The 57671-nt window shown below is 57.5% G+C and carries 53 protein-coding genes and 1 tRNA gene (1 of these 54 running past the window's edge); 2 read left to right on the forward strand and 52 right to left on the reverse strand.

Features of this window, described 5'->3' with window-relative positions; all coding sequences use genetic code 11:
* Positions 1–81: 81 nt before the first annotated feature.
* The 14 genes from ACO5R6_RS03585 to ACO5R6_RS03650 form a co-directional block, all read right to left on the reverse strand.
* A complete protein-coding gene (locus tag ACO5R6_RS03585) occupies positions 82–750 on the reverse strand; it encodes a V-type ATP synthase subunit D (RefSeq protein ID WP_485625821.1) in 669 nt (222 codons plus the stop codon).
* Positions 751–767: 17 nt separating this feature from the next.
* On the reverse strand, positions 768–2138 hold the full coding sequence (locus ACO5R6_RS03590) for a V-type ATP synthase subunit B (RefSeq protein ID WP_485625822.1): 1371 nt from the start codon (positions 2136–2138) through the stop codon (positions 768–770).
* 3 nt (positions 2139–2141) lie between these two features.
* The gene (locus ACO5R6_RS03595) at positions 2142–3911 is read right to left on the reverse strand and encodes a V-type ATP synthase subunit A (protein ID WP_485625823.1); all 1770 of its coding nucleotides are present in this window, start codon (positions 3909–3911) and stop codon (positions 2142–2144) included.
* 21 nt (positions 3912–3932) lie between these two features.
* Positions 3933–4253, reverse strand: coding sequence for a V-type ATP synthase subunit F (locus ACO5R6_RS03600; protein WP_485625824.1), 321 nt, complete (start codon positions 4251–4253; stop codon positions 3933–3935).
* A complete protein-coding gene (locus tag ACO5R6_RS03605) occupies positions 4246–5214 on the reverse strand; it encodes a V-type ATPase subunit (protein ID WP_485625825.1) in 969 nt (322 codons plus the stop codon). Before ACO5R6_RS03605 ends, ACO5R6_RS03600 begins: the two co-directional genes overlap by 8 nt.
* Before the next feature lie 6 nt (positions 5215–5220).
* Positions 5221–5814, reverse strand: coding sequence for a hypothetical protein (locus ACO5R6_RS03610; RefSeq protein WP_485625826.1), 594 nt, complete (start codon positions 5812–5814; stop codon positions 5221–5223).
* 40 nt (positions 5815–5854) lie between these two features.
* Positions 5855–6322: a V-type ATP synthase subunit K gene (locus ACO5R6_RS03615; protein WP_485625827.1), complete on the reverse strand. Its 468-nt coding sequence runs from the start codon at positions 6320–6322 to the stop codon at positions 5855–5857.
* Between the two features lies 1 nt (position 6323).
* Positions 6324–8345, reverse strand: a complete 2022-nt coding sequence (locus ACO5R6_RS03620) for a V-type ATP synthase subunit I (protein ID WP_485625828.1) — start codon at positions 8343–8345, stop codon at positions 6324–6326.
* A 12-nt stretch (positions 8346–8357) separates the two neighbouring features.
* On the reverse strand, positions 8358–8654 hold the full coding sequence (locus ACO5R6_RS03625) for a hypothetical protein (protein ID WP_485625829.1): 297 nt from the start codon (positions 8652–8654) through the stop codon (positions 8358–8360).
* Between the two features lie 89 nt (positions 8655–8743).
* Positions 8744–10093 carry a sensor histidine kinase gene (locus tag ACO5R6_RS03630; RefSeq protein ID WP_485625830.1) on the reverse strand — a complete coding sequence of 450 codons (1350 nt, stop codon included), beginning with the start codon at positions 10091–10093 and terminating at the stop codon, positions 8744–8746.
* Positions 10090–10746, reverse strand: coding sequence for a response regulator transcription factor (locus ACO5R6_RS03635; protein WP_485625831.1), 657 nt, complete (start codon positions 10744–10746; stop codon positions 10090–10092). Before ACO5R6_RS03635 ends, ACO5R6_RS03630 begins: the two co-directional genes overlap by 4 nt.
* Positions 10747–10913: 167 nt before the next feature.
* Entirely contained in the window at positions 10914–12290 is a 1377-nt protein-coding gene (locus tag ACO5R6_RS03640; protein ID WP_485625832.1) for an ABC transporter permease, read from the reverse strand.
* Positions 12291–12300: 10 nt separating this feature from the next.
* The gene (locus tag ACO5R6_RS03645) at positions 12301–12942 is read right to left on the reverse strand and encodes an ABC transporter ATP-binding protein (protein WP_485625833.1); all 642 of its coding nucleotides are present in this window, start codon (positions 12940–12942) and stop codon (positions 12301–12303) included.
* A gap of 9 nt (positions 12943–12951) precedes the next feature.
* Positions 12952–14256, reverse strand: a complete 1305-nt coding sequence (locus ACO5R6_RS03650) for an ABC transporter permease (RefSeq protein ID WP_485625834.1) — start codon at positions 14254–14256, stop codon at positions 12952–12954.
* Between the two features lie 265 nt (positions 14257–14521).
* Here ACO5R6_RS03650 and ACO5R6_RS03655 point away from each other — a divergent pair, with 265 nt between their 5' ends.
* A complete protein-coding gene (locus ACO5R6_RS03655; protein WP_485625835.1) occupies positions 14522–14941 on the forward strand; it encodes a DUF3592 domain-containing protein in 420 nt (139 codons plus the stop codon).
* 13 nt (positions 14942–14954) lie between these two features.
* Here ACO5R6_RS03655 and ftsH read toward each other — a convergent pair whose 3' ends face one another.
* From ftsH to ACO5R6_RS03835, 36 genes are all read right to left on the reverse strand, one after another.
* A complete protein-coding gene (gene ftsH, locus ACO5R6_RS03660) occupies positions 14955–16823 on the reverse strand; it encodes an ATP-dependent zinc metalloprotease FtsH (protein ID WP_485625836.1) in 1869 nt (622 codons plus the stop codon).
* 88 nt (positions 16824–16911) lie between these two features.
* Positions 16912–17439 (reverse strand): hypoxanthine phosphoribosyltransferase, encoded by a 528-nt coding sequence (gene hpt / locus ACO5R6_RS03665; RefSeq protein WP_485625837.1) that lies wholly within the window; start codon positions 17437–17439, stop codon positions 16912–16914.
* The gene (gene tilS / locus ACO5R6_RS03670) at positions 17396–18904 is read right to left on the reverse strand and encodes a tRNA lysidine(34) synthetase TilS (protein ID WP_485625838.1); all 1509 of its coding nucleotides are present in this window, start codon (positions 18902–18904) and stop codon (positions 17396–17398) included. Before tilS ends, hpt begins: the two co-directional genes overlap by 44 nt.
* A gap of 89 nt (positions 18905–18993) precedes the next feature.
* Entirely contained in the window at positions 18994–19320 is a 327-nt protein-coding gene (locus ACO5R6_RS03675; RefSeq protein WP_485625839.1) for an FtsB family cell division protein, read from the reverse strand.
* Positions 19321–19415: 95 nt separating this feature from the next.
* Positions 19416–19655 (reverse strand): RNA-binding S4 domain-containing protein, encoded by a 240-nt coding sequence (locus ACO5R6_RS03680; protein WP_485625876.1) that lies wholly within the window; start codon positions 19653–19655, stop codon positions 19416–19418.
* A gap of 147 nt (positions 19656–19802) precedes the next feature.
* On the reverse strand, positions 19803–20078 hold the full coding sequence (locus ACO5R6_RS03685; RefSeq protein WP_485625840.1) for an HU family DNA-binding protein: 276 nt from the start codon (positions 20076–20078) through the stop codon (positions 19803–19805).
* Between the two features lie 109 nt (positions 20079–20187).
* Positions 20188–21537: a CCA tRNA nucleotidyltransferase gene (locus tag ACO5R6_RS03690; protein ID WP_485625841.1), complete on the reverse strand. Its 1350-nt coding sequence runs from the start codon at positions 21535–21537 to the stop codon at positions 20188–20190.
* Positions 21538–21554: 17 nt separating this feature from the next.
* Entirely contained in the window at positions 21555–22994 is a 1440-nt protein-coding gene (gene proS / locus ACO5R6_RS03695; RefSeq protein WP_485625842.1) for a proline--tRNA ligase, read from the reverse strand.
* A gap of 112 nt (positions 22995–23106) precedes the next feature.
* On the reverse strand, positions 23107–23817 hold the full coding sequence (locus tag ACO5R6_RS03700; protein WP_485625843.1) for a histidine phosphatase family protein: 711 nt from the start codon (positions 23815–23817) through the stop codon (positions 23107–23109).
* Positions 23814–24569: an RluA family pseudouridine synthase gene (locus ACO5R6_RS03705; RefSeq protein WP_485625844.1), complete on the reverse strand. Its 756-nt coding sequence runs from the start codon at positions 24567–24569 to the stop codon at positions 23814–23816. The genes ACO5R6_RS03700 and ACO5R6_RS03705 overlap by 4 nt, the downstream gene beginning before the upstream one ends.
* Complete coding sequence (locus ACO5R6_RS03710) at positions 24547–25263, reverse strand: metallophosphoesterase family protein (RefSeq protein WP_485625845.1); 717 nt, start codon at positions 25261–25263, stop codon at positions 24547–24549. Before ACO5R6_RS03710 ends, ACO5R6_RS03705 begins: the two co-directional genes overlap by 23 nt.
* Positions 25264–25290: 27 nt before the next feature.
* Entirely contained in the window at positions 25291–25980 is a 690-nt protein-coding gene (locus ACO5R6_RS03715) for a response regulator transcription factor (RefSeq protein ID WP_485625846.1), read from the reverse strand.
* Positions 25977–27437: a sensor histidine kinase gene (locus ACO5R6_RS03720; RefSeq protein WP_485625847.1), complete on the reverse strand. Its 1461-nt coding sequence runs from the start codon at positions 27435–27437 to the stop codon at positions 25977–25979. The genes ACO5R6_RS03715 and ACO5R6_RS03720 overlap by 4 nt, the downstream gene beginning before the upstream one ends.
* A gap of 140 nt (positions 27438–27577) precedes the next feature.
* The gene (gene metK, locus ACO5R6_RS03725; RefSeq protein ID WP_485625848.1) at positions 27578–28759 is read right to left on the reverse strand and encodes a methionine adenosyltransferase; all 1182 of its coding nucleotides are present in this window, start codon (positions 28757–28759) and stop codon (positions 27578–27580) included.
* A 162-nt stretch (positions 28760–28921) separates the two neighbouring features.
* Positions 28922–30214 (reverse strand): UDP-N-acetylglucosamine 1-carboxyvinyltransferase, encoded by a 1293-nt coding sequence (locus ACO5R6_RS03730; protein WP_485625849.1) that lies wholly within the window; start codon positions 30212–30214, stop codon positions 28922–28924.
* A gap of 124 nt (positions 30215–30338) precedes the next feature.
* Positions 30339–31388 (reverse strand): peptidyl-prolyl cis-trans isomerase, encoded by a 1050-nt coding sequence (locus ACO5R6_RS03735; RefSeq protein ID WP_485625850.1) that lies wholly within the window; start codon positions 31386–31388, stop codon positions 30339–30341.
* A 114-nt stretch (positions 31389–31502) separates the two neighbouring features.
* Entirely contained in the window at positions 31503–35048 is a 3546-nt protein-coding gene (gene mfd / locus ACO5R6_RS03740) for a transcription-repair coupling factor (RefSeq protein WP_485625851.1), read from the reverse strand.
* A gap of 32 nt (positions 35049–35080) precedes the next feature.
* Positions 35081–35677, reverse strand: a complete 597-nt coding sequence (gene pth / locus ACO5R6_RS03745; RefSeq protein WP_485625852.1) for an aminoacyl-tRNA hydrolase — start codon at positions 35675–35677, stop codon at positions 35081–35083.
* 214 nt (positions 35678–35891) lie between these two features.
* Complete coding sequence (locus ACO5R6_RS03750; protein ID WP_485625853.1) at positions 35892–36515, reverse strand: LptM family lipoprotein; 624 nt, start codon at positions 36513–36515, stop codon at positions 35892–35894.
* A 92-nt stretch (positions 36516–36607) separates the two neighbouring features.
* Positions 36608–38521, reverse strand: a complete 1914-nt coding sequence (locus ACO5R6_RS03755) for an ABC transporter ATP-binding protein (protein ID WP_485625854.1) — start codon at positions 38519–38521, stop codon at positions 36608–36610.
* The gene (locus ACO5R6_RS03760) at positions 38518–40275 is read right to left on the reverse strand and encodes an ABC transporter ATP-binding protein (RefSeq protein ID WP_485625855.1); all 1758 of its coding nucleotides are present in this window, start codon (positions 40273–40275) and stop codon (positions 38518–38520) included. The genes ACO5R6_RS03755 and ACO5R6_RS03760 overlap by 4 nt, the downstream gene beginning before the upstream one ends.
* Positions 40272–40724, reverse strand: a complete 453-nt coding sequence (locus ACO5R6_RS03765) for a MarR family winged helix-turn-helix transcriptional regulator (protein ID WP_485625856.1) — start codon at positions 40722–40724, stop codon at positions 40272–40274. Before ACO5R6_RS03765 ends, ACO5R6_RS03760 begins: the two co-directional genes overlap by 4 nt.
* A 359-nt stretch (positions 40725–41083) precedes the next feature.
* Positions 41084–41503, reverse strand: a complete 420-nt coding sequence (gene atpC, locus ACO5R6_RS03770; RefSeq protein WP_485625857.1) for an ATP synthase F1 subunit epsilon — start codon at positions 41501–41503, stop codon at positions 41084–41086.
* Positions 41504–41583: 80 nt separating this feature from the next.
* Positions 41584–42972 (reverse strand): F0F1 ATP synthase subunit beta, encoded by a 1389-nt coding sequence (atpD, locus tag ACO5R6_RS03775; protein ID WP_485625858.1) that lies wholly within the window; start codon positions 42970–42972, stop codon positions 41584–41586.
* The gene (gene atpG, locus ACO5R6_RS03780) at positions 42959–43924 is read right to left on the reverse strand and encodes an ATP synthase F1 subunit gamma (RefSeq protein WP_485625859.1); all 966 of its coding nucleotides are present in this window, start codon (positions 43922–43924) and stop codon (positions 42959–42961) included. Before atpG ends, atpD begins: the two co-directional genes overlap by 14 nt.
* 42 nt (positions 43925–43966) lie before the next feature.
* Positions 43967–45763 carry a F0F1 ATP synthase subunit alpha gene (gene atpA, locus ACO5R6_RS03785; RefSeq protein ID WP_485625860.1) on the reverse strand — a complete coding sequence of 599 codons (1797 nt, stop codon included), beginning with the start codon at positions 45761–45763 and terminating at the stop codon, positions 43967–43969.
* Entirely contained in the window at positions 45764–46231 is a 468-nt protein-coding gene (locus ACO5R6_RS03790) for an ATP synthase F0 subunit B (protein ID WP_485625861.1), read from the reverse strand.
* Positions 46232–46297: 66 nt separating this feature from the next.
* On the reverse strand, positions 46298–46519 hold the full coding sequence (gene atpE, locus ACO5R6_RS03795) for an ATP synthase F0 subunit C (protein WP_485625862.1): 222 nt from the start codon (positions 46517–46519) through the stop codon (positions 46298–46300).
* A gap of 128 nt (positions 46520–46647) precedes the next feature.
* Complete coding sequence (locus tag ACO5R6_RS03800; RefSeq protein ID WP_485625863.1) at positions 46648–47328, reverse strand: F0F1 ATP synthase subunit A; 681 nt, start codon at positions 47326–47328, stop codon at positions 46648–46650.
* Between the two features lie 276 nt (positions 47329–47604).
* Positions 47605–48324, reverse strand: coding sequence for an HAD family hydrolase (locus ACO5R6_RS03805; RefSeq protein ID WP_485625864.1), 720 nt, complete (start codon positions 48322–48324; stop codon positions 47605–47607).
* A gap of 11 nt (positions 48325–48335) precedes the next feature.
* Positions 48336–49307, reverse strand: coding sequence for a GTP-binding protein (locus tag ACO5R6_RS03810; protein ID WP_485625865.1), 972 nt, complete (start codon positions 49305–49307; stop codon positions 48336–48338).
* A 35-nt stretch (positions 49308–49342) separates the two neighbouring features.
* Positions 49343–50605 carry a hypothetical protein gene (locus ACO5R6_RS03815; protein ID WP_485625866.1) on the reverse strand — a complete coding sequence of 421 codons (1263 nt, stop codon included), beginning with the start codon at positions 50603–50605 and terminating at the stop codon, positions 49343–49345.
* Between the two features lie 73 nt (positions 50606–50678).
* Positions 50679–51677: a spore photoproduct lyase family protein gene (locus ACO5R6_RS03820; RefSeq protein WP_485625867.1), complete on the reverse strand. Its 999-nt coding sequence runs from the start codon at positions 51675–51677 to the stop codon at positions 50679–50681.
* Positions 51670–52569 (reverse strand): phosphorylase family protein, encoded by a 900-nt coding sequence (locus ACO5R6_RS03825; RefSeq protein ID WP_485625868.1) that lies wholly within the window; start codon positions 52567–52569, stop codon positions 51670–51672. Before ACO5R6_RS03825 ends, ACO5R6_RS03820 begins: the two co-directional genes overlap by 8 nt.
* Before the next feature lie 124 nt (positions 52570–52693).
* Positions 52694–52767 (reverse strand) — tRNA-Pro (locus tag ACO5R6_RS03830).
* Positions 52768–52873: 106 nt separating this feature from the next.
* Complete coding sequence (locus tag ACO5R6_RS03835; RefSeq protein WP_485625869.1) at positions 52874–55171, reverse strand: transglycosylase domain-containing protein; 2298 nt, start codon at positions 55169–55171, stop codon at positions 52874–52876.
* A gap of 154 nt (positions 55172–55325) precedes the next feature.
* On the opposite strand from ACO5R6_RS03835, the gene ACO5R6_RS03840 reads away from it, so the two are divergent.
* Positions 55326–56375: an aldose epimerase family protein gene (locus ACO5R6_RS03840; RefSeq protein ID WP_485625870.1), complete on the forward strand. Its 1050-nt coding sequence runs from the start codon at positions 55326–55328 to the stop codon at positions 56373–56375.
* A 164-nt stretch (positions 56376–56539) separates the two neighbouring features.
* Here ACO5R6_RS03840 and ACO5R6_RS03845 read toward each other — a convergent pair whose 3' ends face one another.
* Both ACO5R6_RS03845 and ACO5R6_RS03850 read right to left on the reverse strand, forming a co-directional pair.
* Positions 56540–57391 carry a sortase domain-containing protein gene (locus ACO5R6_RS03845; protein WP_485625871.1) on the reverse strand — a complete coding sequence of 284 codons (852 nt, stop codon included), beginning with the start codon at positions 57389–57391 and terminating at the stop codon, positions 56540–56542.
* A gap of 93 nt (positions 57392–57484) precedes the next feature.
* Positions 57485–57671: the final stretch of a hypothetical protein gene (locus tag ACO5R6_RS03850; protein WP_485625872.1), read on the reverse strand. Its footprint extends 263 nt past the window's final position; 187 of the gene's 450 nt are visible here — the last part of the coding sequence; its start codon lies beyond the right edge, outside the window; its stop codon occupies positions 57485–57487.

Consider the following 57671-nt stretch of genomic DNA (forward strand, 5'->3'; position numbering starts at 1 on the left):
CAATGACCATCCGATCAATGGGAGTCCTCTCCTCTGCTGTGACTTTCTCACAGCGATCTGTATTCTATCGCCTCAGGGCGATCAGGAAGCTCTCTCCTTCCTCTTTGCCTCCCTGGCCTGTTTTAAGACCATGTCCTTAACCTTCATCAGCCGAACCTGCGTAGACCGCTCATTCTCATCCAGTTTCATGGAAATCATCCGAATATTTTCCCGGGCCTCCGGGATGATGACATGCTCCAGCGCATTGACCCTCCGCCTGGTCCGCTCGATCTCTGCCGCCATCAGCTGGCAGGCCTTCTCCCTCTCCGCCAGGCGAAGCATGTCCTCCGTCAGGTCCGCCAGTTCTCTGACTGCCGAATCCAATTCCCCGGAGGTAAAGGCGAAGCCATAAGAGTAGATGTCATTGGGATCACTGGTGCGCATGTCGATTTCATACTGCGGAATATCGACAGACATGATATTGCGCCTGGAACTTTTTAAGAAGATCTCCTGCTTGGGCGCCATCAGGGCCTCCTTCAGAAGCTCCTCCGACATCCCCGCTCTGGCCAGAACCAATCCGGCGTTGGCCCTCTTGATTCCCGCCTCGACTTTCAGGCGCAGGTCCATATTCTGGCGAACCTGGTCCAGGAACTCCCGCATCAGCTCATCCCGCTTGTCCTTGAGCAGGCGGTGTCCCTTGACCGCAGTCATCAGTTTCTGTTTCTGCCGGGTCAGTTCCATTCGCGTGGGATTTACATTCGTTCCCGCCATGTAGCTGTCCTCCCCTTTTATTTCTCATAATAGCGGTCCAGCATCTCATCGCTGATTCGCTTGAGCTCCGACCTCGGAAGCAGACGCAAGAGATCCCAGCCCAGATCCAGCGTCTCCTCGATGGACCGGTCGGTCTGATAGCCCTGGGAGATATATTGACTCTCAAATTCATCCGCAAATCTGGCATAGAGGAGATCCATCTCTGTCAGAGCGGCCTCTCCCAGGATGACCATGAGTTCCTTGGCGTCCTTGCCTCTGGCATAGGCCGCGAAGAGCTGGTTCATCGTCGCCGCATGGTCCTCTCTGGTCTTGCCGACTCCGATTCCCTTGTCCTTCAGGCGGGACAGGGAGGGCATGACATCTACGGGCGGGGTGATCCCCTTGCGATAGAGGTCGCGGCTCAGGATGATCTGCCCCTCTGTGATATACCCGGTCAGGTCGGGAATGGGATGGGTCTTGTCATCTTCCGGCATGGACAGGATGGGGATCATGGTGATGGAGCCCTTGTGCCCGCGCAGACGGCCTGCCCTCTCATACATGGTCGCCAGGTCCGTGTACATGTATCCGGGATATCCTCTTCGCCCGGGGACCTCCTTGCGGGCCGCGGAGATCTCGCGGAGGGCGTCCGCGTAGTTGGTGATGTCCGTCATGATGACAAGGACGTGCATGTCCTTCTCAAATGCCAGGTACTCCGCGGCGGTCAGGGCCATGCGGGGGGTGGAAATCCGCTCGACCGCGGGATCATTGGCCAGGTTGATGAAAAGCACCGTCCGGTCGATCGCCCCCGTCTGCCGGAAGGACTCCTGGAAGAAGTTGGCCTCCTCGAAGGTGATGCCCATGGCGGCGAAGACGACGGCGAAGGGCTCGTCGGTTCCCCGAACCTTGGCCTGGCGGGCGATCTGAGCCGCCAGCCTGGCATGGGGCAGGCCGGAGGCCGAGAAGATCGGCAGCTTCTGCCCGCGGACCAGGGTGTTCAGGCCATCAATGGATGAGACCCCGGTCTGAATGAACTCGGAGGGGTACTGGCGGGCTGCCGGATTCATGGGCAGGCCGTTGATATCCATCCGCTTCTCGGGAAGGATCTGGGGGCCGTCGTCGATGGTCTGCCCCATGCCGTCGAAGACCCGGCCCAGCATGTCCTCAGACACGCCCAATTCCAGGGATTTGCCCAAGAAGCGGACCTTCGAGTCAGACAGATTGATTCCGTCGGAAGACTCGAAGAGCTGAACCAGCGCATTGCTTCCGTCAATCTCCAGGACCTTGCAGCGGCGGACGCTTCCGTCTGCCAGCTCGATCTCCCCCATCTCATTGTAGGTGACATCCGAGACGCCCTGTACCAACATCAGAGGTCCGGCGACTTCCTGTATCGTGCGATATTCCTTCGCCATAATTTAGCCCTCCTTATTCTGGGTCAGAGCAGCGGCCTCGGTTGTAAGCGCAAGCTGCACAGACTGATACTCAGCCTCGATCCTATCCTCCGCGGTGTACTTGAAACGGCCGATGCGCTCGCGGACCTGCATATTGACGATGTCCTCAATGTTGGCCCCTGCCTTCAGGGCCTTGCTTCCCTCCTCGTAGAAGGCGTATACCAGCTTCATCATGTCATACTGCTTGGGAAGAGAGGTATAGGTGTCAATCTCATCGAAGGAGTTCTGGTGGAGGAAATCCTCCCTGATACTCCTGGCCGCCTCCATCTTCAGCCGGTCCTGGGGAGAGAGGGCGTCCATTCCGACCATCTTTACAATCTCATTGAGTGAGGCCTCCTCGGTCAGAAGAGACATGAGATGCTGGCGGACCTGCATCCAGTCCGCCTTGACGTTCTCATTGAACCAGGGTTCCATGTCATCCAGATAGTTTGAATAGGAATTCAGCCAGTTAATGGCCGGAAAATGTCTCTGGTAGGCCAGGTTGGCGTCCAGTCCCCAGAATACCTTGACAATGCGCAGGGTGGCCTGGGAGACGGGCTCAGAGATATCGCCTCCCGGGGGAGATACGGCGCCGATAGCGGACAGCTGTCCCTCCCGGCCCTCCCGGCCCAGGGAGATCACCCGTCCGGCCCGCTCGTAGAACTGGGCCAGGCGGGAGCCCAGATAGGCGGGATAGCCCTCCTCACCGGGCATTTCCTCCAGGCGGCCGGACATCTCGCGCAGGGCCTCCGCCCAGCGGGACGTGGAATCCGCCATCAGGGCAACCGAATATCCCATGTCGCGGAAGTACTCCGCTATTGTGATTCCGGTGTAGATCGAGGCCTCGCGGGCCGCGACGGGCATATCGGAAGTGTTGGCGATCAGGACCGTTCTCTTCATAAGAGACTCTCCGGTCTTGGGATCAACCAGTTCCGGGAACTCGTTTAGGACATCGGTCATCTCATTGCCGCGCTCGCCGCAGCCGATATAGACGACGATATCCGCCTCCGACCACTTGGCCAGCTGGTGCTGGGTGACGGTCTTTCCGGAGCCGAAGGGACCGGGGATTGCCGCCACGCCGCCCTTTGCGATGGGAAAGAAGGCGTCGATGACACGCTGTCCCGTCACGAGCGGCATGTTGGGAGCCAGCTTCCTGGCATAGGGGCGCTGACGACGGACCGGCCACTTCTGAACCATGGTCACGTCCACATCTCCCCGGTCTGTCTCGATGACCGCCACTACATCCCTGATCGTGTGCGGCCCGCCCTCGATGCGCTTGATTCGGCCGGCCACCCGGTATGGAACCATGATCTTCTGGGTGACAACAGCGGTCTCCTCCACCGTGCCGAGAATATCGCCGGCCTCGACCTCATCTCCCACGGAGACGCCGGGACAGAAGTCCCAGACCTTCTCCTCATCCAGAGCGGCTACCTGCACGCCCCGGTGGAGGAAATCAGAACCGGACATCTCCCGGATCTTATTGAGGGGACGCTGGATCCCATCGTAGATGGACCCGATGAGTCCCGGGCCGAGTTCCACGGACATGGGCATACCGGTGGACTCCACGGGCTCGCCGGGGCCCAGACCCTGAGTCTCCTCATACACCTGAATGGAGGCTTCATCCCCATGCATCTCGATGATCTCCCCGATCAGCTGCTCCTTGCTGACACGAACCACGTCAGACATATTGGCATCGCGCATCCCGGTCGCAATAACCAGGGGGCCCGCCACCTTCTTGATCACTCCAGTGCTCATCGCACGCCTCGCTTTCCTATCTTAATTCTGAGAGAAGAGGATGTCGCTTCCGACCGCCTGCTCAACAGAACACTTAACCGCCGCAACACCGATCCCGGTGTCCCTGCCTCCTCCGGGGATCGGGATGATCGCCGGGCAGATCTGCTCGCGGTATTCTTCCATCAGGTCCTTGAGATTGACGCAGACTGCCTCCGTGACATAAATAATGCCATAGCCGCTCTGCGCCAGCCTGCGCAGGGTCTCCGCGGGATCCCGGCCCGGCTCCGTCGGAAAGAGTTCCATGCCCAGGGCCCCGAAACCGTAGATGCTGTCGTAATCTCCCATGACTGCAATCTTATCCATACATCTCACGCATCCTTCCGCGAATTGCCTCGTCCGAGAAGCCATTGGCCTTGGCTGTCAGGAGAATGCGAACGCTCTTGATCTCATTCTCTTTTGCCAGATAATAGGCCACAAGAGGACCGGCCGAGACGGAATTGGTCTTCTGCGGCCTTAGGGTCTCAATCAGGCGATTGTCGCACCAGCGGTCAAATGCCGAGGCCCCCTCCTCAATGGCGTCTGCCGCCTGACCGTGCCCCTGACCCCTTAAGTATGCCAGGAGCTCCTCACTTCCCCGGCTGGCTGCATCCGCCAGGGCCGAGGCTGAGATGCTGTCGCACTCCGCCAGGCTCTCCTTCAGGAAGGTCAGGCTCTTGCCGGTCTTGGCCGCCCGGCAGGCGATGCGGATGTCCGCCACTGCAACGGTCATGTCCTCATAGGCCCGGATCAGGTCACAGCGGCTCTCTCTCGCCCTCTTCATCATGGCGTCAAGACAGGCACGGTCCACCAGAAGGTCGCATCTCTGGCCGTCCTGCGTCCTCGCCATGGTCTCATAAGCCTCTCCGGCGACCTCCTGCATGTCCTCCGGGAGGGCCCTGTAGTTCTTCTCCCTGAGCAAGTCCAGAAGATCCTCTCTGCCAAAGTCCTCCAGATCATAGTAGGCGCCGGGAACGCAGATCCCGGTGCAGAGCTCCTTGATCCCCGCCTTCAGGTTGTGGAAGTAGGAGGGGTAAGTCAGGAGCCGAAAGAGTTCCTCGTCCAGCTTGAGCTCCCGCATCAGGTCCACCGACTTTGCGGCCTCATCAGCCAGGAGGCGGTCCGGATCCTGCTCGCTCCCCTTGCCCCAGCCCTTATCGATCAGATAGGCCATGACTGCCGGCACATCCTTGAGGCCGATCATAAGCTCCAGGTCGTCATTGCTGAGCAAATGCTTCTCCAACACGCGGATTCTGGCTACCGCAAAGGTATATTCCATATCCCTCATAGACATTTACTCCTGCCACAGGATTCTTGTAACCGCATCCTGCATCTTGTCATAACGCTCTGCGAAAATCGCCTTCAGCGTACAATTCTCATCGATCCCTCCGAAGTCAAGGATGAAGCCATCGGTCACGGACGCATCCGACTCTATGGCAAGCTTGGCTCCGGCTGCCCCCGCCCGGGTCTCAATTGCCTGTCTGACCGCGGCGGGCATGCGGCTTAGGTCTCTCTCCGAGAAGCAGATCCTTCCCTCTCCGGGATGAATATGTGCGTCGAGAAACAGGAGGATCCTCTTCCAGTAAGCATCCGGATCTTCCTCCACAAGACGGCGGTAGGCCTCGTCAATCAGGCCGGTGACCAGTTCCTGCTTCCTGCGCAATCGCTCCTGTCTCCTCAGCATCTCCTGCCGCGACGCCAGGCGAACCTGCCCGGCCTCCCTGATCCTGGCGCAGTCCTCATCTGCGGCCCGGCGGACTGCCTCCACTTCCCCGGCAGTCTCCTCGGCCAATTGGCCGGCATCCGCCCGGGCGCTCTCAAGCAGAGCATCCGCTGTGGCCCGCGCCTCCTGCAAGATTTCAGCTTGAATATGATCTATTCCTGCCATACGCACTCCTGTCTCTGTCTCTTCTATGCTCCGGACCACATCATCCGATGTTGGAAACCGCAAGAATAGAGACCAGAAGGGCCAGGATGGCGTAGGTCTCTACCATGGCGGGGAAGAGCATGGCCTTACCGAACTGGTCCGGCTTCTTGGCCACGATTCCGATAGAGGCAACCGAGGTGCGGCCCTGGTGATAGCCGGATACCAGTCCCACGATAGCGATGGGAAGGCAGGCTGCCAGATACAGAAGACCCGTCCCCGGATCTGTGACAGCGCTTCCTCCCAGGATCCCGATCCTGGTCAGGGTAATGAAGGTGACCAGGAGTCCGTAGATGCCCTGTGTACCCGGCAGAAGCTGCAGGAGAAGGACCTTGGCGAACTGATCCGGATCCTCCGCCACGACGCCGGCGGCCGCCTGTCCGGCCAGTCCTACGCCCCAAGCGGATCCCATGCCCGCCAGAATCGTTGAGAGTACGGCTCCTGTTAATGCAAATACCATTCCTAAACTCATCTTACTTGTCCTCCTTGATTTGAATGTACTTGTAATTGCTGACGAAGGGCCGGAAGGCTCTTCCTCCCCCGTCATAGAACTTACTGAAGAATTCGACATATTGCAGCCGGTTGGTGTGAACGTATGCCCCCAGCAGGTTAATCCCGATATTCAGGCTGTGGCCCAGGATGAAGATGAGGATGAAGAGCACCGCTCCCACAATCCCCCCGCCGAACATGCTCGCCATCAGATTGATGACATTGGCGATGACGCCGGTTGCAAGTCCCAGGGCCAGAAGCCGCGAATAAGAGAGAAGGTCTGACAGCCAACCGGTCACCCCGTAGATGTCATAGGCGCCCAGGGCGATGCGGAGCGCCCAGTTTTTCTTAGACCTCCCGCTCATAAAGAGAATCAACAGGGCTCCGCCCCCCGCCAGGATCTTGGACAGGGTGACAAGCCAGGCCGGGAACTGATAGGCCGTCCCCGCAATCGACCCGTAGAGATCTGTGGGGAGCAGCATCAGGACCAGTCCGGTCAGCATCATAAACCAGGACAGGATATCTGAGACGAAACCAACCGTATCGCGCGCCTTGAGTGTCTCGTAGCCCTTGATTGCAAGGCCCGTATAGAGGTGGATGAGTCCGAAGAGCATACACCAGATCAGTAGCCGCATGGGATCCTTCAGGGGCTCGAACCAGAGCGGTTTTACAATGGCCTCCCCCCGGTATCCGAAGAAGGTGTTCGCTATGGTATCGATGGCGTTGCCGAAGAAGCCGCCGTACATAAAGCCCCAGAAGCTGGTCGACAGACCGCACATGAAGAAGAGCTCCAGCATTCGCTTGATCCCCTCCTCCAGTCGCTTGTGACGGAGAAGAACAATCCCTGTTCCCAGAGATACCAGAATCCCGTATCCCGCATCGGACAGCATCATCCCGAAGAAGACCACATAGAAGAAGGTCATGATTTTCGTCGGGTCAAATCTCCCATGCGTCGGAAGACCGTAGGAGGCCAGAATGGGCTCGACCGGCTTAGCAATCGGCGGATTGTCGAGCACGGTTGGCTCCGACTCTCCCTCGCAGATCTCTTCTCGCTGTACCAGGGCCCCGTAGGTCTCTTCCAGAAGTCCGGCCAGGGGCCCGGCCGCCTCCGCCGTCACCCAGCCCTGGAGGAAGAAGATATGCCGGCTCTGGGGGATCTTGCCCAGGAGTTCATACTTGGCCGCCCTGCTCCGATAGTAGTCTGCGCAGATGCGAAAGTCCCGGCGCGAGTCGCCGTAAGAGGCCATTTTCTTCTGGTTTTCTTCAATCTGCCTCTTCCGATCTGTGATCTTGTCCTCAAGAGCTCTGATCTTGTCCGCAGGAATCCGTCGACAGGCGGTCGCAGGCCTGGCAAAACCCATCTGCCGCATTTTATCTTCCAGGTCTTGACGAACCGACTTTGCGGCGAGCAGGCAGACACAGGTCAGGCCGTTCTCCCTGGCCAGGACCGTCAGATCCACCGGGGCCTCCTCCGGAAGGCCTTCCGTCAGGCCTGCGAGCAGGTCCTCCTCGGTCTGGTCCCCCGGGAAGCTTCCGATGAAGAGGTCCGTCTTCCCGGTCCCCCGCATCCCCATGGGAATGTCCAGAGAACTCCAGGGACGGAGCCCGCTGATGGTCACCCGGTCCTTGAGATTGGCCCCCTCCAGCTCGTGAATTTCCTTCTCCAGATTTACCAGTTTCTGCGCTCTGGCCAGAATTTCAGCCGCCCTCGCACAGTGCGCGTCAAGCTCTCCCCGCGAGATCAAGGCCTTCTCAGCAAAGAGAGAGAGACCGGCCTCCTTCTCCGGCGCGTACTCCTTGAGCAGCTTCAGTCCCGTCTCCAGGGTCTGGGCCGCCCGGTCGAAGTTATTGCGTGCGACCTGGGTATCCATTTTCTTTAGGTCACTGTCCTGAATCTGCTCCTCGCAGAGCTCAATCAGCCCCATGGCCTGGAGCTGCTCCAGAATCTCTTTTCTGTGCTTATTTGAGGCGGCGATGCTGATTTTCTGCATTTTGACAATCGCCATGACACAACCTCCTTACGTCTCTGCCAGACCGATTACAGCGTCAATCGCCGCTTCTTGCTTGTCCTTCGACGGTTCCCGCCAGTCTCCTTCCTCCAGAAGGCCTTGGCTCTTTGCGGCAACCAGCGCATCTGCCGTCCTCCGCGCTTCCTTTCGATCCCGGTCCGCCTCTGCAAGGGCCTCTTCCTTCGCCCTGACCGCGTCATCCTCTGCCTGCCGGCGGATCTGCGCCGCCTGCTGCCTGGCCTGAGCGACGATCTCATCGGCCCTGGCTTCCGCCTCTTTGACCTTAGCGATTGCTTCTTCGATCATCCTCTCACCCCTTTCTCTTCCCCCGCTTCTGCTTCACACCGCGCAAAGGGAAATTTCTTTAAAGCCCACAAGAATCATTATATTCCACATCACAAACGATCCGCAATGGAAACAGGCTCCTCCCGGGCCAGCCGGATCGAGAAGCGAATGCCGGCGCCACTCCTGGCCACCCGGTAGTCGATCCCGTAGTTTGACAGGATGTTTCTCACGATATACAGGCCCAAGCCATTGCTGTTCTCCCTCTTCGGATCGAAATGGGCATCGAAGCGCCGACCGACTTCCTCCCCGGTCGTTCGGTCAAGGGAGTTCTCCACATAGAGCCAGCCCCCGTCCGTCCCGACATGGACCTTGCCGCCCTCGTCCGTATACTTGACCGCGTTGCTGATCAGGTTCGACAGGACCATTTTGAGAGCTCTTCTTCCCATATAGATGGTCTCATCGGCGAGCTCCCGGCTGACTGCAATCTGTCTCTGAGCAGCCAGGATCCGGTACTGGTCGATGACCGGGTCTAAGACATCTCGGATCCGGATCCGCTCCTCGTCGTCCTTGAGTTCTTCCAGGGAGGACAGGGACAGCATCTGGGAGATATTGCGCGTCAGATGATCGACAAGGACCAGACAGTTTCCGATATACTTATCCCGGTCCTTATACTTGCCGATCCGATACTGCATATTCTCCAGGATGATTTTCAGGCTGGCCAGGGGCGTTTTCAGTTCATGCGAGGCCCCTCGGAAGAAGTCATATTTCAGCTTCTCCAGCCGCAGGACCTCCCGGTTCTTTTGCTCCAGATCCTCCATCGAGCTCAGAAGGGTATCATAGAGCTCGTTGATCTGCCCCTTCAGCTGGCCCACTTCATTCGTCGAGTCCACCTTCAGGCTGGCATCCTTGTCCAGTTTCATCATCTGGTCTGTGACATCCTTAATCTCCTGGATGCTGTTTGTGATGGACTTGGCGTAGATCAGGGCGATGACAACCGAGAGGAGGAAGGATAGGAAGAGGGAATAGGGCAGGAATTTCAGGCTCAGATCCTTGGCGTCCCTTTGCATGTCCGCCGTTGAGACAAACTGCACATAGATCTTCTCTCCTGTATTCAGCTGTACCGCCCGCTCTTCAATGACCAGGGAGTTGCTGCTGCTCTTTAAGTCGGCCCCCACTTCCTCCTTGATTCGGACCTCGTCGCTTGTCCCCCCGTCTTTTACAAAAGCCTTGATCTCACTGGTCTTGGAGTAGAAGTCCAGGGACTGCTCCACAAAGCGCAGATCCCTTCCCTGGATATTGCTGGAGATCTCATCAGCCTTGGCGGACACCTCCTGCTTTCTTGTCTCCAGATAGGTCTTGGGGAAGACGAAGAAGATAAGCAGGTGGATTAGAATAATAAGGATGCTCAAGATGGCAAAAGTCTGTAAGAACATCTTGGGGAATATTTTCAGGTTCTTCATCTTCTCTCCAGCTTGTAGCCCACATTTCGAATGGTGACGATGCAGTCTAAGCCAAGCTTCTTTCGCAGCTCCTTGATATAGACGTCAATCACGCGATCATAGGGAATCTCCTCCGTCTCCTTCCAGACCCCGTCCAGGATCTGGGCCCGGGTCAGGGCGCAACCCTCATTCTCCAGCAGGAACTTGAGAATCTCCAGCTCCTTGGCGTTCACATCCACCGGCTTTCCTCCGAGCTTGGCTGAATAGCTGCTGAAATTTACCTCCGTGTCCTTATAGTAAAACCGGTCTGTCAGGCCCAAGTGCCGCTCGATCAGAGAATCGACCCGGGCCTTTAGGACCGGCAGAGAGAAGGGCTTCTCAATATAGCCGTCCGCCAGGCTTGTAAATGCCTCGATCTTATACTCCTCATCGCTGAAGGCCGTCAGAATCAGGACCGGCAGCCTGCTCTCTCTGCGGATTTCCCTCAGTACCTCAAGCCCGTTGATCCACGGGATCTGGATGTCCAGGATCACCAGGTCTGTCTCTCCCTCTCTGAATCTGGCCAGGGCCTCCCGCCCGTCTTTCGCCTCAATCATCTCATAGCCGTATTCCGACAGGTATTCACAGATCCCCTCCCGAATCATGGGATCATCCTCGACAACAAGTACTTTCATGGTCTCTTCCTCTCTGCCCGGACCGCTTGCTCACGCATCAACCCCTATTTTACCGACCGACCGCGGGGATGTCTATGCGCGAAAAGAAGCCGACCGCCGGCTTCTGCGCCGGGGATGCGCAGACGACCTGTGGCGATCGGCTCTTGCTTTTACTTACTTGCCCTCGTTTATTTGGTATCGGTCAGCAGGTCCTTGGGACTCTTCTTCAAGATCGCGAAGGACGAGATCAGAACGGAGACAACCAGAATCAGGGACATAAAGAGGACCACATAGAGGAGGGCCTTAGGTCCTACAATGACGTCCAGGCTGGTCAGGGTCTTGTTGAAGCCATCCACTTCCGCGCCGCCGCCCAGTCCGGTGGAGGCCGACTGCTTGGCGATCTGATCTGCGATATTTCCGGTCACTCTCTGCAGAATACGGTTTCCGAGAGCCTTGCCCGCATAACCGGCCAGGAAGTAAGCCCCAATATAGGCCGGGATTGCGATGAAGACGAGTTCCGCCATAAACTGGCCCAGGATCCTCAGCTTGGAGAAACCAAGTGACAGGAGAACCGCGATCTCCTTCTTCCTGGCATTCATCCAGAGGAGGAGGAGGAGAGATACAACGAGTCCGGCAAAGATCAGGGAACCGGTCAGCAGCTGGTTGGCGATTGCGTACACCCCGGAAATGGACTTCTGCAGGGCCGGATAGTTGGAGGAGCTCTTGATCAGGTTGTAGGACTTCCAGTTGATGTCCAGGGAGCCCAGTTCCTTGATGACCTGGTCCAGATTCTTATTTCCCTTCACGAAGAAGGTTGCATCCTGGTAGCTTGCGGTGTCCTCCGTGTTGCCGTAGACCTTCGCCGCCGTGTCCAGGTCTGTGATCAGGGTGTTCTCGTAAAGCTCCTGCGCCGCACTCACGCCGCCCTTGTTGTGGCCGTCGAATAAGCCCTTGATTTCCACCTCCACGGTCTCATTGGCGCCCTTCTCATTGTCCGCATCATAGAGGTTGGACTTGAGCTTCAGCTTGTCCCCGACCTTGAGATTGTTCTTGGCCGCCAGATCCTTGTGCATCAGGATCTTGTTCTTATCCGTCCCGGTCAGGTGCTGTCCCTCAACCAGCTGATAGGCTCCGGAGACGAACTTGGTCTCCTTGGAGGAGTCGTTGACCCCGGTCAGCATGACGGTCCTCTTGAAGTTCTTCGCCCGCTCCTCGGACTGGTTGGCCAGCGTTTCCTTGGTCTCTATGATGTCATAGCCGTCCAGATCTGCCACGCTGTTGATTCTCTTCACATAGCCGTCGATATTCTTGGACTCGGCGATCTTCTTGATGTCCTGCCCCCTGACATTGCCGCCCCCTCTGGGCGTCCCCTGGTTGACCCGCCGGTTGATCTCCATGGAGAAGCTGTTGGTGATGGTCCCGAAGGTCTCTGCGGACGCCCGGTTTGTGGCCTCCCTGATCGACAGACTGATCAGGCTCAAGACGGACATGGACAGGACTACCAGGAAGATAATGAGGGATTTCAGGCTCTTTCTTGTGACATAGGCAAATGCGTTTCTGATCATTGTCACCCTCCTAGATGTACTTGACCTGCTTGATTTTCTTATTGCTCAATTCCAGGATCGTGTCGGCTGCGCTGGCGACTTCTTTGCTGTGCGTCACCACGATGACGCACTTATTTCTCTCCTTGGCCAGCTTCTTCAAGACCCCTATGATCTCTCCGGCTGTGGTCTCGTCCAGGTTTCCGGTGGGCTCATCCGCCAGAATGATGGGGGCCTCGGAGACCAGGGCCCTTGCGATCGCAACTCTCTGCTGCTGGCCACCGGATAATTTCATGACATTCCGCCGGATCTGGCTCTTGTCGAGCCCAAGCTCCAGCAGGATCTCCTCGGAGGCCTTGCTGTTGACCAGCCGAACATTCTCAAGCGGTGAGAGGTAGTCGATCAGGTTGTAATTCTGGAAGACCAGAGAGATATGATTCTTCCGATGCTTCGTATATCCATCCTTTACGATATCCTCATTCTTGAAGAGGATCTGTCCCCGGTCCGGCCGGTCTAAGCCCGCGAGGAGGGAGAGGAGGGTCGACTTTCCCGCGCCGGATTTTCCGATGATCGCATAGAAATTCCCACATTCAAATCCCTGGTTGACCGATGACAGCACTCTCTCCTTGGAACCGGAATAGCTGTATGTCACATTCTTCATCTCTAAGATATTCACACTGGCCTCCTAACTGATTTTGGATAAAATCTCTTTGGGCGTTTTGGTCAAAATCATTGCAGAAGCAATGATCACCGATACGACGATGACGGCTGTCAATATGCCATAGCTCTGGGCCAGGACAAGCAGCCGGTCCGGGCCTCCTCCAATCGAAAGTCCCGTCATGAGGGAGCCTGTCTGCTCTGCCCCCAGAAGTCCGCCGGCAATCTGCCCGACGGCCAGATTCCCGATGATAAAGGAAATGAGACTTGTCGGAATGGATATCAAGAGCAGTTCCAGGATAAACTGCGTTATGATCTTAACCTTGCTGACTCCGATGGACAGGAGAATCCCGATTTCATAGATTCTCTCTCTCAGCCACAGGATTAGGATCAAGGACAGGACGACGACCCCGCCGGCCATGATGGCGTAGGTCATGATTCCGATCATGTGCCTGACCCCGCTGATGGACGCAAGGGCCTCCTGGAAGGCGCTGGCATTCTTGTCGACGCTGTATTTGGTCCAGTCCACCGGAAGCTCCCGGACCTTCCTTGCAGCCTCCTCCATTTTCTCCGGATCTGCGCAGGACAGGAACATCTGATTGGCGATCTGCTGGTCTCCTGTGAGCCCAAGCCCCCTCTGACTGGATTCATAATCCGCGAACATCATGTTCTCGCTCAGGTCCGACGAGAGGCCCGTGTACTTCTCCTGTTTCTTCCCGGAGAAGATCCCGACAATCTTATAGCGACGCGCCTCTTCCTTCTGGTCCGCCTTCCTGGGATCAATGTACTCCAGGCAGACCTCATCGTTTAGCTTGAGCTTGTTTTTCCTGGCGAATTCCTCGTGGACAAGCAGGCTGTCCCTATCGTCTTTTTGAATGCCCCTCCCCTCTTTCAGGCTGAAGACCCCACTGCTGAAGAGGACACTCTTGTCTGTAGAGCCTCCGGCCTCGATGGAGACCAGGTTCTTGAACCCGTCCGCAAGATCATCTCGGCTCACCTTCTGTTCTCCCTCGACGGCATCCGCGCCGATGAGCTTGGCCAGGCCCTCATACTTGGGGCTCGCCTCGGAGATCTCCTTGATCCGGCTGACCGAGGCGAATTGACTGATCCCAAAGTATCCGTCCGCGTCCTTCTTGCTGATGGACAGGGATGAATTCGAAGACTTGTACAGGGTCCGCTCCAAATTCTCACTCGCCCGCATAATGTTTAAGCATAGGTACAGGCAGGAGAGAACCAGAGTCAGAATGACGAATACGATCAATGTTCGGTTCTTCTTTCGCAAGACATATGCGATGGCGTTTCTGATCACTGCTAGCCTCAGCTCCTTTCTCATTTGCCCCGGCAGGCAGAAGGTCCTCGCGCTCCCGGCTCTTTTGGCTACAGGCCCATGTTACTGGTCCTATATGAAACGTTTATGAAATGACCCGAAAAAATAAAAAACGGACGAAGAAGAGGGAATCCCCTTCTTCACCCGTCTCATATCGGATCCGGTCCGGTTCAATCTGGTGCAGTTCAATCCGGTCCGGTGCGATTCGATCTGATCCGTCCCCTTTCTTCTGTGTTACACTTATCTGTAGTTCAGAGAAAGGAGCCACATTATGAAAAACGTTGCAAAGGCAATCTGGATCGGGCTTGTAATCCTATGTATCCTGCTTGCGGCAGCCGGCGTCGTCATCTCCGTCCGAAAGCTCAGCCCCTACTACTCCTATCCCAAGACCGAGGCCACCATCCTAAAGGTGGAGAACTACCAGGTGCGAAGCGAGGGCTCTGAGACAAGATACAAGAGCCAGATCCAGCTGGAATACACGGTGAACGGACAGAAGATCCAGAGCTGGGCCCACTTCAACCGGGACACCACCCTCTCAGAGGGAACGACCATCACCATTGCCTATGACCCGGACAATCCAAGCAGATGCTACGCCAAAAACGGCGGTCTCAACCCGACCACCCTGGCCGCCCTGGTCATCGTCCTCATCTGTATCGGTGGGATGTTCAGGAAGGCCCTGCGGCGCCGCTGATTCTTCGGATTCTCTACATCTCCTCGACTGCCACGCCGGTCTCCTCCGGCTGCTGGTAGGACTCCGAAAAGAGTTGCTCGAATTCATCCCGGTGAATCTTCTCCTGCTTTAAGAGCAGGTCCGCGCACCGGTGAAGAACATCCATATTGGCTGTCAGAATCTCCTTGGCCCGGTCATAGGCCGAGGAGATAATTTTGTGCACTTCCGCATCGATGTCCGCCTGGGTCGACTCCGCGTAGGTCTTGGCATGGGCCAGGTCCCTGCCGATGAAGACCTCCTCATCGTCATCGCCATAGGCGATGGGACCGATCTTGTCTGAGAAGCCGTACTTGGTCACCATCTCCCTGGCCGCCCGGGTCGCCTGCTTGATATCGGCGGAGGCCCCGGTTGTCACATCGTCAAAGATCAGTTCCTCTGCAACACGGCCTCCGAAGGAGACGACGATGTCCTGGAACATCTTCCCCCGGGTGGCGAACATGTCATTCTTCTCCGGAAGGGGCATTGTATAGCCGGCCGCGGAAGCTCCCGTGGGAATAATGGAGACGGAATAGACCGGGCCGACATCCGGCAGCACATGAAAGAGAATGGCGTGTCCGGACTCATGATACGCCGTGATCCTCTTCTCCCGGTCGGAAATAATCCGGCTCTTCTTCTCCGTCCCGATCCCGACCTTGACGAAGGAGGCACGGACATCGTCCATCTTGACATAGGCCCGGCCTTCTCTGGCTGCGGAAATGGCAGACTCATTCATCAGGTTCTCCAAGTCTGCACCGGTAAAGCCGACCGTCGTCCTCGCCACTGTCACAAGGTCGACATCCTCTGCCAGAGGCTTGTTTCTGGTGTGGACGCGGAGGATCTCCTCCCGCCCCTTCACATCCGGCCGCCCCACGAAGACAGACCGGTCAAAGCGCCCCGGCCGCATAATGGCAGGGTCCAGGATATCCACCCGGTTGGTGGCCGCCATGACAATGATCCCCTCATTGACCCCGAAGCCATCCATCTCAACAAGCAGCTGGTTCAGGGTCTGCTCTCTCTCATCATGGCCGCCGCCAAGACCTGCTCCCCGCCGTCTCGCGACAGCGTCAATCTCATCGATGAAGACGATGCAGGGGGCATTCTTCTTGGCTTGGGCGAAGAGGTCTCTGACACGAGAAGCCCCGACACCGACGAACATCTCAACGAAGTCCGATCCGGAGATGGAGAAGAAGGGCACGCCTGCCTCTCCAGCCACTGCCTTGGCAAGCAGGGTCTTTCCGGTCCCCGGAGGCCCTACCAGGATCACACCCTTGGGGATGCGGGCTCCCACCCGGGTAAACTTGCCCGGATCTGACAGGAAGTCCACCAGTTCTCTCAAATTCTCCTTCTCCTCCTGGAGACCGGCCACATCTGAGAAGGTCAGCTTGGTGTCCCCCTCCCCGGCCTTCCTGGCCCGGCTCTTGCCGAAGTCCATCATCGAGTTATTGACCCCGTTCTGGGCCCGGTTCTGGGCATTCATTATGAAGAGGAAGAAGACGATCACGATGACGCCCACAACGATTGCCGGAGCAATAGCGATGATCCACTGGTTGCTCTCCACATCCTTGAGGGCATAGTTGTCAAAATGCGCCTCCTTCAGCCGGTTCTCCAGGGCTCGCACGTCCGTGGTCGCCAGCTTGTAGATCTGCCCGTCGGTCAGCTCGACATCCGCGCTTCCCGTCGGAACCTGGGCGTTCTGATGAAGCACCACCGTCTTGACCTGGCCCGCATGAAGGGCTGTCTGGAACTGGCTCTCGCTCATGGTCTTATGAAGTCCGGGGGCGTTGAAATACCAAATTGCCACCAGAATAAACAGGATCAGGAAATAGATCAGTATCCCCCGCCTTGGTCTGAACTCGTCTCTCAAAATAAGTCCTCCCTTATTGCTCCCTCTTTAATATCCAAGAAGCGACCGGGCGCCCGCTGGGGTCAGGCCCGGTCGCTTCGCAGCAGACTTAACCGTCCAGTTCAACCACCCCGATGTAGGGGAGGTTGCGGTACTTCTGATCATAGTCGAGGCCATAGCCGACCACGAAATCATCGGGAATGACAAAACCGGTGTAATCGACGTCCACCTGTACCTCGCGCCGGTCAGGCTTGTCCAGCAGGCAGCAGGTATGTACGCTCGCCGCCCCCTTGTCCTTGAACCAATCGAGCAGGAAGCGGAAGGTATTGCCGGAATCAATGATGTCCTCCACGATCAGGACATCTCTTCCCGCAGGATCTAAGTCCAGGCCTCTTTTTATGACGACATTTCCCGAGCTGACCGTGCCGGCGCCGTAACTGGAGGTGGACATAAAGTCGATGACAACCGGGACTTTGATGCGCTTGGCAAGCTCACAGGCGAAGAAAGACGCTCCCTTTAAGATGCAGACCAGAAATATTTCTCTGCCGTCAAAGTCCCTGCTGATCTGAGCGCCCAGCTCTCTGATCCTCTTGTCAAGTTCTTCCTCCGTAAGCATCACTCTGATCTTCTCGCTCATCTTCCATTCTCCTAATCTCTAAGATTCTCCTCGTGCCCGCCGCTACCCGATAGGCCTGACTCTGTCTGTAGCCGATCAGCCAGACGACCTCTGCCCCGTCCGCAAGAAGAGGGCAGGAATCTCTTAGTCCCGCCGGGATCTTCTGATCGATCATAAACCGCTTCAGGCTCTTCCTGTGACCGGCCGCGTCAATGCAAATGCGGTCGCCGGCCTGTCTGAGGCGGATTCTCAGAGTAGATCTGATTTTATCATAATCAAATGTCTTCGTATAGGGCACGGGCTCCCGAACCTCCGTCTCAGCCGTCTCCCGCAGGCGGTAGCGGTAGCGGTCCCTTCCAAGGGCAATCACTCCGCCATCGCCCGGACTGAGGTCTCCCGGGATAAAATCTCCCCCGCCCTCAGAGGGGTCTCCCCCCTCCTCACCCATGGGGGTGCGGCTTTCCGCATCCTCCTTCTTGAAAAACTGCAGGCTCTCATAGCCTCGGACGACAAGCAGGTCATGTGGCAGGTCCAGCTGCTTTCCCACCTGTGCCCGCAGGAGGGCGAGAAGGGCCTGCATATGCTCATAGCCCAGGTCCTTCTTTCTGCCGGCCGCCCTCTGCAGGGCCAGGCGGAGGACTTCCTTCTGCAGAAAGAGGTCCTCTTCCCCCAGGGCCAGGGAGAGGCTTATTGCTGCCGGCCGGGGAAGCAGCCGCTCCGATCCTCCCCCCTGCCCGTCAGCGGACAAGAGGTACTTGGAGAGTGCTCCCTCCGCCTCTTGCCGGATATGGGCCGATGCCTCTCTTGCAATCTCAGCCGTCCTCAGGATGTGCTCCAGGGCCCGCCGGTTCTCCTCCAGGAGATGGGGGAGGACCCGATGGCGTATCCGGTTCCTGCTGTAGACATCCTCCTCGTTGGTCCGGTCTCTCCGCCAATCCTGTCCCAGCTGACCGAGCCAGGCCTCGATCTCTGCTCTCGGCGTGGCGAGAAGGGGGCGGATGATATTCCCCCGCTTGGCCGGCATCCCCGCCAACCCATCCAGTCCGCTCCCCCGGGCCAGGTGAAAGAGCAGGGTCTCGGCCTGGTCATTGGCATTATGGGCCAGGGCTATTTTCGCCCCGCCCAGGCGGTCCGCCTCCTCTTCCAGGGCCCGGTAGCGAAGAATCCGGGCTGCCTCCTCCTCAGACCGCCCCTCTGCCTGCGCCAGAGCCCGAACGTCCACCGATACCATCCTGCATTCCAGCTGGTACTTGCCGCACAGGCTCCTGACCCAGGCAGCGTCCTCCAGGCTCTCCCTGCCCCGCAGCCCGTGCTCAACATGCAGGGCCTCAAGCTCAAGCCCATGCTTCCGACTCCAGATCAGGGCCAGACGCATGAGGGCGACGGAATCCGCCCCTCCGGAGACTGCCAGGAGGAGACGGTCTCCGGGAGCCAGCATGGCTTCTCCTGCCGCATAAGCCCAGACCCTCTCTTCGAAATTCTCCACTGCCGTCTTCCTCCTCCTGTGCCGTCTTCATTTTCCATCTGATCTGCTACAAGAAAGGACCCGACAATGTCCTGCCGAGTCCCCATTTCCTATTTCTTCTCGCGGAAAATAATCTCATTGGGATGAACCATGCCCAGCTTGCTCTGGGCCTCATGCTCCGCATAGGCATCCGTCATCGTGTAATTGACCTCATCCTCGAGCTCCTTAGCGAGCTCCTCCTGCTGCTTCAGCTCCTTCTGATAGACCGCGGCCTTCTCCCTGTAGAGCTTCTGCTTCTGGTAGAGCCGGGTCAGCTGCACAAGCATAGCGGCGGCGAAGACGACCGTCACCAGGGTGAAGACCGCGCGCCGCCGTCTGGTCTCCCTTCTCGCCTCCGGCTTTGTTCCCTTCTTCCTCGGCCTGCTCTCTTCATTCATACAACAATTCCCCGCTCTGACTTTCCTGCCGGACAGCCCCGATGGAGCGATCCTGAATTAGGTTCATGATAGACGCGCCGGTCCTATTTTGCAAGTTACAGATATTCAAAGAGGTCCTTGGCCTCCTCCTTCTTGCTTGTGTCCTGAATGTCCAAGACGCGGACCTTAACGGTCCGGTTGCCAAAGGCGATCTCGATGGTATCGCCCGCCGCGACCCGACCGGAGGCCTTGGCCACCCTGCCGTTCACAAGCACTCTTCCGGCATCGCAGGCCTCATTGGCCACCGTTCTGCGCTTGATCAACCTTGAAACCTTAAGAAACTTGTCCAGCCGCATCGCTCTGCTCCTTCTCCGTCTGTGCCGGTCTCCCGCCGGTCCGCACCCGTGCGCCATCGCCCGGGGCCGGCCTCCTTGATTCTCACACGAAAGAAGAGGCCATGAAATAGTTTTCACAGCCTCTTTCCAAATCGCTTGATTCTGAAATTACTTGTTCACAGCATCCTTAAGAGCCTTGCCGGCCTTGAACTTAGGAGCCTTGGAAGCAGCAATCTTCATGGTCTTGCCGGTCTGGGGATTGCGTCCGGTTCTGGCGGATCTCTTGGTAACCTCGAAGGTCCCGAAGCCTACCAGCTGAATCTTCTCGCCCTTCTTGAGGCTCTTAGATACAACATCGGTGAAAGCCTTCAGAGCTGCCTCTGCGTCCTTCTTGGACAGATCGGCCTGCTCAGCGATTGCTGCAACTAACTCAGTCTTGTTCATTTTTTTCCTCCTACTATATTAATAACGTCGATTCCACTTGGGTTCTCCCCCGAATCGTATAAACCCTTTATAATGGATTTCATTTTCCTTGTCAAGAAAAAGCCCTGTTTTACAGGCCTTTCTGCAAATTCGCGAAAATTTCTCCGCTTCGTCTTCGCAAATAGTCCGGCCGGTTGCGGTCCGGATCCTCAAGCACCTCCAGAAGAAGGGCCCTGAGAATCTCTCCCACAAGCCGTCCCTGGGGCACCCCCATAGCCAGAAGGTCTCTCCCGCTGATCATCAGATCCCCTACCGCAAGGGCGTCCTTCCTCGCCAAGATCTCCTCTCGGAGACGGGCAAAGTCGTCAATCTGCGCCAGCTTTTCTCTGCGGCCGTAATCGCTCTGTGCCAGCATATCCGCCCGCTTCAGTTCGAAGAGCCCGGGGAAGGCCTTGTCGCCGACCCGGACCATGGCCCGGCGGACAGACCGTAGGTTCGCTTCGGGCCGCTCATCATGGGCTCGGACCAGCTGCACCACCCGGTCAATCGTCTCCTTGTCAAAGCGCAGGCGCTCCAGAATCTGCCCGGCCATCCGGGCTCCCTCTGCGGGATGACCCTTGAAGTGGTCCACCCCCTGCGCATCCGTCGTCCTGCAGACGGGCTTTGCGATGTCATGGAGGAGGGCGGCCAGGCGAAGGATGCGGTCATTGGACACCTTCTGCATAACCAGCAGACTGTGCCGTCCCACATCGGTGAAATGGTGGGGGGTGTTCTGGGGCGTCCTCATGCAGGCGTCGAACTCCGGCAGGAAGACGGCCGTAAGCCCCAGCTCATAGGCCAGCTCCAGATACTCCGGATGGTCGGAGCAAATCGTCTTGACCAGTTCCACCTGAATGCGCTCTGCGGAGACCCTGGCCAGGCTTGGAGCCAGGTCCCGGATCGCATCCGCCGTATCCTTATCCAGCTGAAAGCCCAGCTGGGCCGCAAAGCGGACCGCCCGGAGCATGCGGAGGGCATCCTCCCGGAAGCGCTGGTGAGGGTCTCCCACACAGCGGACCAGGCCCCGCCTCAAGTCCTTGATCCCGCCAAAGAGGTCCACCAGCCCCCGCTTGGGATGATAGGCCATGGCGTTAATGGTGAAGTCCCTCCGCTTCAAGTCCTCGGCAAGGCTTGGGGTAAAGAGGACCTCTCTTGGATGGCGGCCGTCCAGATATTCTCCGTCGACCCGGTAGGTTGTGATCTCATAGCCGACGTGGTCCCGCATGACCGTCACGGTTCCGTGCCGGATCCCCGTGTCAATGGTATGGGGGAAGAGGGCCTTGACCTCCTCGGGCCTTGCCGCGCTGGTGATATCCCAGTCAGCGGGCGTCCGTCCCAGAACCGAATCTCTGACGCAGCCTCCGACGGTATAGGCCTCGTAGCCCGCCTCCTCCAAAGTATGAAGGATCTGCCGGACCGAAGCCGGCAGATCCAATTTCATCTCGTATCCACTCATCATCAATATGCCTTGCCCCAGTAGACCAGCTTGTGCGCAGGCTTGCCGCAGCAGACGCATTTGCCGTCAATAGCCTCTTCGCCAAAGGGCATGCAGCGGCTGGTCGCCGTGGTATCTTCCTTGATTTTGTCCTCGCAGGCCGCATCGCCGCACCACATGGCGCGGACAAATCCCGGCTTGTTCTCGATCGCGTCTGTGAACTCCTCGTAGCTGTGCGCATCTGAAATATGGCTGTCCAGGAAGCTCTTGGCCCGGTCGAACATGTCGCTCTGCTCCCGGGCCAGGATCCGCCCCGCCGCCTCGACCAGCCGGTCCATGGGGACGAATTCCTTCTCCCGGTTGTCGCGTCGCACCATGACAAGCTGGTTCTTCTCGATGTCCTTGGGGCCAACCTCAATGCGCAGGGGGATTCCCCTCATCTCCGCCTCGGCGAACTTCCAGCCCGGCGTCTTATCACTGTCATCGATCTTGACGGAGAATCCGGCCTCCTTCAACCGGTCTCTCAGCTCATTGGCCTTGGCAAGAACCCCTTCCTTCTGCTGCATCACAGGCACGATCACGATCTGTGTGGGGGCAATACGGGGGGGAAGAACCAGGCCGGAATCGTCGCCGTGCACCATGATGATGGCTCCGATCAGGCGGGTGGACACGCCCCAGGAAGTCTGGTGGACATACTGCAGCTGATTCTTCTGGTCGGTGTACTGGATTCCGTACGCTCTGGCGAAGCCGTCTCCGAAATTGTGGGAGGTCCCTGACTGCAGGGCCTTGCCGTCGTGCATGAGGGTCTCGATGGTATAGGTGGCCTCTGCCCCGGCGAATTTCTCCTTGTCGGTCTTGCGCCCCTTGACCACGGGAATTGCCAGATAGGTCTCACAGAATTCCGCATAGAGGTTCAGCATCCGGATGGTTCTCTCCTCCGCCTCCTCTGCCGTCGCGTGGGCCGTATGCCCCTCCTGCCAGAGGAACTCGGAGGACCTGAGGAAGGGACGGGTCGTCTTCTCCCAGCGGACGACGGAGCACCACTGGTTGTAGACCTTGGGCAGGTCCCGGTAAGACTGAACAATGGTCGCATAGAGGTCGCAGAAGAGGGTCTCGGAGGTGGGGCGAATGGCCAGCCGCTCCTGCAGGTCCTGGGTCCCTCCCTTGGTCACCCAGGCGACCTCGGGGGCAAATCCCTCCACATGGTCGGCCTCCTTATCCAGGAGGCTCTCCGGGATCAACAGGGGCATGTAGACATTCTCAACCCCGGTCTCCTTGAACATGGCGTCCATATTCTTCTGGATATTCTCCCAGATGGCATAGCCGAGCGGCTTATAGATCATAAATCCCTTGAGCGAGGAGTACTGCATCAGCTCCGCCTTCTTCACCACATCGGTGTACCACTGGGCAAAATCCTCGCTCCTGGGTGTGATCTCCTCGACAAACTTCTTATCCTTAGCCATAGTATTCTCCTCACAAGCCCCTCTCTCAGGGGCATTCACTGCATCATTCTAGGAAATGGTCCACGGTCTGTCAATCGGGTTCCTCCCGGACGCGCTCTTCTCGGACGCGCTCTCACTCCGCCTCCTTGGCATTGAGATAGTGCCCGTGTCCGAACCCCTGGAAGACCGGCCGAAAAGAATCCTCATAGGCGCTCCCCGGCTTCCCGTCTGCCGGCCGCTTGCGGTCAGAGAGAAAGACCCTAAAGACCGCGCAGTTGTTGACATCAATCTTCCAGAAGTCCCCCCGGGATACATGACCCACATAGGCCAGAAGAGCGTGCAGAGCAGCCCCGTGGGAGACGACGAAGATGGTCGGATCCTCTGACCGGCCCCCGGACTCCTGCCCATGGGCTCGGTCCCCGACCACATACTGGCTCCGCAGGTCCTCCACGAAATCCGCAATGCGGGAGAAAAGGGCCTCGAAGCTCTCGGCTCCCTCCGGAGGTTCATAGTCGACGACCGTGCGGAAGAAGGACTCGTAGAAGCCCTCGGAGAGCTCCTCATTCGGCTTTCCCTCCGCCTTGCCAAAGCACATCTCGATGATCCGATCGTCCGGCTCCTGGCGGTCTCTGGCCTTGCCGGAAATCAGCTCCGCCGTCTCCCTGGCCCGGTCTAAGGGGCTTACGATGATCCGGTCCGGGACGATGTTCTCCTTCTTGAGAAAGTCCGCCGCGGCTATGGCCTGCCGCCTCCCCTTGTCGTTAAGCCTGGTATCTGTCCTGCCCTGCATCCGGTGCAGGACGTTCATATCGGTCTGTCCATGGCGGATAATATATAGCTTCATAGGTCCCACTCCCCATTTCCTTCTGCCTCGATTGCGCCGGCAAAGCTCCCGAAGGCCGCGCCCCTGGGCTTGATCTGCCAGGTCAGCCGCTCTCCCCCTTCCGGATGACGCAGGGCCAGGCGGTAGGCGCAGAGGGCCAGGGGCTGTCCATTTCCTTCTGCCCCGTATTTGCTGTCCCCCAGGATGGGGCTCCCAAGCCCCGAGAGCTGCAGGCGGATCTGATGCCGTCTCCCGGTCAGGAGGCGGATCTTGACCAGGGCCAGCTGCCGTCCTCTCTCATCCTTCTTCACATCCAGGACCTCATACCAGAGGCGTGCCCTCCTGGCCCCCTTGCTTTTCTCCGCCACAAGGCGGGCGACCTGTCCTCTTGATGGGGGCAGCATATACTCCTCCAGGAGGATCCTCCTTCCGTCTGTGAGCTGGCTTAGCTTCGTTCCCTTGCGCCGACAGGCAGGCCCCTCCGGCAGGCCCTGGGTCACCGCCAGATAGTATTTCTCTATCTGCCCCAGGGCCTGGTCCCCTTCCAGTCTCCCCGCCGCAAGAGGGGTCTTGGCTACCGGCACAAGGCCCTCCACCGGCTGGTCCAGCCGGCTGATCAGGCCAATGTAGCAGGCCTCCCCCCTGCTCTTTCGATAGTTCTTAAGCTCCGAGACCAGGTCCGCTTGGGTCAGGGAGGCCGTCTGAACGGCCAGCCCCGCCGGTTTATAGCAGACCAGGAGGTCCTTATCCTCATATAGAATGTCTGTTTGCATCAGTTCTCTTCCTCGAATCCCGGTCCCAATCCGGATGGAGCAGGCGGTCCATATCGGCCGTTTCCCGGTCCAGGGCCGCCCTCCGGTTTGCGTCAATCGCGATCCAGTCGGACAGGCTCTTGGGCTCATAGTCGCTGAACATACAGAAGGTATTGATCATCTGGCAGGGCAGCCTTCGAACCGGTCCCGTCCTCCCTCTGACCTCCATCTGCCGGGTCTTTTGGATGAAATAATGGACCAGCCGCTCATCCCGGCTGTCATGCACATGTCCGTAGAGCATGTAGACATTGGAGGACCCGTCCCCGGCCATATGGTACTGGCCATTATAGCAGAAGATGGGGTAGTGAGAGAGGATGACGTGCCTCCCGTCATCGCGGATCTCCCGATAGGGGGCCGCCCAGACGAAGCGGGATGCGTGGTCTTGGTCCAGTTTCCGGAACCAGCGGTCGTGGTTCCCGATGATCAGGTGCAGGCGCCCCCTGAGCCGGTCTAAGATCTCCATCGTCTCAGGGGCCTTGCCGTATGAGAAGTCTCCCAGAATGTAGACCTCATCCCTGGGGCCGACGGCGGAGTTCCACCGGCGGATCATATAGGCGTGCATCTGGTCCAGATCCGAAAAGGGTCTCTGATCCATGGATTCAAGCAGGGACCTGTGGAAGAAGTGACAATCCGATATGTATAATTTCCTGGCCATCTTCCCCGCCTTCCCTTAATTGCTATCTCAGACCCTAAACCGGTAGCCGACACCCCAGATCGTCTCAATATACTGGGGCTTGGAGGAATCCATCTCGATCTTCTCCCGGATCCGCTTGATATGCACCGTCACGGTGGCAACCTCTCCGTTGGAGCTCATGTTCCAGATCTCCCGGAAGAGTTCATCCTTGGAGAATACATGGTTGGGATGCTCAGCCAAGAAGAGGAGCAGCTCATACTCCTTGGCTGTAAAGGTCCTCTCCTCACCGTTGATCCACACCCGCCGGTCGGACTTGTCAATCCTTAGGCCGCGGATTTCCAGGCAGTCATTTTGCGCGGGAGAAGTCCCCACCAGACGGGAGTAACGGGCCAGGTGAGCCTTGACTCTGGCCACAAGTTCCGAGGGAGAGAAGGGCTTGGTCACATAATCGTCTGCCCCCAGCCCCAGCCCCCGAATCTTGTCAATGTCGTCCTTGCGGGCAGAAACCATGAGGATGGGGGTGTCCTTGACCTCGCGGATCTTCTGGCAGATTTCAAATCCGTCCACACCCGGCAGCATGAGGTCCAGGACGAAGATATCGTAGTCCCCCTCCAGGGCCCTCTTGAGTCCGGCCTCCCCGTCCGTCTCGATATCGACGGTGAACTCACTCAGCTCCAGATAGTCCTTCTCGAGTTCTGCAATAGACCGCTCATCTTCAATAATCAACACTTTGCTCATTTGACTCCCTCTTCCCGATACTTGCGCAGGACAAAATAGATCCCGGTTCCCTTGCCCGGGGTTGATCTCGCCCAGACCTTGCCCCCGTGATCCTCAATGATTTTCTTGACGACAGCCAGCCCGATCCCGCTTCCCCCGGTATCGGAATTGCGGGAGGCGTCGGCCCGGAAGGTCCGGTCGAAGATATATGGCAGGTCGTCCGCCGTAATCCCCTGTCCGTTATCCTCCATCTCCACCTGGACGAAATCGCCCACATCCTTGACTAAGATACTGATCTGCCCATCGGCGTGCCCCATGTACTTGACGGAGTTCCCGATGATATTGGAGATCACCCTCCGAAGCTGCTCCGGATCAGCGATGACCTCCGTCTCCTCCGGCAGATGATTGACATAGCCAAGGCGGATCTGCTGGTTGGACAGCTCCACCGCAAGCTCCTCGGCGCAGTCGTCGAAATAGGCTCTTGCGCTCATATGCCGGAAGTTATAGGGGATGCTGCTTGTGTCGATCTTGGTGTAGGTGGTCAGCTCATTGATCAGCCGGTCCATCTCTCCCGCCTTGTTGTAGATCGTCCGCACATAGGCCTCCTGCTTCTCCTTGGTCCTTGCGATTCCATCCAAAATCCCCTCCGCATAGCCCCGGATGGCTGTGATCGGGGTCTTTAAATCGTGGGCTATATTGGAGATCAGGGCCAGCTGCTCTTTCTCGTTCTTGAGTTTCTGCCTGGAGGAGTCCTCCAGGCGGGCCCGCATGTCCTCGAAGGCAGTCCCCAGCTGGGCAAACTCGTCGTTTCCCTCCATCTCGATCTTGAAGTCCAGGTTCCCCTCCCGGATATTCTCGGCCGCCTCGGTCAGTTTTCGGACCTTGGGAACCATGCCCGAATAGATCCAGGCGGTCAGGAAGACTGCCGTCAGGAGCAGGATGGCAAGGACCGCCAGGATGTACTGGATCACCAGTCGCTTGGCCTCCGGCAGGTCTCCCCGGGCCAAAGTCAGCAGGTAGATGCTCCCAACCGCCCCGTCCGTGGTGTAGAAGTCGATCTGGCGGACAATGGCGGAGGCGTCTTGCTCCAGATAGGTGAAGCTGTTGGCATCCCTGGCGCCTGTCCCGAAGGAGGGCAGGTGTTCCGGATCCAGATTGCTGTTCTCCGGCAGGCCGTTGAAATAGACCCGTCCCTGATAGGAGACCAGAAGGCTGGTATAGATCTTCTCTAAGTCCTCATTCTCCTTCTGCAGATAGGCCGGGTTGAGAAGGGCTGAGGGCTCGGTCTTCACCTGCCCCAGAATGGTCTCATAGGCCTTCTTGGAGTAGCGGTTCATGATCTGCATGGAATCTGTCACCAGCCCCTGTTCTTCTCCCCGGTCCAGAAAGCGGGCCCCATAGAGCAGGAGAATAGCCAGAAGAATGGGCACCACAATGACAATGGCGAAGGAAATAATCAGTCGCTTGCGAAAATTCATCATCCTCTCCCCGGCCCGGGCCGAGCCTCCGATCTCCGGAAGGCTCTCTTGGAGTGGCCGCGCCGCTGTCATAAATCATGTGTCACAATACAAAAGCCGCAAGCAGAGCTTGCGGCTTTCATTATACTATATCCGTACAGTCAAAGGGCTTTTCTCAGAACATCCACCTTGTCCAGGGCCTCCCAGGGAAGGGAGACGTCTCTTCTGCCGAAATGTCCGTAGGCGGCGGTGGATCGATAGATGGGCCGGCGCAGGTCCAGCATCTGAATGATTCCGGCCGGACGCAGGTCAAAGTGATCGCGGATCAGGGCAATCAACTTCTCATCCGAGATCTTGCCGGTGCCGAAGGTATCCACATTGATGGAAGTGGGTTCTGCGACACCGATGGCATAGCTGAGCTGGATCTCGCACCGGTCTGCCAGTCCCGCCGCAACGATGTTCTTGGCCACATAGCGGGCCGCATAAGCTGCGGACCGGTCCACCTTGGTGCAGTCCTTGCCGGAGAAGGCTCCGCCCCCGTGCCGGGCCATTCCGCCATAGGTATCGACGATGATCTTCCGCCCCGTCAGACCGGCATCCCCGTGGGGTCCCCCGATGACAAAGCGGCCGGTGGGATTGATGAAGTACTTGGTTCTCTCATCGACCATCTCCCTTGGGATGACAGGATCGAAGACATACTTCTTGATGTCCTCGTGAATCTGCTCCTGGCTAACATTTTCATCATGCTGTGTGGAGAGGACCAGGGCGTCCAGGCGGGCAGGCCTGCCCTCCTCGTCATATTCGACGGAGACCTGGCTCTTGCCGTCCGGGCGAAGGTAGGGGAGGATTCCCTCCTTGCGGACCTTGGTCAGCTGAAGCGCCAGCTTGTGGGCGAGTTCAATGGGATAAGGCATATACTCTTCCGTCTCGTTCGAGGCGTATCCGAACATCATTCCCTGGTCTCCGGCTCCGGTATCCAGATTGTCGGTCAGGCTACCCTCCTTGGCCTCAAGCGCCCGGTCAACTCCCATTGCGATGTCCTCGGACTGCCGGTCTAAGGCGACAAAGACCGCACAGGTGTTGCCGTCGAAGCCGGTTTTTCCGTCATTATAGCCGATCTCATTGACCGTCTCTCTCACAATCGCCGGAATATCCAGCTTGGCCTTCGTTGTAATCTCTCCTGTCACCAGGATAAATCCGGTGCAGGCTGCGGTCTCGCAGGCGACACGGCTCATAGGATCCTGGGCCATGCAGGCGTCCAGGATGGCATCGGATACGGCATCACAGACCTTATCCGGATGCCCCTCAGTTACTGACTCGGAAGTAAAAATTCTTCTCTCCATGATTTCCTTTCCGCTCATAAATCGAGCTATGGCTTTTCTCCTTCCCACAGGTCGGAATATAGGGGATCACAATGACCCCTGACGGCTACTAAATTACATTAGAAAATGCCCGCCTGTCAACCGTTCTGACAGGCGGGCATACATTCGCTCGAAACTGTATATTCAGCCGGCATTGGCTGTAAACTCGCGCAGGGCCTCCTCGCCGGAGACGCACTCAATGCGGGCTCCCAGCCCCCGCAGCTTCTGGTCGAAGCTCTCATAGCCTCTTTGAATGAAATGGATGTCATCCACCGTTGTGATACCGTCCGCCGCCAGACCCGCAATGACAAGGGCTGCGCCGGCGCGCAGGTCCGGAGCGGCGATCCTGGCCCCGGTAAAGCGGCCCACCCCGCGGATGATAGCGATATTCCCCTCCACCTGGATCGAGGCTCCCATGCGAGACAATTCATCCACATAGCGAAAACGGTTCTCGAAGATGGTCTCTGTCACGGTAGAAGTCCCAGAAGCCAAAGCCAGAACCACTGTCATCTGCGGCTGCATATCCGTCGGAAAACCGGGATAGGGAAGAGTCGTCACAGAGGTGGGCGTCAGAGGGCTCTTGGCGATGACCCGGACCGCATCATCGTACTCGACGATCTCGCAGCCGGCCTCCATAAGCTTGGCGCTGGTCGCCTCCAGGTGCTTGGGCGTGACATTTTTCACCGTGATATCCCCGTGGGTCGCCGCCGCCGCGCACATGAAGCTCCCCGCCTCGATCTGGTCCGGGATAACGGAATAAGTCGTTCCGTGCAACCTCTCAACGCCCCGGATGCGAATCACATCCGTTCCGGCTCCGCGGATATTCGCCCCCATGCTGTTTAAGAAGTTGGCGACATCGACCACGTGAGGTTCTTTGGCGGCATTCTCAATGACGGTCTTTCCCTCTGCCATGGCAGCCGCCATCATGACGTTGATGCTGGCTCCGACAGATACCTTATCCATGAAGATATGCGCGCCCACAAGATGGTCCGCCTTCGCTCCCATCAGGCCGTAGCTGACCTCGCATTCCGCCCCCATGGCGCGAAAGCCCTTGATATGCAAATCAATCGGACGACTCCCGATATCGCAGCCGCCGGGGAGCGCGACCTCAGCCTCCTTGAACCGGCCCAGGAGAGAGCCCAGGAGATAGTAAGAGGCGCGAATCTTCTTGATGTACTCGTAGTCCACCGTCAGACGATTGACCCGGTCTGCGGTAATCTCAACCGTGTGTCTGTCAATGCGGTTGATCTTGACTCCGATGTCCTCCATCGCCGCATTCATGACCGCGACGTCGTGAACATCGGGGAGGTTCTCGATGCGGACCGTCTCATCCGTCATAATGGCTGCCGCCAGGATCGCCAGAGCCGCATTCTTGGCGCCGGAAATGTCCACTTCGCCGTGCAGGGCAGCCCCGCCTCGAATTACATATTGATCCATACTCTCCACACCTCTATATCGCCGTCTTCTCAACGCCGCGCGCACAGCGGAAGGGCTTTGCACTCATCCATGTGTACAAAGTTCACTCTAAATACACAATTATAGTGAGTGCAAGCAATCACTGTCAAGATCCGGACTTGCTGCTGCCGGTCCCCTGCGTCTTAAGCTTCTGCCCCTTGGTCTGGAAGAGGCTGTTGAACTTGACCTTGCTCCAGGCCGCATCATCAACGGTCATTCCGGCCTCGTTCTCCCACTGCTTGAAGACCTCCTTGGCGTGGTCGGTCTTCTTCTTGGTCTCCAGGCTCTTCTTCTTGGCGGCCGTAGCGTCCGGATCGGACAGGCTGTCCAGCCGCAAGACATAGTAGCCGTCATTGTCAACCGTGATCACATCCGAGACCTTGCCGACCTGCATTTTCTCCAATTCTGTGAGCAGGGCCTGCGGCAGCTTATAGGAGCTGTCCCCCAGGTCGCTCTTCCCGTAGTTGCCGGTCTGGACCGTCTGCTTGAGCTGCTTTGCCGTTGTATCGAAATCCGCAGACCCGGACAGAGTCCTGGCCTGCTTGAGGAGTTCCGCCTTCTGCTCGTCCGTCAGATTGCTGGTCTTGCCGGTGGAAGCGTCCTGGGATGAGAAGGCGAATCTCACATAGGAGAACTTCTTCTGTCCGGCCTCATCGTCACTGACCGTCGCATCCGCCTGCCCCTCCAGGGCCTGCTCTACATAGTGGTAATAGTACTGATCCTCAAAGAAGCGGACGACATAGGCCCTGTCGGCACCCAGCTGTTTGATCGCTTCCTCGGAGTTGGAGGACAGGAATTTGTCAGCGGCCTCGTTGATCTTCTTGGCCTCTTCCTCGCTGATGCTGATATTGTAGTCCGCCGCATGCCGGCGGGCGACATACTGGTCCTTCAGGGAGCTGATGACATTCTCCTTGACCTGCTGCTCAAGGGTCTTGCCCGAGACATTCGCCGACCAGTAACTGTCTCCGTAGTAGCTGCGATAGCTGGTGTCGTACTGAGCCTGGAGGAGCCGGGCAACGAAGTTGCCGTAGCCGAGTGTCACGGGGTCCCCCTGATTGACCTTGATCAAGCTGGCCTTGGCATTGATTCCGCAGCCGGTCATCAGAATCGCTCCCGCCAGCCCCAAGGCTGCCAGGGAAGTTACTGTCTTCTTCATCCCCATTCTCCTATGATCTGCGGGCGCGCCCCGCCTTCTTCGCATGACTTAATGTTCTTATTATAGTCGTCTGTCGCCGGACAGACAAGATAGCGGTTCTCCCTGCCTCTGCCCTTAGGCCTCCCTCTCCACAGCCAGCTCCCGAAACTCCTCCACGAAGCTGCGCAGGGCGTCTGGAATCTGCCTGGTCTCAAACCTTGCATTCTTTCCGAAATCAAGTTCCAGCCGTGGGGCTTCGGGATCTGCCGCAAAGCACAGATAAGGCTGATAGCGGCTGATCAGCTGTGGAATCACTGCGGGATTGATCGGGGCCCTGCCAAAGAGGGTCAGGGTCAGCTTCCGCTCCTTCTGTTTGACCTCTCTGATCCAGGCCCTGTGGGCTTCGGCCTTAAAGAGGGCGATCCAGAGCAGATTCTGGACCGGTCGCCCTGGTTCTCCGAAGCGGTCGATCAGCTCTTCCAACATGACGTCGTGCTCCTCCTGACTGCGAATGTCGGCAATCCGCTTGTAGATCTCCATCCGCTGGCTTGAGTCCGGCACATAGGACTCAGGCAGGTAGGCGTCCATGGCCAGGTCCACGGTAGTCTCGAAGGGCTCATAGATCTCCTCTCCCTTTTCGTGGCGGACCGCCTCCGCGAGCATCTTGCAGTAGAGGTCGTAGCCCACGGACTCCATATGTCCGGACTGGCTCTCTCCCAGGACATTTCCGGCCCCGCGGATCTCCAGATCCCGCATGGCGATCTTAAAGCCGCTGCCAAGGTCCGAGAATTCCTTGATGGCTGCCAGCCGTTTCTCCGCCACTTCTTTTAAGATCTTGCCTTTTCGGTACATGAAGAAGGCATAGGCAGTGCGGTTGCTCCGCCCCACTCTCCCCCGCAGCTGATAGAGCTGAGAGAGGCCCATATTGTCCGCATCGTCAATGATGATGGTGTTGACATTGGAGATGTCCAGACCGATTTCAATAATGGTGGTGGAGACCAGGAGGTCGATGTCTCCGTCAATGAATTCCACCATGATGTTCTCCAGTCGCGTCTGCGACATTCTCCCGTGGGCATAGGCGACATTGGCCTCCGGAAGAAGTTGCTGCAGGCGGGCCGCCATATCGGCGATCTGGGCAATCCGGTTATAGACATAATAGACCTGGCCTCCCCTGGCCATCTCCCTTAAGACCGCCTCCCGGATCATTTCCTCATTGTGCTCGAAGACGAAGGTCTGGATCGGAGTCCGGTCCATGGGAGGCTCATCCAGGATACTCATATCGCGGATTCCAACCAAGCTCATGTGCAGGGTTCTGGGGATGGGCGTCGCGGACAAACTGAGGACATCCACATTCCGCTTCATCTGCTTGATCTTCTCCTTGTGCCGAACCCCAAAGCGCTGCTCCTCATCAATGATGAGGAGGCCCAGATTTGAAAAGGACACATCCTTGGACAGGACCCGGTGGGTTCCGATGACGATATCCATCCGGCCGCTCGCAAGCTCCCTTACGGTCTCTTCCTGCTGACTCCTGGACCGAAATCGGCAGAGCAGGCCCACTTTGACCGGATAGGAAGCCATGCGACTGGTGAAGGTGTCGTAGTGCTGCTGGGCCAGAATGGTCGTTGGGGCCAGGTAGACCACCTGCTTGCCCTCCTGAACCGCCTTGAAGGCGGCTCGAAGAGCGATCTCCGTCTTCCCGAATCCCACGTCTCCACAGATCAGGCGGTCCATGATCTTGGGACTCTCCATATCCCTCTTGACCGCCTCTATGGCCTCCAATTGGCCCTCGGTCTCCTCATAGGCGAAGGCCTCCTCGAACTCCTGCTGCCACACGGTATCCGGTCCGTAGCAGAAGCCCTTGTCCTTCTGGCGGACGGCATAGAGCTCCACCAATTCTCTGGCCACAGACTCCACGGCCCGCTTGACCCTGGACTTGGTCCTGGTCCATTCCGCACCCCCAAGACTGTTGAGTTTAGGTCTCCTGGCCTCGGGTCCGGCATACTTTTGCAGGAGGTCCAGCTGGCTGGCCAGAATATAGAGAATCCCGGAATTGGCGTACTCGATCTTGATATAGTCCTTCATGACCTGATCCACTTCGATCTTCTCCATCCCGCGGTAGATTCCAAGGCCGTGGTTCTCGTGAACCACATAGTCCCCCTCCTTCAGCTGGGAAAAGGAGGCAATCGCCTCTCCCTCGTAATGCCTCTTCCGGTGTTTTGGGCGCCGTCTCCGCCCGCCGAAGAGGTCCTGCTCCGTCAGGAGGACGAACTTGGCGTCCGTCAGGACATAGCCCTCTGACAGGCATCCGATCGTAACCATAATCTCCGACTCCTGGACGGCATGCTCCGGATCCTCGGTGTAGAAGACATTGAGATTCTCCTGGAGAAGATCATCCGCCAGGCGGTGAGCCCTCGTCCTGGAATTCCCGACATAGATCACTTTGTCATGGTTTTTCTTGTATCTGCGCAGGTCTTTGAGTAAAAGCGCATAGGCGTTATGGTAGACCGCTCCCTGTCCCATGCGGATCTCCACATGTTTTCTGACGCCCAATTCCTCTCCCTGGCCCTCCAGAGCAGAGAGAAGGATCCCCCGCCTTCCCCGCAGCTTGGCCAGAAGATCGGCATTGTCATAGAGCATCGTGAGCTGGCCGGGCAGAACATAGCCCGACTCCAGCCGGTGCGCCATAGAATCGGTGAACTCCTCCGTAATGACCCGGCCTGACTCCGTTAGCTGGCGGAAATCATCCAGGAAGAAGATCCCCTCCGGCGGAATATAGTCAATCAGGGATACCGTCTCGTCTGTGAAATAGGTCAGATGGGATTCGATCTGCTGGCTGCCGAAGCCCCCTTGTACCTCCTCTGAGATCTGGTCTGCAGCCGCGCGGATGCGAGCGGCCTCTTCTGTCCGAAAATCCTCTCGATACCGCTGGCCGATTCGGTCCGCGTCTGCCCGGATGGCCTCCAGTCCCCGGCGGACCTCCTCTGCGGACAGAACAACTTCCGCAGAGGGCACAATGTGCGTGGTCTTGATCGGGTCTCTGTCCGCGTAGGAGACCTGGCTTTCCGGGTCAAAGGGACGGATGGTGTCCAGCTCGTCATCCCAGAGCTCAATGCGGATGGGGTCGTCATCCGTCAGGGAGAAGACATCGATGATTCCGCCCCGAATGGCAAACTCCCCCGGGTGCTCCACCCTGGCTACCGGCTCGTAGCCGATCCCGATCAAGGCCCTCCGCCACCGGTCCACCGGCATGATCTCCCCCTGTGAGACCCGGATGACCTTCTGATCATAAGAGGACAGAGGGGGGAGCTTGTTCATGAGCGCGGACCAGGTCGTCACGATGACGGCCTCCTGCCCCTCCCGCAGGGCCTCTACCACCTGCAGTCGCCGGCGCGTCAAGACGTTGGACCGGATATCGGACTGATAGAAGAGGAGGTCCTTGGCCGGATAGTAGAGGACCCGGTCCATGAAGAATTCCAATTCCTCGGCCAGCTTCCCGGCCCTCTTCTCGTCCCGGCAGACGACAAGGCGGACGGGATAGGCCTCCCCCAAGCCATAGATCAGATGGGCTCTGGCCGGATCAAGGCACCCATAGACATCATAAAAAGCTCCGCCGGCCCGTAAACTTCGGCGAAGTTCCCGCATGTCTTCCAGTCTCTCAAAGGGCTCTGTAAATGCTCGCATGTCTTCTCTCATTCCTTCATGGCATCATTCCCTTAATCGTTCATCGGATGCGACCCGGTCGGCCGCATCCCATTGTATCGGTTCATCGCCTCCGATATCTGTCCAAGAGCGATCATAACAGCGGCCTCCTCTGCATGCTCCTCCCCCCGGGCCAGGGCTTCTCTCTCGTCGGGACGGACTCTTCCCAGAACGTGCGAGATCATATCCCCCCGGACCGGAAGCTTGCCCACACCGATGCGGACTCTCGGAAAGTCGTCTGTCCCCAGGCAGGCAATGATGCTCTTTAATCCGTTGTGGCCGCCGGCAGACCCCTTCCTTCTCACCCGAATGACGCCGCAGTCCAATGTCACATCATCTGAGATCACAAGGAGGTCTTCTTCCGGATCCAGCTTGTAAAAATGCATCATTGCCTGCAGGGACCGGCCTGAGTCGTTCATATAGGTCGTCGGCTTGACTAGAAGAACCGGGATTCCTTCGATGAGGCCCCTGCCGAAGACCGCCTCGAATTTGATCTCGTTCAGGGGAATCCGGTAGCGGTCTGCCAGTCGGTCGATGGTGTCAAATCCCGCATTGTGCCGGGTGTGCCTGTATTTCTCCCCCGGATTTCCCAGTCCGGCTATGATATACATGAAGACCTCCTCCGCTTCTCTGTCTGATTTCTCGGTCTATTGTAGCCTATTTTCTCCGCCTCCGCAGATCCTTTTTCTGCACGTCTGATCCGCTCCTTTGCCTCCCCTGGAGCTCCCCCTGGCCGGAATTAGAAGAGCCCCGCGCCTTCGCGCGGGGCTCTTCCCCTGGATCCGGGTCGGACAGGCCGTCATCCGGCACCGTCCTTGCCATCTCTTACTTATTCTTGACAAAATCGATGTGATCGATCTTCAGACTGCTGTCTGACACCTTGATGGTGATGCTTCCGTCCTTGTTGATCTGCCCCTTATCCAGTCCCAGCTTGGAGCCGCTTGTGACGAAGGTGACCTTGTCCCCGGAGACCTTGTAACTTCCCTTGGAGTTGACCTTCATTCCGCTTGTCACCTCCTTCTGCATCGCCTCTTCCATGGCCTTAAGCATCTGATTCTTGAGCTCATCGTAAAAGGCCTGGGTGCTGTCATAGCCGGCACTCTTGACCAGGCTCTCCGTAATCTGACTCCGGTCCAGGTTCTGCTGCTTGAGCGCCTCATCGACAATCTCATCGAAGTGGTCTGTCGCATACTGCTTGACATCACTGATCAGCTTGTCGCTGTCTAAGGAGACGGTGAAGTTCTTCTTGTCCAGCGTCATCTTCAGGCTGATGTTGATGTTCTCCATAAAGCCCTTTGTGACCGGATCTTGCGCCTTCTCGACGGTCCCTTTGATGTCGCTCATCTTGACGGTCGCCGTGTATTCCCCTGAGATGTCCTTCTGCCCGCATGCTGCGAGAGCAAAAACCAGAGTCAGCGATGCCATGAAAAGAGCCAAAATTTTCTTCATAGGTCAGGTCCTCTCTTTCTTGAATGCATGTTCACTGTATCATAGATTTCCCGGAAATAAAAGAGATCCCGTCTCTCCTCTTCTGCCTTGCCTCAATCATTGACGATTTTCCCCGTGTAGAGCTGATAGTACTTGCCCTGCTGGCGGATCAGATCCTCATGGCTGCCCCGCTCTATGATATGCCCCTGCTCCATGACCATGATACAGTCTGCATTCCTGATGGTAGACAGGCGATGCGCAATGACAAAGGAAGTCCGCCCCCGCATCAGGGCGTCCAGGCCATTCTGGACCAGTTTCTCCGTGTGCGTATCGATGGAAGAGGTCGCCTCATCCAGGACCAGAACCGGGGGATTATAGATCGCCGCTCTCGCAATAGCCAGAAGCTGTCTCTGCCCCTGGGAGAGATTGGCGCCGTCCCCGGAAATCACAGTGTCATAGGCCTCCGGCAAGCGGCGGATGAAGCCGTCTGCATTGGCCAGCCTGGCCGCCGCGACAACCTCCTCCATACTCGCGTCCAGCTTGCCGAAACGAATGTTGTCGGCAATACTGCCCGTAAATAGATGCGTGTCCTGGAGGACATAGCCCATGGAATGGCGCAGGTCCTCCTTCTTTATCTTATTGATATTAATGCCGTCGATCCGAATCTTGCCCTCGCTGATATCGTAGAAGCGATTCAGGAGGTTTAAGATCGTTGTCTTCCCGGCTCCGGTCGCTCCGACGAAGGCCAGCTTCTGTCCCTTTTCGGCATACATGTCGATGTCGTAGAGGACCTGCTTGTCCGGCAGATAGCCGAAGTTCACCTTGTCGAAGGTCACCCGCCCCATCTGCCAGGTATAGCTGACGCTTCCCTGCTCCCGATGATAATGCTTCCAGGCCCAGCGGCCGGTCCTCTCTGCGGTCTCCACCGGATTCCCCTCTGAATCCGCCCTGGCATTGACCAGACGGACATAACCCTCATCTTCCTCCTCGCCCTCATCCAGCATGTCGAAGATGCGGTTGGCCCCCGCCATGGCCATGACAATGAAATTCATCTGCATGGAGACCTGGTTGATGGGCATGGTGAAGGACCGGTTGAAGGTCAGGAAAGAGGCAAGCCGCCCCAGGGTCATGCCGGCAAGCCCCGTCATCGCGAGGAATCCTCCGACCACTGCCACCAGGACATAGGAGAGATTCCCCAGCTGTCCGTTGACGGGCATGATGATATTGGCGAACTTCCTGGCATTGTCCGCGGAGTGAAAGAGACTGTCATTGAGCTCTACAAAGCGGTCAATGGACGCCTGCTCGTGGTTGAAGATCTGAACCACCTTCTGGCCGCTCATATACTCCTCAATGTGGGCATTGACCCCTGCGATGTCTCTCTGCTGCGCCCCATAGTACTTGCCCGACTGCCTGGTCAGCCTGCCTGTGATAAAGAGCATCAGGCCGACCATGGCCAGGGTGACCAGGGTCAGGGGGATGGAGAGGATGATCATGGAGATCAGGGTCGCCACAATTGTGACTGTGGAGCTTACGATCTGGGGAATGGCCTGGGAGATCATCTGCCGCAGGGTGTCCACATCATTGGTGTAGATGGACATGATGTCGCCATGGCTGTGGCTGTCGAAATAACGGATGGGCAGGTCCTCCATGTGCGAGAAGAGCTTCCGCCGGATCTTGTCCATCATCCCCTGGGTGACCCTGGCCATCAAAAGGCCCTGGGTCAGGACCGCGCCGATGCCGACAGCATAGAAAGCTGCCACCCTGAGCATGGCTCCCAGAAGAGGCCCGAAATCCGCCGCCTGTCCTGCGGATACCTGCCTGGTCAGGGGAAGAATATAGCTGTCGATCAGGGTCTGAATGAAGAGATTGCCCTGCACATTGGCAAATACGCCAAGAAAGATACACATGATCACCAGCGCCAGGTGGAAGGGGTAGGCCGAAAAGAGAAGCCCGACCAGGCGCTTCAGGACCGCGAAATTGGCCCGGCTAGCCCCGGCGGTTCTCCTGCCTCTCTTAGATTGATTCATGCGTCCTCACCTCCATTCTCATCGAAGTCACCGTTTCCTCCCCCGGTCTGCGCCTCATAGATATCGCGGAATATCTCATTGGTCTTCAGGAGATTCTCCGGCCGGTCGAAGGCATTGATTCTGCCGTCATCCATAATCATCACCCGGTCGGCGTCCAGGACCGAGGAGACCCGCTGGGAGATGATGATCTTGGTTGTCTCCGGGAGTTCCTCCCGGAAGGCCTTGCGGATTCTGGCGTCCGTTGCGGTATCGACCGCCGAGGTGGAGTCGTCCAGGATCAGAATCCGGGGCTTCTTCAGAAGAGCTCTGGCGATGCAGAGCCTCTGCCGCTGGCCGCCGGAGACATTGGTTCCTCCCTGCTCGATAAAGGTCTCATAGCCCTCCGGAAAGCGGTCAATGAACTCGTCCGCGCAGGCGATCCCTGCCGCCTTCCTGATGTCCTCTTCCGTGGCATTCTTATCCCCCCAGCGAAGGTTCTCGGCGATTGTCCCGGTGAAGAGGACATTGTTCTGAAGAACAACGGACACGGCATCGCGCAGGACCTTGAGATCATAGGCTCTGACATCATGGCCGCCCACCAGGAGACTTCCCTCTGACACGTCATAGAGGCGGGAAATCAGGTTGACAAGAGAGGTCTTGGCAGAGCCGGTCGCTCCCATGATCCCGATGGTCTCCCCGGACTCGATCCGGAAATTCACGTCGGAAAGGACGAAGTGACCGGCCCCCTTCTTATAGGCGAAGTTCACATGGTCGAAGCAGATCTCCCCGCTCGGGACCTCCATGAGGGGGGCCTCTGGGTTGACGATCTCGGGCTCCTCGTCAAGAACGGCCGTCACGCGCTCTGCGGAGGCGACGGACATGGTGATCATGACGAAGACGAAGGAGAGCATCATCAGAGACATGAGAATGTTCATGGAGTAGGCAAGAAGACTGACCAGTTCTCCGGTTGTAAGCTCCGAAGAGACGATCATATGCGCGCCGAACCAGGAGATCAGGAGGATGGACCCGTAGGCCGCCAGATACATGGCCGGAGATCCGATTGCAATCAGAGACTCCGCCCTGACGAACATCTTGCGCAGGGCCTTCGAGGTCCTGGAGAAGACCTCCTTTTGGGTGCGCTCCCGGACGTAAGCCTTGACCACCCGGATTCCCGTGACATTCTCCTGGACAGACTCATTCAAATTGTCATACTCATGGAAGATCCGGGTGAAGAGCCTTCGTACGACGAAGATGAGCAGGGCCATCAGGCCGGCCAGAAGGAGGACAATGACCAGGTAGATGCTGGCCAGCCTGGCGCTGATATAGAAGGCCATAATCATGGCAACAATCATAGAGGCCGGTGCCCGGACTGCGATCTGCAGGAGCATCTGATAGGCGTTCTGGAGGTTGGTGACGTCCGTGGTCATGCGCGTGACCAGGGAGGCCGTGGAGAAGTGGTCAATATTGGCAAAGGAGAAGGTCTGCACCTTTCGAAAGAGGGCCTCCCTCAAATTGCGGGCAAAACCGGCAGAGGCCCTTGCCCCGTACTTGCCGCCCCCACAGCCCGCGAAAAGTCCCACCAGGGCCATGAGGATCATGCTTCCCCCGTAGAAGAAGATCGCCGACATGCTCCCCCCCTGGACGCCCTGGTCCAGGATCTTCCCCATCTCAAGGGGAATCATCATCTCCATGGCAACCTCCAGGAGCATGAAGAGGGGGGTGACTATGGAAGCGCCCCTATACTCTTTCACCTGTCCCGCTAACTTCCTGATCATGACTCCTCCTCGAAATTCCTATTCATCTGACGAAGGACCCGGATAAAGCAATCCAGGTCGCTCTGCTTGATCTGTCCCTTCAATCTGCGCTCCAGCTTCAGAAAATGTTCATCGGACCTCTTCTGGAAGTCCTGTCCCTTCTCGGTCAGAATCATTTTCTTCAGACGCGCATCCCGCTCAACCGAGACCCTCTGCAGGAGTCCCGCCCCCTCCAGGGTCTGAACCATCCCGGTGATGGTGGACTTGGCCAGGGGGGTCATGGTCTCCAGATCTTTCTGATAGACATCCCCCTTCCGCCCCGCAATCAGGCTTAAGAGCCAACCGCACTTGGCCAGCTCCTCCGGGATCCCATCCTCCCGGTTCGCCCGCTTCAATTCCTCCCGAATCCGCTTGGCAAGCCGGTAAACAGACAGGCCCAGCCAGCTCTCCTCTTCTCTCTTGCACATCATCGGCCCCTCCTCATCCGTATCCGCAGAGGGCAGCGGTTCTGCCCTCCCCGGCGGTTCCTCCGACTCATCTCTCGGACTGTTTTCTCTGCGCGATTTCTCTTCAACCGCTTGACCTGAACCGGTTTCCCTGAAGACTTGCTCAGGGAACCCTTCTCTGTCAATCTGTTCTTTCTCGAACCGTTCTTTCCCGAACTGTTCATAATTGAATTATATACTAGGCGCATTCTCCCCGCCTGTCAAGGATCTTTTCACCCGCTTCTGCTGCAGTCCGGGGGACAAAAAATCACCCGGCCGGCTGACTGCAGGTCTCCTGCAGGCCCGGTCCGGGTGACCTTCCCTATCGCTCTTATCCGTGACGATCAGTGCATTTCCTTGCCCTTGAACTTGAGTCTGGAGAGGGCCCTTGCCATGGCGGCCTGGGTCATATGGTACTCTCTCTGGCTCTGCTGCTGCCGCAGGCGCTCCTTGGCCCTCTCGAGGGCTTCCTCCGCCCTTCTGGCATCCAGCTCGGCCTCGGTCTCGCAGGTCTCCACCAGGACAGTTGCCCGGTTATTGGCGAATACCATGGACCCATAGCCTGCGACCACGTCGATCCACTCCCCGTCCCCGGTGCGAATCCGCAGTTCTCCCGGGGAAATCGCAAGGATCGCCTGGCTGTGGTGGGCCAGAAACTCCTGCTGGCCGTCCACCGTCTGCACAATCAGGGCCTCAGCCTGATCATGATAGAATTTTTTGTCTGACGCGATCACGCGCAGAAAGAAGGTTGCCTGATCAGCCATAGCCTGACTCCTTAAGTCACTTATCCCGGTCTCTCCCGTCCGCCTCCGGCAGCCGGAACAAGACGTCTGCCTTTTGTCTTCTAAGCCTCTTCCTTGGCCTTCTTTGCGACATCGTCAATTGTCCCGCAATTCATGAAGGCGCTCTCCGGATACTCATCCATCTGTCCGTCCAGGATGGCCTTGAATCCGCGGATGGTCTCCTCCAGGGGCACGTACTGGCCCGGGATTCCGGTGAACTGCTCGGCGACGGAGAAGGGCTGGGAGAGGAAGTTCCTCACCTTCCTGGCCCGATAGACGGTCAGCTTGTCCTCGTCAGACAGCTCTTCCATTCCCAGGATCGCGATGATGTCCTGCAATTCCTTGTACTTCTGCAGTACCTGCAGGACCCGCTGGGCGGTCTCATAGTGGTCCTTGCCGACAATGCTCTCCTCAAGGATTCTGGAAGAGGATCCCAGAGGATCGACGGCAGGGTAGATTCCCTGCTCGACGATCTTACGGCTTAAGACCGTCGTCGCATCCAGGTGGGCGAATGTCGTCGCGGGGGCGGGATCCGTCAGATCATCCGCAGGCACATAGACAGCCTGGACAGAAGTGACCGAACCCGACTTGGTGGAGGCGATCCGCTCCTGCAGCTCTCCCATCTCATTGGCCAGGGTGGGCTGATAACCCACGGCAGAGGGCATCCGCCCCAGAAGAGAGGATACCTCTGATCCGGCCTGGACGAATCGGAAGATGTTGTCGATGAAGAGGAGGACATCCTTGTGCTCCACATCCCTAAAGTACTCCGCCATGGTAAGGCCTGTCTCGGCTACGCGCATACGGGCTCCGGGCGGCTCATTCATCTGGCCGAAGACCAGGGCGGTGTTCTTGATGACGCCGGACTGGCTCATCTCCGAGTAGAGGTCATTGCCCTCACGGGACCGCTCTCCCACCCCGGTGAAGATGGAGTAGCCCCCGTGCTGGGTTGCGATATTATGGATCAGCTCCTGGATCAGGACCGTCTTCCCGACGCCGGCGCCTCCGAAGAGGCCGACCTTACCGCCCTTGGCATAGGGGGCGATCAGGTCAATGACCTTGATTCCGGTCTCCAGAATCTCCTGCACCGGGTTCTGGTCCGTGAACTTGGGCGGCCTGCGGTGGATCTCCCACTGGTCTCCACTTGTGATCTGGTCTTTGCCGTCGATGGTATCTCCCAGGACATTAAAGAGACGACCCAGGTTCTGTTCTCCTACCGGAACCTCGATCCCCGCGCCCGTCGCCAGAACGGGCATGTCCTTCTGCAGTCCCTCGGAGGCGGACAGCATGATGCAGCGAACCGTATTGTCACCGACATGCTGAGAGACCTCCATCACTGCCTTCTTGCCGTGGTTATCCACCTGCAGAGCTGACTTGATGATCGGAAGAGGTTCCTCCGCAAATTCCACATCCACGACAGGTCCCATGACCTGCACAATCTTACCGATTTGCATCCGGTACAACTCCTTTCCTATGCTTCTTTCGTTCCGCGGCTTCGGCCAGCTGCTGGGCTCTGGCCTTAGCTCCCGCTGCAACTTCTGTGATCTCCTGGGTGATCTGCGCCTGCCGCTCTCTGTTATAGAGAATATTGAGCTCCTGCATGAGTTCCTGCCCATTCTTATTGGCACTGTCCATGGCCTGCATACGGGCGGAGTGCTCCGCGCAGAAGGACTCGACCAGGGCCGAATAGATATAGCCGGTCAGATAGTCCGGAACCACATTGTAGAGGAGCTCCGAGGCGTTGGGTTCCAGTTCAAAGTCCTCCTGGATCCCCATGACCGCCATGGCCTCTCCCTGATTGAAGGGCTTTGCGTCAAGCCGGATCAAGGGAAGAAGCTGGGTCATATTGCACTGGATCTCCACAGAATTCTTCATGGAGGTGAAGACGATAAATACCTCATCTATCTTCTCCCCCTCAAAGAGATCCAGCATCTCAAAGGCGATATTTCTGGCTCGTCCCAGGGTCGGCTTCTGCGCCGTATAGTGGAACTCGCCGTCGACCTCAATCTGGTGCTGGAGGAAGTACTGTCTTCCCACCTCTCCGACCGTAAAGAGCATCCCGTCTTTGTGGTCCGCCAGAAGTTCCTCCGTCAACTTGATGATGTTGTGATTGTAGGCGCCGGCCAGCCCCTTGTCCGCGGTCACGCAGATAATCGCTCTGCGCAAGCCCCCCTCCTGCCGAAGCTTCTCACGATTGTCCAGATAGGGATGGTGGAAGCCCTCCGGCAGATGACGGATGACGCGGGCAAACATGTCCTGCAGAGCGTAGAAATAGGGCTCGGTGGCTGCCAGGGATTTCCTGGCATTATTCATTTTCGTAGACGAAATCATATACATGGCATTGGTGATTTTCATCGTGTTCTCAATGCTGCTGATCCGATCTCTGATCTCACGTATCTGGCCCATGAAATTCCTCTGTACTGTTTCAATCCAAGCAAGGTCCGATTCTTAGGCCCTGGCTTTCTCCTGTATGGATGCGAATTCATCAGCGGCAGTCAGGACCGACTCGATCAGAGCCTCTGACAGTCGGCCGCTCTTATTGATCTCTCCCGCGATCTCCGGATGCTGGTCCGCGTAGAAGGCAAGAAGATCTCTCTGATAATCCTTGACCTCCTTGACCGGGACATGGATCATCTTCTTGTTCTCTGCAACCAGGAGGCTGATGACCTGATCACTGACAGACATGGGGGCCTCAAGCGGCTGCTTGAGCAGTTCCATGAGCACTGCTCCCTGGGCCAGCTGATTCTTGGTCGCCTCATCCAGGTCGGAGGAGAACTGGGTGAACACCTGCATCTCCCGGTACTGGGCCAGATCAATTCGCAGGGATCCGGCCGCCTTCTTCATGGCCTTGGTCTGTGCAGCGCCGCCGACACGGGATACCGACAGGCCCACATTGACCGCGGGCCTCTGACCCTCAAAGAAGAGATCCTGTTCCAGGAAGATCTGCCCGTCTGTAATAGAGATCACATTGGTCGGAATATAGGCTGAAACGTCGCCGTCCTGGGTCTCAATAATGGGCAGGGCCGTGATCGATCCGCCGCCCAGTTCCTCTGAGAGACGGGCGCAGCGCTCCAGAAGCCTGGAGTGCAGGTAGAAGACATCGCCGGGGTAGGCCTCTCGTCCGGGAGACCGACCCAGAAGCAGGGACAGGGCCCGATAGGCGACAGCGTGCTTGGACAGATCATCATAGACGATCAGCACATCCTTGCCCTTGTACATGAAGTACTCTGCCAGAGCCGTTGCCGAGTACGGGGCAACATATTGCAGGGGGGCCGGGTCGGAAGCTGTGGATGCCACAACAACAGTATAATCCATAGCCTCATGTGCCTTGAGCGTGTTGACAATCCCCGCGATGGTGGATGACTTCTGCCCGATTGCCACATAGATGCAGATGCAGTTCTTATCCTTCTGGTTGAGAATGGTATCCGTCGCAATGGCTGTCTTTCCGGTCTGCCGGTCGCCGATGATCAGCTCACGCTGGCCGCGGCCGATGGGGAACATCGAGTCGATCGCAAGAATCCCGGTCTGCATGGGAACGGTAACCGGCTGCCGGTCGATGATGCCCGGTGCCGCATTTTCTATGGGCCGATACTCCGATGTCTTAATCGACTCGCCTCCGTCGATGGGATTTCCGAGCGCATCGACCACCCGGCCCAGATAGGCGTCTGAGACGGGCATCCCCGCCTGCTTGCCGGTTCCGGTCACATGACTGCCCTCACCGATCGTCCCCTCCTGGTCGAAGAGGATGGCTCCGACACCGTCAGACTTGATATCCTGGATCATGCCCTTGACGCCGTTGTCAAATAAGACAATCTCCCCATACTGGACGTGGTCGAGTCCGCTGATGGTGACAATTCCGTCTCCCACAGTCTCCACCGTCCCGACCTCAGAGGCCTTGGCTGTCAGGTGAAACTCCTCTACGGCCGCCTGCATGACCGACATGATCTTTTCCTGATCTGCATGTCCCGAAGCCCTCTGCCGAGCCCCGTCAATCTGGTCCTCGAACTGGCGCTCTCTGCCCCTGGTGGACCAGTCGAACTCATCGGAGCCCACGGACAGAATGAAGCCTCCGCCGACCGAAGGATCGGTCTCCAGGGTCAGGTTCACATCCGCCGCGCTTGCGGTATGATAGCGTCTTGATAAAAACTCCTTGAACTGAGCAAGCTGCTTCTCTGACGGCGGTGTCACGCACCGGAGTTTGGCCTGAAGCATTGTGCTCACATCCCTTGTATTGGTCTCGCTCATTTATTTCTCCACTTCCTTCAGGAAGGCATCATACATCTGCTCGTCCGTCTGAGACTCTACCAGCTTGGCAGCGGCATTCTTGACCAGATCTGTGATCTTCTCCTCTGCCTCGCGGCGCTCGATCTCCGCTGCGGCCCTGGCCTTCTTCTGCGCCTCTGCAATCAGCTTGTCAGACCGGCCCTTGGCTTCATCCAGGATCTTGTCATACTCGGCATTCGCCTTCTTAATCGCCTCGGTGCGGATTTTGGCCGCCTCCGCCCTGGCAGACTCCTGCTGGGCCTCGTACTTCTCGTGCAGAGCCTGGGCATCGGCCTTGACGCTTGCCGCATCATCGTAGGACTTCTTAATCTGCTCTTCCCGCTTGGCCATGACCTCTCGCACTCTGCCGAAGAGGAACTTCTTCAGGATAAAGTAGAGGATCACAAGATCTATGATGATCCACAAAATTGTCAAATCGATGTGTAACATGTCCTCTCCTAACTTACTGCTTCTCCATTCCCGGCTCCTGTTTCACGGGTCCTGTCTGAAAGCGGATCAACCCAGCATGAAAATAATCAGAATCCCCAGAACGAAGCCATAGATAGCGGTCGCCTCTGAGAGCGCAGCGCCCAGAATCAGGTTGGCCTGAATCTTCTTGTCCGCCTCCGGCTGTCTTGCAATGGCGTCTGCTGCGTGACCGGTCGCAATCCCGATTCCAAGACCTGCACCGATGCACGCGATTGCTGCGATACCTGCTCCAATTGCTGTAACACTCATGTTTTCTCCTCCTGAAATTCAAAATATTGATTTTGGAACGATTTCCACGTTTCTCTGCCCCTGCGGGCTCTATAATATCGGCCTTGGCCGCTATTATCTCGGTTAGAGGACTTTCCTCTCCTCCTGCGTCAATCCTCGACTGCCTCCGCGATGAAGAGGGATGTCAGGAAGACGAAGACATAGGCCTGTATAAAGCCGTCAAAGATATCAAAATACGCGCTGAAGACCAGCGGCAGGCCCACGGGAACGATGTACTCGATAATCTCCATAATGACATAAGACCCGAGGACATTGCCGAAGAGTCGCATACACAGGGAGAGGGGCCGGATGAAGACCTCCAGGATGTTGATGGGAGTAATGATTGCGATTGGCTTGGTGAAGGCCTTGAGCCAGCCGCCCACTCCCTTCTTGCGAATGCCGGCCGCCTCAATCAGGACAATGGACATAAGCGCAAGAGCGATGGTGACGCTCAAGTCCTTGGTGGGAGGCTTCATTCCCAGCAGGCCGATGATATTGGAGAGGCCGATGTAGAGCAGGATGGTCTCCAGATAGGTCGAATACTCGGCCGCTCCGTCCCCCAGCATGCCCTTGACGAAATTGTCAAGCCAGGTCACGGCGCTCTCGGCAAAGAGCTGCTTTTTGGACGGATGGTCCACGGACAGATGGCTGGTCAGCCATAGGGACAGGACGATCAGGATTGCCATGACCAGCCAGCTGATCAGGAGCGATTCATAGATGTCAATCCCCCCGAAGATCGGTATGGTAAATGCCTTTTGTACCTGTAATTTCTCAACTAATTCCTGGGCCATTGCAGACTCCCTTGCTTAACACTCACAGCGAGGCCTCCGGCGGATTCCGTCGGCAAAGCTGAAGTTTTCCCTTCGAAAAATCACCTGAAATTCACTGTCATTCTAGCACTTCTGTTCCGCTTCTGTTAAGAACATTCGGGAAAATTTGTCTGTCCCTGCCAACGCTTCCCAATCCTGTGAGCCGACCGGATCTTCCCTCGTTCTACAGGATCTGCTCTAGTTCTACAGGGTCTGCTCTAGTCCTACAGAGTCTGCTCTAGTCCTACAGAGTCTGCTCTAGTCCCGCAGGATTTCCGCCGCAAGCGCCTTGGCGTCAGAGACGATGGGACAAGCCCCTCTCTCCTTGAGGAAGGCGTGGCTGCGAAAGCCCCAGTCCACACTGATGCAGTCCATGCCGCCATTTGCAGCCGTCTGCATGTCCACCTCGGAATCCCCGATATAGACCGCATCTGCCGGAGCAAGGCCCAGGCGCCTTAAGACAAGGTCAGTCATATCCCTGGCCGGTTTTCTGGGAATCCCCTCCCGCTCGCCGATATAGACGTCAAAGAGCCCGGCAAAGACCTCCTCCGTCAGGATCCGGACCGCCTCATCGGGCTTATTGGACACGACAGCCGTCGGCATCTTCTTTTCGTGCAGCTGCTTCAAGAGGCTTAGGATCCCCGGATAGGGGCCGGTCTTTTCATTGGAGTGCCCGGCATAGTAGGGCTTGTAAATTGCTGCGATCCGCTCTACTTCTGCGTCCGGCACCCCGTCCACGGTCTCAAATCCCGGCGTTCCGATTCGGACCAGGTCTCTCTCCCCCAGGCCTCCCTCGTAGGCAAGGGCCCGCTGAATCGCCACATTGACGCCGGACCCGAAGAACTGCCGGACTATTTCTCCCTGATAGTCATGGCGGTGACCACACTGCTTCAGCGCCCAGTTTAGGGCTGTCACCAGGTCATCCAGGGTATTCAGAACGGTTCCGTCCATATCAAAAATTGCCGCCCGATATCTCATATCACTGCTCCTCACTGGGTCTTGTCTGTCCCGTAGCGATAGTGAAAATAGCCACCGATCCGCTCCCGGTTCAGCTCCTCCCCGATCACAATCAGGACCTCCTGTCCCTCTTTGCTCTCTGCCAGTTCAATCTTGTCGGCAGTGGCATTGACCTTGAGCCAGGCCGCAGCCGACCCCCTCTCGTATCTCAGGTATCCCTTGATCCGAAGCACCCTCCCACAGGCCGCATCCGAGAAGATCTCTTGCAGCTTCTGCTCGATCTCTTCGGACGAAGCCTGCACGTTCATATAGAAGAGTTGATCGTACTGGTCCTCCCGGCTGACCGGGAGCTTGAGGTGGTCCGCCCTCCTGTAGCCTGCCCGGCTGATCCGGTCGAAGTCCTCATCGGTCAGCCGGCTCCAGGGTCTCGTCTCCACTTCTTCCGGGTCCAGTCTTCGATCACAGTGGAAATGCTCCAGGGCCCGGTTGACATGGGCGATGAGCCGGGGGAGGGAAGCCGGATCCACTTCCTGGCTCTTGGAGAGAACTACCTTTCCTGCGTTGGCCAGCTGCGAGATCAGAAGATAATCGGTCTCTTCATCGGTCTCTTCCGGCAGGTGGGCATCCAGAATCGCAATCACGCTCCCGATCTGATACCAGCGGTTTAAGGGTTCTTCCTGCAGAGTGTCAAAGAACTCATCCACATCATAGACGCCCGAGGGCTCCACCAGGATCCGGTCGTAGCCCAGCATGCCCAGAGTGATGAGCTTGGTCTTAAAGCGCCGCCGGTGGGTCTCATAGTCCCTGTCGCCCAGGACCATCTCCACGTCACACCGATCCCCCTCCAAATCTGACAAGAGCATCCGGTCCACATTGATCGCCCCGAAGTCGTTCTCCAGGATGGCGATATTCTGCCCCTCCCGGATCAGGTATCCCGCGTAGGGGCGCAAGAAGCTGGTCTTGCCGGATCCCAGGAATCCTGTGATCAAGTCGATTTTCGTCATATTCTCTCCCTACCCGGTCCTGCCCTTGTCATAGGTCACAGACCTCTTCCTGATCCCGAATCTCCTGCTGACTCCCGGGGCCTTGCCAGCTCTTGCGCCCGCTCCAGACCCTTACCCACATAGTCTCTGCTATAGCGGCGCAGGATCTGATTTGTATAGCGCCGGTCCGGCTCCTTTATCTTCTGTATCTGATAGGAAATCGCCTCATGCTCTCCCAGCACCGCCTCCATATCCCGGAGAATTTGAAGCGCCAGCCTGGGCAGGGGGTGCATCCTCCCGTCGATCCAGAAGAGGGAGACCTCCTCCAACGGATAGGCGGCTGCCTGCTTCATATTGCGCATGGCCCGTCTCTGTCGCATGACGGACAGGTCCATCTTGGGCCGGCCCGTCAGGTAGAGCAGGAGGAGGGTCAGAAAGTCCAGATCCCCGGGATCGATCCCCTCGTCCCGCAGGGGATTAACATCCAGCATCCGCAATTCGATATGGTCGACCCCCTCTCGCAGCTTATCCAGGTCATTGACCCCGGCCGGCTTGAGGCGGACCGGATAGTAAAGTTCCGCCGCGGAATAGAGCTTGCCGGTCTCCACGTAATAGTTCATGGACTCCAGATAGTTGGGAATGGCGTCGAAATCCAGAACCGGTTCAAACGTATTCCAGTAACCCCTGTCTGAGCACCGATAGGAGGAATATCGGCCGGCCTGACTCTCTCCCATTTTCCCCCCGAAAAAGGAGGCGTCCATCAGAGGAGAGGCCGCCGTCAGGGCAACCACAAGCCAGGCATAGGCCAGGACTTTCTCGGCCAAATTCAGATAGATCTGATCCGCAGAGACCCCCTCTCGTCCCAGCTGGTCCAGGAAAGCCTGCGGGTAGGAGAAATTAAAGTGAATCCCGCAGAGGGACTGCTTCTTCTTCCCGTATTTTCCCGCCAGGTACTTGCGGTAGCGGGTCTTCTCTGCCCTCTCTCCCGTGAATCGGGCGATCCGGATGTCATCCTCCGACCGCAGATAGGGCGGATTGGAGAAGGGCCAGAGCCATTCCGGATCCTCTCTCTCTGCCAGGAAGCGGGCGGCCGCAAGCCGCTTGGCGCCGAGCGCCTCTGCCGCCTCCCGCGGGCTCTTATGCACTCCGGTGATGATCTCCAGCTGGCTCTCGCAGAAATCCCTGTCCAGGACAGGATCCGCTCCGAAGGGATGGTCCGTCTGTGCCAGAAAGCCCTCCGGAGTCACCCGCTGATTTTCTTCTTCCAGACCAAATCCTCCCTGGGTAAAGGTCGGCTCAATCCACTGCCTGATGTCCATTTGGGATTCTCCTCTGCGGCTTATATTGCGTCAAATCTATTTTTCTGCAGTGTACTCCCCTGCCACACCGGCGTCAATATCCCTGCCAGGAGAAGATCCGGTCTTCCCCTACATACATCCGCAATTTCTTCCGCAGAAAGCCCTCCATCTCTTTCAGAAGAGGATCCGGATAATGGCAGTAGCCCTTCTCTGTCACAAAGGGAAATTGGACGCTGGCGGCGAAGGGCTGATTTCTGCGCATTTGTCTCAGATAGTCTGCTGAGATCCGAAAGCTCCCGACAGCGACATCCATGATATCCTCCGGAGAGATCTCCGTGAAAATCCGATCCACCAGGTCCCCATAGGCCCTCTTCCAGCCCGGCCGAAAGATCATGGGGTCCAGGGCAAGACGCACCGTCACCCCTGCGCGGATGGCTGCCCGCATGCTCTCTATGCGGGCGGACAGGCCGGCAGCGCCCGGTTCCAGCTCTCTGGCATAGGCCTCCGGGGACAGGGTCCAGGCGAAAATCAGGTCCCTCCGCCCCCGATAGGCCTCCCAGCCTGTCCGCATTGCTGCCTTGGTCCGGATCTCAAGGCTCAGATCCGGCCGGTCAGCCGCAAAAGCGGCCCAGGCGGACACATAGCCCGTCACGGCCTCCCAAGCCAGCAGGTCCGTGTCATAGGAGATGCAGAGGTAGACTGGATGCCGGGCCAGGAGCCCATCCACCTCCTCCATGATCTCCTCCGGATTGACGAATATGACGATGTTTCCTGACGGGTACATCCCCTTGAGATAGCAGTACTCGCAGTTGAAGGGGCAGTTCATGACAGAGGAGGCATAGTAGAAGTGAGCCCTGCCGAAGTTCTGGCAGACGGGGGCCCCGGGGTAGACCGCCGTCCCCTTACGGACCGCCAGAATCAGACTTCGGTTTGCCTCCTGGAGGCTCCGGTCCTGATGCCTGCGGTTGAATACATCCTTGTAGTGGTCAATGAGGATCCGCTTTGCCCCCGGGAAATGCTCCAGGATCCGTTCGGTCCCGGGCCGGTCCACCGCCCTCTTTTCAATGTAAATATGGCTAAAGTGCTCATGCATCTCGCATCACCCAGTCTGTCAGCTCCTGCAGGAGAAGCTTCCCCTGTCTCCGGTCGGATAGGGGCAGTCTCCCCTTACGCTTCATCTCCTCCAGATGCTTCCTCCAGTCCCTGCCGGCAAGCCCCGCATAGACAAGCAGCTGCCGGAGCTGACTTCCCATGCTGGCCGAGCAGGCGAGGGCCCGGGCCCAGGCTGCGGACTCCTCCTCCGATGGCAGGGCACTCCTGCGTCGGGCCGATTCCTCTTCCTCCCTCTCCTGCTCCCGGATCAGGTCCTTAAGGTAGGCCTGTATCTGTGGCAGGGCCCCCTTGATGCGGGCCGCAAGCGTCTGCGGGCTCATCTTCTCTCCCTCTGCCAGTCCTTGATCCGAGACCAGCTTTAAGATGTGAATCTGCTGGGGCCCCAAGAAGATATTGGCCGCCTGAAAGAAGGCCGCCCCCTCCATGTCAAAAAGAGTCACCGCCAGCTCCTGTGGCAAGTCCGTCCCCGCTCCTTCCGCCGCAAGCTCCGTCTTCCTCCGGACCTCGGCCCGGCTGTATAGGGTAGCTTCCGGAAGGGGGCAGGCATGGGGGTAGATCAGGTCCGGATAGAAGCTGCGTCCTCCATCAGCATCGACCAGCCGATGAATCCGGTAGAGCCTGCCCACTTCCGATGGCGGGGCGCCTGCCGCACTTCCGATTAAGACTGCCTGTCCCGGCCCCTGCAGAGCAAGGACTGCTCCGACGGCGGCAGCCATAGCCACCGGCCCCACCCCGCTTATGGTCAGGAGGATCTCTCCCCCCCGGTCCTGATACTGGCGATAGGGCAGGCTCCCGTGATAGGTCTTCATATCCATGGCCCTGACCAAACCGCTTGCCTCCGGCCAGAGGGCCGCAAAAAGTAGGATTCGCATCTTTTCTCCCAGGCTCCCCTTCCTTCTACTCATTCTGCACAGGCTTTTTGCCTTTTCTGGCGGGCCTGCCCTGTAAATAAGAAAAGAGCTTCGGATAGACTCCGAAACTCTTCCCCGCAAACCGTCGGCGTGACAGGATTTGAACCTGCGACCTCTACGTCCCGAACGTAGCGCTCTACCAAGCTGAGCCACACGCCGATGACTTCTCCAATGAGAAATCAGCTTATAAATAGTAACAAACCCTCCCTAAAATAGCAAGAGGGAGGATTTGTCAATTTCACTTGCCCGGCAGAAGGAAAGGTCCTCAATGACCCGTGGCCGGGCCGGTCTTGGTCCCCCCGCCGCTTGCATCCGTGGACTTGTCTCCGCTGCCACCAGAAGGAGTGGTCTTCTTGCTGTCCTTGGAGGAACCATCGGCCGGTGCCGACTCGCTCTTCCCCGGTTCTCCCTTTTCCTTCCCGCTCTTGTCATCTTGCGCATCCGTACCGGCATCCTTCTGCTTAGAGGCATCGCTGTCGGAAGTGGTCCCGTCGGACACGGCATCTGAGGAGCTAATCTTGGACTTATCCCAGGAGAAATCCTTATAAGTCAGCTTCTTGTGAGCCGCATTCATAACGTCTCTCCAGATCTTGCCCGGATAGTTGGCCCCGGTCAGATTCTGCATGGACCTGGGCGTATCATAGCCGGTCCAGATGGCTGTCGTATAGTAGGGAGTGAAGCCGCAGAACCAGCCGTCCTTGTAGTCGTTGGTCGTTCCCGACTTGGCCGCGGCTGCCTGGTTATTGGGCTTTAAGCCCTTACCGGTACCATAGTCAAGAACCGCTTTCATCATCGTAACCATCTGGTGGGCGGAGTCTGCCTTGTAGATCTGGGTCTCCTCGTGGTTGTTCTTATAGATGGTGTTGCCGTTCTTGTCATCCATATGATCGATGCAGGTGGGCTCGCGGTATTTACCGTCATTCTCCAGAGTCGCATAGGCGGAGGCCATCTCCACAGTCGTGACCCCGTTGGTCAGTCCGCCGATGCCGGCAGCCAGGTTCTCGTCATTCTTGGAAATCCTCGCAAAATGCATCTTATAGAGATACTGAAGGCCCTTGGCCGGCTTCACTTCCTTGAAGATATTCCAGGCGACCGTATTCAGAGAGTAAGCCACAGCCTGGGTCAAGGTGACACTGCCCATGTAGCTGTTGCCGTAGTTCTGCGGTCCGTTCTTGATGGGACTGTCCTCCACCCGGCTTGTGGGCGTGTACTTCCCGGTCTCCAGTGCCGGCGTGTAGACAAGGACCGGTTTGATGGAGGAGCCTGGCTGACGGTAAGACCGATAGGCGCGGTTTAAGCTATAGGTCTTGATATTGTCCTGGCTGCGGCCGCCGACAATCGCCACGACATTGCCGGTCGCATTGTCAATGATTGTTCCGGCAGACTGGGCCGCGTAGATCCCCTTATCCGTCGTCTCCGCGAGCTTGCTCATGTTCTTGTCAATTGCATCCTGCAGGGACTTCTGGAGGTTGGCATCCAGGCTGGTGTAGATCTTATAGCCGCCGGTATAGAGTTCCGTGGCGTAGGTGTCGTACTCCTTGCCGTAGGACTCCTCGTAGGTCTTGCGCTCCTCATCACTGGCGAACTGGTACTGGAAATTGAAGCCGTCTGCCGCCATCAGGGCTCGCACTGCGGAGTACTCTGCGAAGGTCGTCTCGTAATTGTGGAACTCTTTATTGTCCTCGGACAGGTTCAGGGCGATCTGCTGGCTCTTGGCCTGGTCATAGTCCTCCTGGCTGATCTTCTTGTCCTTCAACATATTCCGAAGAATCAGATCCTGCCTGACCACCGTATTCTCCGAGTGGTTGATCGGATCATAGTAGCTGGGCCGGTTAGGGATGGCACAGAGGAAGGTGATTTCCGCCAGGCTCAGCTCGCTGACGTCCTTGCTGAAATAGCCCTGCGATGCGGCACCGATTCCATAGAAGCCATTCATGAAATAGACGTTATTGATATAGAAGTTGAGGATCTGGTCCTTAGAATACTTTCTCTCGATTTCAAACGCGACGAAGAGCTCCTCCACCTTGCGCTCCCAGGTCTTGTCCTGGGTCAAAAAGACCGTTCTGGCCAGCTGCTGCGTGATGGTAGAGCCGCCTCCCGAGACCCTGCCCTTTCGGATCATAGCCAGGGTCGCCCGAGCAATTCCCTTGAGACTGACTCCGGGGTGGCTGTAGAAACCCTTATCCTCAATCGATACAAAGGCCTCCTTCACCTGTTTGGGCATCTTGTCGCTGGATACATACTGGATCTTCTTCTGGCCTCCCAGCTCCGCCAGCTCATTGCCGTCTTTGTCATAGACGTAGCTGGACCTGGTGCTCTCGAAGGTCTCCTCCGTGGAGTCGGCCACAAGCTTAACCGCCTCGTCGTGCATGGAGATGAGCTTGCCGGCATAGCCTCCAGCCAGCAGATAGATTGCGGCAAAGGCTATAAGGATGAGAAAAATCAGAAGGATCAGCCGGATGACTCGCCAGACCTTGTTTTTCTTCTTCTTCTTGGGGCCCGGGTTCTCAGACCTTGTCCCCCCTACTTTATGCAGTTGTTCATTATTTTTTATCTCTTTCATAGTCCGTATTTTACCTTCTGCCTCCCGGATACGCAACTTTTTCTCGTTCGGTCGAATCCGCACAGGGCCCCCCGATCACCTCTTGTCAGCCGTCTCCCATATTTCTAGAATAAGATACAGATTGATCGACCAAGTCACAGCAGAGGAGGGGAAGATGCAAGAGGCGAAGATCTGGGGCAGGGGGCCCCACGGAGAGCAGGTGAAGGTCTGGACGATTTCCAACCAAAGAGGCCTGCGGGCCCGCTTCATGAATCTGGGAGCCGTCCTCCTGTCCCTCGAAGTCCCTGATCGAACCGGGAAGGCAGCGGATATTGTCCTGGGCTACCGGGACCTGGAATCTTACTTCCGAAATCAGTCCTGCTTCGGCGCTCTGGTCGGCCCCAATGCCAACCGGATCGGGAAGGCGCGTTTTCGCCTGAATGGTCTCTCCTATCAACTGGAGAAGAACGACGGAGACAACAATCTCCACTCCGGCTCCGACTCCTTTCATCACCGCGTCTGGGATCTGGCAGACCTGCAGGAGGACGCGATCGCCTTCCGCATCACAAGTCCTCACATGGATATGGGCTTTCCGGGCAATCTGACCCTGACCGTTCGCTACCGGCTGGACGAGGATCGGCAGCTGACGATCGACTACGAGGGCAGCTGCGACCGACCCTCCCTCTTCAACCCTACCAACCACAGCTATTTTAACCTGGCCGGCCATAATTCCGGTCGGATCTTAAATCACCTGCTGCAGATTCACGCCGACAGCTTCACCTATGCCGACGCTGCCTCCATCCCCGATGGGGAGATCCGATCGGTCGAGGGAAGTCCCATGGATTTCCGGACCCCCAAGCCCATCGGCAGAGACTTCGGCGCCGACTATGATCAGCTGATCTGGGCGGGCGGTTACGATCACAACTGGATTCCAGAGAACTACGACGGCCGGGTCCGTCCCGTAGCCGCACTCTATGATCCGGGCTCCGGTCGGCGGATGACCGTTTCAAGTGATCTGCCCGGGATCCAGGTCTATACCGGCAATTACATTGACGAGAGAGAATTTGGCAAGGGAGGCTGCCACTATCCCAAGCAGGGCGGCATATGCCTCGAGACCCAGTACTTCCCCAACGCCATCAATGTCAGCAGCTTTATCCCGCCCCTGATTCTTCCGGGCCGGCCCCGGCGTAGCCGGACGGTCTTCGCCTTCTCTGTTGACGGCTGAGACGAAGCTTCGATTCGACCGTCCCGATCGGGCTTATCCTGAAGCAAGTGCTATTCGGGTATCATCCCGCGCCGCCGGGCGCACCAGGAAAGGGGCCGCGGAGAAGCAGTACCCTGTTTCCCCGCGGCCCCTCGGCCTCATCTCGGATTGTAGTTCTCTCCCTGTCAGGGGTTCTGACTCTCATAGGCATTGGCCCCGGCCTCATCCAGAACCTGTCCGGTCGAATACACGTAGGCGGCCACCCGCTTCCCGCTGACAATAAAGCGGTCGGAGGTCTTGGAACAGGTCGACAGGGTCACCACCTTGTCATCCACGCTGACCGGCAGGCCCGTCTTCGTCATGGCGTGTTTCTGGAGCAGGTCCAGATATTTGGCATAGGCCTCTCCCTTGTCCTTGTGAATGGCGTAGACCTCGCTGTCCTCATTCTGGTCCGACCAGGCAAAGACCTGATAGCGGTAGACCACATCGCCGCGAATGATCTGAAAATACTGGTGATCGCGGTAGTAGTCCGGGTCATCCTTGTAGTCGCTCAGGCTTCCGAACATGGTCTTGTTATTCATCTGGTGCCCATAGACCAGGGAGTGGTAATCCTCGAAGTTGGGTCGGTTCTTCCCCTCCAGGAAGATGGATCCGGCAATGGCGTACTTGCCATCCATGGATTTGCGCAGCCAGAAGTTATCGTCGTTCTCCTTATAGAGAACCGGGTAGCTGACGTGCTCGTTGTTCTCCATGTAGATCCAGGCCTTAATCGTATCATTCTGCTTGAGCAGGTCGGGGAAGTTGACCTTGACCTCTTCATACCATTCGGCAGGCTTTTCTTTCGATGTGTCTGCCACGGACACCGCATTTCTCGCATTCTTATAGACCTGCTCCGAGTCGTGATAATCCTTCAGGGTCAGCAGGATCCTGGCGCCCGAATATACAATAACCAGAAGACAGATGCCGATTAAGATGTTGTAGATCCATCCCGACTTCTTTTTCTTCCTGCCCGTTTGCTCCTGCTTTGTTTCTCTCATAAGACTTCCAATCGATTGAAGCAGAGATCGTCCCTGCATACTTTATGGCTATTTTGTGAACAAGGCCTATTCTACTCAAATGATTGCGTAAAGTCAATTCTCTTCTTGCTCTGACGTGCTTTCCCCTGCCTGCGGAGCAAGACTCCCTCGGTGCGCCTTTCCCTGCCTGCGGAACAAGACCCCCTCGGCGCGCTTTCCTCCGCCCCGCAAGTCTCTGTCCAGGAGGAGGATGGCTGCAAGGACAAGCCCGCCCCCTGCCAGCCAGTATCCCCGAATCAAG

Source organism: Shuttleworthella sp. (assembly GCF_057251025.1).

What these genes read in the sequence shown, in the direction of transcription:
- ACO5R6_RS03755 (WP_485625854.1), bottom strand. Translation starts at nt 38,521, where the DNA reads ATGAATCAATCTAAGAGAGGCAGGAGAACCGCCGGGGCTAGCCGGGCC.
- atpG (WP_485625859.1), bottom strand. Translation starts at nt 43,924, where the DNA reads ATGGGCCAGATACGTGAGATCAGAGATCGGATCAGCAGCATTGAGAAC.
- atpD (WP_485625858.1), bottom strand. Translation starts at nt 42,972, where the DNA reads ATGCAAATCGGTAAGATTGTGCAGGTCATGGGACCTGTCGTGGATGTG.
- ACO5R6_RS03790 (WP_485625861.1), bottom strand. Translation starts at nt 46,231, where the DNA reads ATGTTACACATCGATTTGACAATTTTGTGGATCATCATAGATCTTGTG.
- ACO5R6_RS03600 (WP_485625824.1), bottom strand. Translation starts at nt 4,253, where the DNA reads ATGGATAAGATTGCAGTCATGGGAGATTACGACAGCATCTACGGTTTC.
- ACO5R6_RS03585 (WP_485625821.1), bottom strand. Translation starts at nt 750, where the DNA reads ATGGCGGGAACGAATGTAAATCCCACGCGAATGGAACTGACCCGGCAG.
- ACO5R6_RS03815 (WP_485625866.1), bottom strand. Translation starts at nt 50,605, where the DNA reads ATGGACATCAGGCAGTGGATTGAGCCGACCTTTACCCAGGGAGGATTT.
- ACO5R6_RS03800 (WP_485625863.1), bottom strand. Translation starts at nt 47,328, where the DNA reads ATGGCCCAGGAATTAGTTGAGAAATTACAGGTACAAAAGGCATTTACC.
- ACO5R6_RS03760 (WP_485625855.1), bottom strand. Translation starts at nt 40,275, where the DNA reads ATGATCAGGAAGTTAGCGGGACAGGTGAAAGAGTATAGGGGCGCTTCC.
- metK (WP_485625848.1), bottom strand. Translation starts at nt 28,759, where the DNA reads ATGGAGAGAAGAATTTTTACTTCCGAGTCAGTAACTGAGGGGCATCCG.
- ACO5R6_RS03845 (WP_485625871.1), bottom strand. Translation starts at nt 57,391, where the DNA reads ATGAGAGAAACAAAGCAGGAGCAAACGGGCAGGAAGAAAAAGAAGTCG.
- hpt (WP_485625837.1), bottom strand. Translation starts at nt 17,439, where the DNA reads ATGAGCGAGAAGATCAGAGTGATGCTTACGGAGGAAGAACTTGACAAG.
- atpE (WP_485625862.1), bottom strand. Translation starts at nt 46,519, where the DNA reads ATGAGTGTTACAGCAATTGGAGCAGGTATCGCAGCAATCGCGTGCATC.
- ACO5R6_RS03625 (WP_485625829.1), bottom strand. Translation starts at nt 8,654, where the DNA reads ATGATCGAAGAAGCAATCGCTAAGGTCAAAGAGGCGGAAGCCAGGGCC.
- ACO5R6_RS03630 (WP_485625830.1), bottom strand. Translation starts at nt 10,093, where the DNA reads ATGAAGAACCTGAAAATATTCCCCAAGATGTTCTTACAGACTTTTGCC.
- ACO5R6_RS03680 (WP_485625876.1), bottom strand. Translation starts at nt 19,655, where the DNA reads ATGCGGCTGGACAAGTTTCTTAAGGTTTCAAGGTTGATCAAGCGCAGA.
- ACO5R6_RS03685 (WP_485625840.1), bottom strand. Translation starts at nt 20,078, where the DNA reads ATGAACAAGACTGAGTTAGTTGCAGCAATCGCTGAGCAGGCCGATCTG.
- ACO5R6_RS03735 (WP_485625850.1), bottom strand. Translation starts at nt 31,388, where the DNA reads ATGAAGAAGACAGTAACTTCCCTGGCAGCCTTGGGGCTGGCGGGAGCG.
- ACO5R6_RS03675 (WP_485625839.1), bottom strand. Translation starts at nt 19,320, where the DNA reads ATGAATGAAGAGAGCAGGCCGAGGAAGAAGGGAACAAAGCCGGAGGCG.
- ACO5R6_RS03730 (WP_485625849.1), bottom strand. Translation starts at nt 30,214, where the DNA reads ATGGATCAATATGTAATTCGAGGCGGGGCTGCCCTGCACGGCGAAGTG.
- ACO5R6_RS03720 (WP_485625847.1), bottom strand. Translation starts at nt 27,437, where the DNA reads ATGAATTTTCGCAAGCGACTGATTATTTCCTTCGCCATTGTCATTGTG.
- ACO5R6_RS03610 (WP_485625826.1), bottom strand. Translation starts at nt 5,814, where the DNA reads ATGGCAGGAATAGATCATATTCAAGCTGAAATCTTGCAGGAGGCGCGG.
- atpA (WP_485625860.1), bottom strand. Translation starts at nt 45,763, where the DNA reads ATGAGCGAGACCAATACAAGGGATGTGAGCACAATGCTTCAGGCCAAA.
- ACO5R6_RS03835 (WP_485625869.1), bottom strand. Translation starts at nt 55,171, where the DNA reads ATGAAAGAGATAAAAAATAATGAACAACTGCATAAAGTAGGGGGGACA.
- ACO5R6_RS03710 (WP_485625845.1), bottom strand. Translation starts at nt 25,263, where the DNA reads ATGGCCAGGAAATTATACATATCGGATTGTCACTTCTTCCACAGGTCC.
- mfd (WP_485625851.1), bottom strand. Translation starts at nt 35,048, where the DNA reads ATGCGAGCATTTACAGAGCCCTTTGAGAGACTGGAAGACATGCGGGAA.
- atpC (WP_485625857.1), bottom strand. Translation starts at nt 41,503, where the DNA reads ATGGCTGATCAGGCAACCTTCTTTCTGCGCGTGATCGCGTCAGACAAA.
- ACO5R6_RS03750 (WP_485625853.1), bottom strand. Translation starts at nt 36,515, where the DNA reads ATGAAGAAAATTTTGGCTCTTTTCATGGCATCGCTGACTCTGGTTTTT.
- ACO5R6_RS03595 (WP_485625823.1), bottom strand. Translation starts at nt 3,911, where the DNA reads ATGAGCACTGGAGTGATCAAGAAGGTGGCGGGCCCCCTGGTTATTGCG.
- ACO5R6_RS03590 (WP_485625822.1), bottom strand. Translation starts at nt 2,138, where the DNA reads ATGGCGAAGGAATATCGCACGATACAGGAAGTCGCCGGACCTCTGATG.
- ACO5R6_RS03690 (WP_485625841.1), bottom strand. Translation starts at nt 21,537, where the DNA reads ATGAAATTGGATCTGCCGGCTTCGGTCCGGCAGATCCTTCATACTTTG.
- ACO5R6_RS03820 (WP_485625867.1), bottom strand. Translation starts at nt 51,677, where the DNA reads ATGCATGAGCACTTTAGCCATATTTACATTGAAAAGAGGGCGGTGGAC.
- ACO5R6_RS03805 (WP_485625864.1), bottom strand. Translation starts at nt 48,324, where the DNA reads ATGAGATATCGGGCGGCAATTTTTGATATGGACGGAACCGTTCTGAAT.
- ACO5R6_RS03705 (WP_485625844.1), bottom strand. Translation starts at nt 24,569, where the DNA reads ATGCAAACAGACATTCTATATGAGGATAAGGACCTCCTGGTCTGCTAT.
- ACO5R6_RS03640 (WP_485625832.1), bottom strand. Translation starts at nt 12,290, where the DNA reads ATGATCAGAAACGCATTTGCCTATGTCACAAGAAAGAGCCTGAAATCC.
- ACO5R6_RS03650 (WP_485625834.1), bottom strand. Translation starts at nt 14,256, where the DNA reads ATGAGAAAGGAGCTGAGGCTAGCAGTGATCAGAAACGCCATCGCATAT.
- ACO5R6_RS03655 (WP_485625835.1), top strand. Translation starts at nt 14,522, where the DNA reads ATGAAAAACGTTGCAAAGGCAATCTGGATCGGGCTTGTAATCCTATGT.
- ACO5R6_RS03620 (WP_485625828.1), bottom strand. Translation starts at nt 8,345, where the DNA reads ATGGCGATTGTCAAAATGCAGAAAATCAGCATCGCCGCCTCAAATAAG.
- ACO5R6_RS03715 (WP_485625846.1), bottom strand. Translation starts at nt 25,980, where the DNA reads ATGAGCAAAGTGTTGATTATTGAAGATGAGCGGTCTATTGCAGAACTC.
- ACO5R6_RS03700 (WP_485625843.1), bottom strand. Translation starts at nt 23,817, where the DNA reads ATGAAGCTATATATTATCCGCCATGGACAGACCGATATGAACGTCCTG.
- ACO5R6_RS03765 (WP_485625856.1), bottom strand. Translation starts at nt 40,724, where the DNA reads ATGATGTGCAAGAGAGAAGAGGAGAGCTGGCTGGGCCTGTCTGTTTAC.
- ACO5R6_RS03615 (WP_485625827.1), bottom strand. Translation starts at nt 6,322, where the DNA reads ATGAGTTTAGGAATGGTATTTGCATTAACAGGAGCCGTACTCTCAACG.
- proS (WP_485625842.1), bottom strand. Translation starts at nt 22,994, where the DNA reads ATGGCTAAGGATAAGAAGTTTGTCGAGGAGATCACACCCAGGAGCGAG.
- ACO5R6_RS03810 (WP_485625865.1), bottom strand. Translation starts at nt 49,307, where the DNA reads ATGACGAAAATCGACTTGATCACAGGATTCCTGGGATCCGGCAAGACC.
- ACO5R6_RS03605 (WP_485625825.1), bottom strand. Translation starts at nt 5,214, where the DNA reads ATGAGGGATATGGAATATACCTTTGCGGTAGCCAGAATCCGCGTGTTG.
- ACO5R6_RS03825 (WP_485625868.1), bottom strand. Translation starts at nt 52,569, where the DNA reads ATGCGAATCCTACTTTTTGCGGCCCTCTGGCCGGAGGCAAGCGGTTTG.
- ACO5R6_RS03840 (WP_485625870.1), top strand. Translation starts at nt 55,326, where the DNA reads ATGCAAGAGGCGAAGATCTGGGGCAGGGGGCCCCACGGAGAGCAGGTG.
- ACO5R6_RS03635 (WP_485625831.1), bottom strand. Translation starts at nt 10,746, where the DNA reads ATGAAAGTACTTGTTGTCGAGGATGATCCCATGATTCGGGAGGGGATC.
- pth (WP_485625852.1), bottom strand. Translation starts at nt 35,677, where the DNA reads ATGTATATCATAGCCGGACTGGGAAATCCGGGGGAGAAATACAGGCAC.